The 53,214-nt window shown below is 64.0% G+C and carries 59 protein-coding genes and 2 tRNA genes; 30 read left to right on the top strand and 31 right to left on the bottom strand.

Features of this window, described 5'->3' with window-relative positions; translation table 11 throughout:
* Nucleotides 1-36: 36 nt before the first annotated feature.
* The 3 genes from dapB to ACSQ3Z_RS25025 all read left to right on the top strand — a co-directional run bounded on the left by dapB (nt 37) and on the right by ACSQ3Z_RS25025 (nt 1,646).
* Nucleotides 37-807, top strand: coding sequence for a 4-hydroxy-tetrahydrodipicolinate reductase (gene dapB / locus ACSQ3Z_RS25015; RefSeq protein ID WP_436173993.1), 771 nt, complete (start codon nt 37-39; stop codon nt 805-807).
* A 406-nt stretch (nt 808-1,213) separates the two neighbouring features.
* Nucleotides 1,214-1,447, top strand: coding sequence for a DUF680 domain-containing protein (locus ACSQ3Z_RS25020; protein WP_436173994.1), 234 nt, complete (start codon nt 1,214-1,216; stop codon nt 1,445-1,447).
* Between the two features lie 112 nt (nt 1,448-1,559).
* The gene (locus ACSQ3Z_RS25025; RefSeq protein ID WP_436175129.1) at nt 1,560-1,646 is read left to right on the top strand and encodes a hypothetical protein; all 87 of its coding nucleotides are present in this window, start codon (nt 1,560-1,562) and stop codon (nt 1,644-1,646) included.
* 78 nt (nt 1,647-1,724) lie between these two features.
* On the opposite strand, the gene ACSQ3Z_RS25030 is transcribed toward ACSQ3Z_RS25025, so the two are convergent.
* Genes ACSQ3Z_RS25030 through purM form a run of 3 tightly spaced genes read right to left on the bottom strand, consistent with a single transcriptional unit; the run spans nt 1,725 to nt 4,029 of the window.
* Complete coding sequence (locus ACSQ3Z_RS25030; protein ID WP_436173995.1) at nt 1,725-2,249, bottom strand: SixA phosphatase family protein; 525 nt, start codon at nt 2,247-2,249, stop codon at nt 1,725-1,727.
* Between the two features lie 11 nt (nt 2,250-2,260).
* The gene (gene purN, locus ACSQ3Z_RS25035; protein ID WP_436173996.1) at nt 2,261-2,968 is read right to left on the bottom strand and encodes a phosphoribosylglycinamide formyltransferase; all 708 of its coding nucleotides are present in this window, start codon (nt 2,966-2,968) and stop codon (nt 2,261-2,263) included.
* Complete coding sequence (purM, locus tag ACSQ3Z_RS25040) at nt 2,965-4,029, bottom strand: phosphoribosylformylglycinamidine cyclo-ligase (RefSeq protein WP_436173997.1); 1,065 nt, start codon at nt 4,027-4,029, stop codon at nt 2,965-2,967. Before purM ends, purN begins: the two co-directional genes overlap by 4 nt.
* Nucleotides 4,030-4,243: 214 nt before the next feature.
* Between purM and ACSQ3Z_RS25045 the strand changes: the two genes are divergently transcribed.
* Genes ACSQ3Z_RS25045 through hdaA form a run of 3 tightly spaced genes read left to right on the top strand, consistent with a single transcriptional unit; the run spans nt 4,244 to nt 6,679 of the window.
* On the top strand, nt 4,244-4,801 hold the full coding sequence (locus tag ACSQ3Z_RS25045) for a CDP-alcohol phosphatidyltransferase family protein (RefSeq protein ID WP_436175130.1): 558 nt from the start codon (nt 4,244-4,246) through the stop codon (nt 4,799-4,801).
* Nucleotides 4,773-5,969, top strand: coding sequence for an AI-2E family transporter (locus tag ACSQ3Z_RS25050; protein ID WP_436173998.1), 1,197 nt, complete (start codon nt 4,773-4,775; stop codon nt 5,967-5,969). The genes ACSQ3Z_RS25045 and ACSQ3Z_RS25050 overlap by 29 nt, the downstream gene beginning before the upstream one ends.
* 5 nt (nt 5,970-5,974) lie before the next feature.
* Complete coding sequence (hdaA, locus tag ACSQ3Z_RS25055) at nt 5,975-6,679, top strand: DnaA regulatory inactivator HdaA (protein WP_436173999.1); 705 nt, start codon at nt 5,975-5,977, stop codon at nt 6,677-6,679.
* A 169-nt stretch (nt 6,680-6,848) separates the two neighbouring features.
* Here the strand turns inward: hdaA and ACSQ3Z_RS25060 are convergent, their stop codons facing one another.
* Both ACSQ3Z_RS25060 and ACSQ3Z_RS25065 read right to left on the bottom strand, forming a co-directional pair.
* The gene (locus ACSQ3Z_RS25060) at nt 6,849-7,310 is read right to left on the bottom strand and encodes a hypothetical protein (RefSeq protein ID WP_436174000.1); all 462 of its coding nucleotides are present in this window, start codon (nt 7,308-7,310) and stop codon (nt 6,849-6,851) included.
* A gap of 75 nt (nt 7,311-7,385) precedes the next feature.
* Complete coding sequence (locus tag ACSQ3Z_RS25065; RefSeq protein ID WP_436174001.1) at nt 7,386-8,396, bottom strand: GlxA family transcriptional regulator; 1,011 nt, start codon at nt 8,394-8,396, stop codon at nt 7,386-7,388.
* 121 nt (nt 8,397-8,517) lie between these two features.
* Here ACSQ3Z_RS25065 and ACSQ3Z_RS25070 point away from each other — a divergent pair, with 121 nt between their 5' ends.
* Nucleotides 8,518-9,342 carry an alpha/beta fold hydrolase gene (locus ACSQ3Z_RS25070; protein WP_436174002.1) on the top strand — a complete coding sequence of 275 codons (825 nt, stop codon included), beginning with the start codon at nt 8,518-8,520 and terminating at the stop codon, nt 9,340-9,342.
* A 124-nt stretch (nt 9,343-9,466) separates the two neighbouring features.
* Here the strand turns inward: ACSQ3Z_RS25070 and ACSQ3Z_RS25075 are convergent, their stop codons facing one another.
* The 4 genes from ACSQ3Z_RS25075 to ACSQ3Z_RS25090 all read right to left on the bottom strand — a co-directional run bounded on the left by ACSQ3Z_RS25075 (nt 9,467) and on the right by ACSQ3Z_RS25090 (nt 11,910).
* Entirely contained in the window at nt 9,467-9,664 is a 198-nt protein-coding gene (locus tag ACSQ3Z_RS25075; RefSeq protein WP_436174003.1) for a hypothetical protein, read from the bottom strand.
* Between the two features lie 232 nt (nt 9,665-9,896).
* A tRNA-Pro gene (locus ACSQ3Z_RS25080) sits at nt 9,897-9,973 on the bottom strand.
* Nucleotides 9,974-10,177: 204 nt separating this feature from the next.
* A complete protein-coding gene (locus ACSQ3Z_RS25085) occupies nt 10,178-10,477 on the bottom strand; it encodes a hypothetical protein (protein WP_436174004.1) in 300 nt (99 codons plus the stop codon).
* Between the two features lie 266 nt (nt 10,478-10,743).
* Nucleotides 10,744-11,910, bottom strand: coding sequence for a flavin-containing monooxygenase (locus ACSQ3Z_RS25090; RefSeq protein WP_436175131.1), 1,167 nt, complete (start codon nt 11,908-11,910; stop codon nt 10,744-10,746).
* 268 nt (nt 11,911-12,178) lie between these two features.
* Between ACSQ3Z_RS25090 and ACSQ3Z_RS25095 the strand changes: the two genes are divergently transcribed.
* Together ACSQ3Z_RS25095 and ACSQ3Z_RS25100 are read left to right on the top strand one after the other, a co-directional pair.
* Nucleotides 12,179-12,484 carry an ETC complex I subunit gene (locus tag ACSQ3Z_RS25095; protein ID WP_120016729.1) on the top strand — a complete coding sequence of 102 codons (306 nt, stop codon included), beginning with the start codon at nt 12,179-12,181 and terminating at the stop codon, nt 12,482-12,484.
* Nucleotides 12,485-12,541: 57 nt separating this feature from the next.
* Nucleotides 12,542-12,618 (top strand) — tRNA-Arg (locus ACSQ3Z_RS25100).
* 327 nt (nt 12,619-12,945) lie between these two features.
* Here ACSQ3Z_RS25100 and ACSQ3Z_RS25105 read toward each other — a convergent pair.
* From ACSQ3Z_RS25105 to ACSQ3Z_RS25115, 3 genes are all read right to left on the bottom strand, one after another.
* Nucleotides 12,946-13,221 carry a PilZ domain-containing protein gene (locus tag ACSQ3Z_RS25105; protein ID WP_436174005.1) on the bottom strand — a complete coding sequence of 92 codons (276 nt, stop codon included), beginning with the start codon at nt 13,219-13,221 and terminating at the stop codon, nt 12,946-12,948.
* 8 nt (nt 13,222-13,229) lie between these two features.
* On the bottom strand, nt 13,230-13,358 hold the full coding sequence (locus tag ACSQ3Z_RS25110; RefSeq protein WP_436174006.1) for a hypothetical protein: 129 nt from the start codon (nt 13,356-13,358) through the stop codon (nt 13,230-13,232).
* Between the two features lie 170 nt (nt 13,359-13,528).
* A complete protein-coding gene (locus ACSQ3Z_RS25115) occupies nt 13,529-13,774 on the bottom strand; it encodes a DUF982 domain-containing protein (protein WP_192181410.1) in 246 nt (81 codons plus the stop codon).
* A 436-nt stretch (nt 13,775-14,210) separates the two neighbouring features.
* On the opposite strand from ACSQ3Z_RS25115, the gene ACSQ3Z_RS25120 reads away from it, so the two are divergent.
* Entirely contained in the window at nt 14,211-14,570 is a 360-nt protein-coding gene (locus ACSQ3Z_RS25120; RefSeq protein WP_436174007.1) for an ArsR/SmtB family transcription factor, read from the top strand.
* A gap of 312 nt (nt 14,571-14,882) precedes the next feature.
* A complete protein-coding gene (locus ACSQ3Z_RS25125) occupies nt 14,883-15,671 on the top strand; it encodes a 2-keto-4-pentenoate hydratase (RefSeq protein ID WP_436174008.1) in 789 nt (262 codons plus the stop codon).
* A gap of 14 nt (nt 15,672-15,685) precedes the next feature.
* Here the strand turns inward: ACSQ3Z_RS25125 and ACSQ3Z_RS25130 are convergent, their stop codons facing one another.
* The 5 genes from ACSQ3Z_RS25130 to ACSQ3Z_RS25150 all read right to left on the bottom strand — a co-directional run bounded on the left by ACSQ3Z_RS25130 (nt 15,686) and on the right by ACSQ3Z_RS25150 (nt 20,632).
* Nucleotides 15,686-16,492, bottom strand: a complete 807-nt coding sequence (locus tag ACSQ3Z_RS25130; RefSeq protein WP_436174009.1) for an ABC transporter permease — start codon at nt 16,490-16,492, stop codon at nt 15,686-15,688.
* A gap of 2 nt (nt 16,493-16,494) precedes the next feature.
* Nucleotides 16,495-17,328 carry an ABC transporter permease gene (locus tag ACSQ3Z_RS25135; RefSeq protein ID WP_436174010.1) on the bottom strand — a complete coding sequence of 278 codons (834 nt, stop codon included), beginning with the start codon at nt 17,326-17,328 and terminating at the stop codon, nt 16,495-16,497.
* Nucleotides 17,329-17,352: 24 nt separating this feature from the next.
* A complete protein-coding gene (locus tag ACSQ3Z_RS25140) occupies nt 17,353-18,465 on the bottom strand; it encodes an ABC transporter substrate-binding protein (protein ID WP_436174011.1) in 1,113 nt (370 codons plus the stop codon).
* Between the two features lie 82 nt (nt 18,466-18,547).
* The gene (locus ACSQ3Z_RS25145) at nt 18,548-19,639 is read right to left on the bottom strand and encodes an ABC transporter ATP-binding protein (RefSeq protein WP_436174012.1); all 1,092 of its coding nucleotides are present in this window, start codon (nt 19,637-19,639) and stop codon (nt 18,548-18,550) included.
* A gap of 105 nt (nt 19,640-19,744) precedes the next feature.
* Nucleotides 19,745-20,632 (bottom strand): LysR substrate-binding domain-containing protein, encoded by an 888-nt coding sequence (locus tag ACSQ3Z_RS25150; RefSeq protein WP_436174013.1) that lies wholly within the window; start codon nt 20,630-20,632, stop codon nt 19,745-19,747.
* An 82-nt stretch (nt 20,633-20,714) separates the two neighbouring features.
* Here ACSQ3Z_RS25150 and ACSQ3Z_RS25155 point away from each other — a divergent pair, with 82 nt between their 5' ends.
* The 3 genes from ACSQ3Z_RS25155 to ACSQ3Z_RS25165 all read left to right on the top strand — a co-directional run bounded on the left by ACSQ3Z_RS25155 (nt 20,715) and on the right by ACSQ3Z_RS25165 (nt 24,806).
* Nucleotides 20,715-22,319: an amidohydrolase gene (locus ACSQ3Z_RS25155; RefSeq protein WP_436174014.1), complete on the top strand. Its 1,605-nt coding sequence runs from the start codon at nt 20,715-20,717 to the stop codon at nt 22,317-22,319.
* 21 nt (nt 22,320-22,340) lie between these two features.
* Complete coding sequence (locus ACSQ3Z_RS25160; RefSeq protein WP_436174015.1) at nt 22,341-23,273, top strand: dimethylarginine dimethylaminohydrolase family protein; 933 nt, start codon at nt 22,341-22,343, stop codon at nt 23,271-23,273.
* A 93-nt stretch (nt 23,274-23,366) separates the two neighbouring features.
* A complete protein-coding gene (locus ACSQ3Z_RS25165) occupies nt 23,367-24,806 on the top strand; it encodes an FAD-binding oxidoreductase (RefSeq protein ID WP_436174016.1) in 1,440 nt (479 codons plus the stop codon).
* 85 nt (nt 24,807-24,891) lie between these two features.
* Here the strand turns inward: ACSQ3Z_RS25165 and ACSQ3Z_RS25170 are convergent, their stop codons facing one another.
* Both ACSQ3Z_RS25170 and ACSQ3Z_RS25175 read right to left on the bottom strand, forming a co-directional pair.
* Nucleotides 24,892-25,101 carry a hypothetical protein gene (locus ACSQ3Z_RS25170; RefSeq protein WP_436174017.1) on the bottom strand — a complete coding sequence of 70 codons (210 nt, stop codon included), beginning with the start codon at nt 25,099-25,101 and terminating at the stop codon, nt 24,892-24,894.
* Nucleotides 25,098-25,274 (bottom strand): hypothetical protein, encoded by a 177-nt coding sequence (locus ACSQ3Z_RS25175; protein WP_436174018.1) that lies wholly within the window; start codon nt 25,272-25,274, stop codon nt 25,098-25,100. Before ACSQ3Z_RS25175 ends, ACSQ3Z_RS25170 begins: the two co-directional genes overlap by 4 nt.
* Nucleotides 25,275-25,375: 101 nt before the next feature.
* Between ACSQ3Z_RS25175 and ACSQ3Z_RS25180 the strand changes: the two genes are divergently transcribed.
* Nucleotides 25,376-25,696, top strand: a complete 321-nt coding sequence (locus ACSQ3Z_RS25180) for a hypothetical protein (RefSeq protein WP_436174019.1) — start codon at nt 25,376-25,378, stop codon at nt 25,694-25,696.
* Between the two features lie 81 nt (nt 25,697-25,777).
* Here the strand turns inward: ACSQ3Z_RS25180 and ACSQ3Z_RS25185 are convergent, their stop codons facing one another.
* Both ACSQ3Z_RS25185 and ACSQ3Z_RS25190 read right to left on the bottom strand, forming a co-directional pair.
* Nucleotides 25,778-26,653 (bottom strand): MBL fold metallo-hydrolase, encoded by an 876-nt coding sequence (locus ACSQ3Z_RS25185; protein ID WP_436174020.1) that lies wholly within the window; start codon nt 26,651-26,653, stop codon nt 25,778-25,780.
* A gap of 100 nt (nt 26,654-26,753) precedes the next feature.
* Nucleotides 26,754-27,341 (bottom strand): TetR/AcrR family transcriptional regulator, encoded by a 588-nt coding sequence (locus tag ACSQ3Z_RS25190; RefSeq protein ID WP_436174021.1) that lies wholly within the window; start codon nt 27,339-27,341, stop codon nt 26,754-26,756.
* Nucleotides 27,342-27,448: 107 nt separating this feature from the next.
* Between ACSQ3Z_RS25190 and ACSQ3Z_RS25195 the strand changes: the two genes are divergently transcribed.
* The 3 genes from ACSQ3Z_RS25195 to ACSQ3Z_RS25205 all read left to right on the top strand — a co-directional run bounded on the left by ACSQ3Z_RS25195 (nt 27,449) and on the right by ACSQ3Z_RS25205 (nt 30,298).
* Nucleotides 27,449-28,264 carry an oxidoreductase gene (locus ACSQ3Z_RS25195; protein WP_436174022.1) on the top strand — a complete coding sequence of 272 codons (816 nt, stop codon included), beginning with the start codon at nt 27,449-27,451 and terminating at the stop codon, nt 28,262-28,264.
* A gap of 80 nt (nt 28,265-28,344) precedes the next feature.
* Complete coding sequence (locus tag ACSQ3Z_RS25200; RefSeq protein ID WP_436174023.1) at nt 28,345-29,211, top strand: alpha/beta fold hydrolase; 867 nt, start codon at nt 28,345-28,347, stop codon at nt 29,209-29,211.
* Nucleotides 29,212-29,296: 85 nt separating this feature from the next.
* Nucleotides 29,297-30,298 (top strand): NADP-dependent oxidoreductase, encoded by a 1,002-nt coding sequence (locus ACSQ3Z_RS25205; RefSeq protein WP_436174024.1) that lies wholly within the window; start codon nt 29,297-29,299, stop codon nt 30,296-30,298.
* A 35-nt stretch (nt 30,299-30,333) separates the two neighbouring features.
* On the opposite strand, the gene ACSQ3Z_RS25210 is transcribed toward ACSQ3Z_RS25205, so the two are convergent.
* A complete protein-coding gene (locus ACSQ3Z_RS25210) occupies nt 30,334-31,038 on the bottom strand; it encodes an SOS response-associated peptidase (protein ID WP_436174025.1) in 705 nt (234 codons plus the stop codon).
* A 67-nt stretch (nt 31,039-31,105) separates the two neighbouring features.
* Nucleotides 31,106-32,359 carry a GGDEF domain-containing protein gene (locus tag ACSQ3Z_RS25215; protein ID WP_436174026.1) on the bottom strand — a complete coding sequence of 418 codons (1,254 nt, stop codon included), beginning with the start codon at nt 32,357-32,359 and terminating at the stop codon, nt 31,106-31,108.
* A 396-nt stretch (nt 32,360-32,755) separates the two neighbouring features.
* Here ACSQ3Z_RS25215 and ACSQ3Z_RS25220 point away from each other — a divergent pair, with 396 nt between their 5' ends.
* Nucleotides 32,756-33,646, top strand: a complete 891-nt coding sequence (locus ACSQ3Z_RS25220) for an ankyrin repeat domain-containing protein (RefSeq protein ID WP_436174027.1) — start codon at nt 32,756-32,758, stop codon at nt 33,644-33,646.
* Nucleotides 33,647-33,839: 193 nt separating this feature from the next.
* On the opposite strand, the gene nanR is transcribed toward ACSQ3Z_RS25220, so the two are convergent.
* Entirely contained in the window at nt 33,840-34,550 is a 711-nt protein-coding gene (gene nanR, locus ACSQ3Z_RS25225; RefSeq protein WP_436174028.1) for a transcriptional regulator NanR, read from the bottom strand.
* A 189-nt stretch (nt 34,551-34,739) separates the two neighbouring features.
* Here nanR and ACSQ3Z_RS25230 point away from each other — a divergent pair, with 189 nt between their 5' ends.
* The 5 genes from ACSQ3Z_RS25230 (at nt 34,740) to ACSQ3Z_RS25250 (ending at nt 41,382) form a co-directional block, all read left to right on the top strand.
* Nucleotides 34,740-36,338, top strand: coding sequence for an ABC transporter substrate-binding protein (locus ACSQ3Z_RS25230; protein ID WP_436174029.1), 1,599 nt, complete (start codon nt 34,740-34,742; stop codon nt 36,336-36,338).
* 95 nt (nt 36,339-36,433) lie between these two features.
* On the top strand, nt 36,434-37,390 hold the full coding sequence (locus ACSQ3Z_RS25235; protein WP_436174030.1) for an ABC transporter permease: 957 nt from the start codon (nt 36,434-36,436) through the stop codon (nt 37,388-37,390).
* On the top strand, nt 37,383-38,288 hold the full coding sequence (opp4C, locus tag ACSQ3Z_RS25240; protein WP_436174031.1) for an oligopeptide ABC transporter permease: 906 nt from the start codon (nt 37,383-37,385) through the stop codon (nt 38,286-38,288). Before ACSQ3Z_RS25235 ends, opp4C begins: the two co-directional genes overlap by 8 nt.
* Nucleotides 38,285-40,354 carry an ABC transporter ATP-binding protein gene (locus ACSQ3Z_RS25245; protein ID WP_436174032.1) on the top strand — a complete coding sequence of 690 codons (2,070 nt, stop codon included), beginning with the start codon at nt 38,285-38,287 and terminating at the stop codon, nt 40,352-40,354. The genes opp4C and ACSQ3Z_RS25245 overlap by 4 nt, the downstream gene beginning before the upstream one ends.
* A gap of 131 nt (nt 40,355-40,485) precedes the next feature.
* Nucleotides 40,486-41,382 (top strand): dihydrodipicolinate synthase family protein, encoded by an 897-nt coding sequence (locus ACSQ3Z_RS25250; RefSeq protein WP_436174033.1) that lies wholly within the window; start codon nt 40,486-40,488, stop codon nt 41,380-41,382.
* A gap of 13 nt (nt 41,383-41,395) precedes the next feature.
* Here ACSQ3Z_RS25250 and ACSQ3Z_RS25255 read toward each other — a convergent pair whose 3' ends face one another.
* The 4 genes from ACSQ3Z_RS25255 to ACSQ3Z_RS25270 form a co-directional block, all read right to left on the bottom strand.
* Entirely contained in the window at nt 41,396-41,623 is a 228-nt protein-coding gene (locus tag ACSQ3Z_RS25255; protein WP_436175132.1) for a dihydrofolate reductase family protein, read from the bottom strand.
* Between the two features lie 74 nt (nt 41,624-41,697).
* Complete coding sequence (locus tag ACSQ3Z_RS25260; RefSeq protein WP_436174034.1) at nt 41,698-41,844, bottom strand: hypothetical protein; 147 nt, start codon at nt 41,842-41,844, stop codon at nt 41,698-41,700.
* Between the two features lie 95 nt (nt 41,845-41,939).
* Nucleotides 41,940-42,461, bottom strand: coding sequence for a cytochrome c (locus ACSQ3Z_RS25265; RefSeq protein ID WP_436174035.1), 522 nt, complete (start codon nt 42,459-42,461; stop codon nt 41,940-41,942).
* A gap of 26 nt (nt 42,462-42,487) precedes the next feature.
* A complete protein-coding gene (locus ACSQ3Z_RS25270) occupies nt 42,488-44,008 on the bottom strand; it encodes a multicopper oxidase family protein (RefSeq protein ID WP_436174036.1) in 1,521 nt (506 codons plus the stop codon).
* 455 nt (nt 44,009-44,463) lie between these two features.
* Between ACSQ3Z_RS25270 and ACSQ3Z_RS25275 the strand changes: the two genes are divergently transcribed.
* Nucleotides 44,464-46,080, top strand: coding sequence for a tlde1 domain-containing protein (locus tag ACSQ3Z_RS25275; RefSeq protein WP_436174037.1), 1,617 nt, complete (start codon nt 44,464-44,466; stop codon nt 46,078-46,080).
* Between the two features lie 7 nt (nt 46,081-46,087).
* Here the strand turns inward: ACSQ3Z_RS25275 and ACSQ3Z_RS25280 are convergent, their stop codons facing one another.
* Nucleotides 46,088-46,843, bottom strand: a complete 756-nt coding sequence (locus ACSQ3Z_RS25280) for a DUF4239 domain-containing protein (RefSeq protein WP_436174038.1) — start codon at nt 46,841-46,843, stop codon at nt 46,088-46,090.
* Nucleotides 46,844-46,997: 154 nt separating this feature from the next.
* On the opposite strand from ACSQ3Z_RS25280, the gene ACSQ3Z_RS25285 reads away from it, so the two are divergent.
* The 4 genes from ACSQ3Z_RS25285 (at nt 46,998) to ACSQ3Z_RS25300 (ending at nt 50,675) form a co-directional block, all read left to right on the top strand.
* Nucleotides 46,998-47,783, top strand: coding sequence for a ThuA domain-containing protein (locus ACSQ3Z_RS25285; RefSeq protein ID WP_436174039.1), 786 nt, complete (start codon nt 46,998-47,000; stop codon nt 47,781-47,783).
* Between the two features lie 64 nt (nt 47,784-47,847).
* Nucleotides 47,848-48,906, top strand: a complete 1,059-nt coding sequence (locus ACSQ3Z_RS25290; protein WP_436174040.1) for a Gfo/Idh/MocA family protein — start codon at nt 47,848-47,850, stop codon at nt 48,904-48,906.
* Between the two features lie 185 nt (nt 48,907-49,091).
* Nucleotides 49,092-50,084 (top strand): adenosine deaminase, encoded by a 993-nt coding sequence (add, locus tag ACSQ3Z_RS25295; RefSeq protein ID WP_436174041.1) that lies wholly within the window; start codon nt 49,092-49,094, stop codon nt 50,082-50,084.
* A 189-nt stretch (nt 50,085-50,273) separates the two neighbouring features.
* A complete protein-coding gene (locus ACSQ3Z_RS25300; RefSeq protein WP_436174042.1) occupies nt 50,274-50,675 on the top strand; it encodes a GFA family protein in 402 nt (133 codons plus the stop codon).
* Nucleotides 50,676-50,819: 144 nt separating this feature from the next.
* Here the strand turns inward: ACSQ3Z_RS25300 and ACSQ3Z_RS25305 are convergent, their stop codons facing one another.
* Nucleotides 50,820-51,542, bottom strand: a complete 723-nt coding sequence (locus tag ACSQ3Z_RS25305) for a hypothetical protein (protein ID WP_436174043.1) — start codon at nt 51,540-51,542, stop codon at nt 50,820-50,822.
* A 170-nt stretch (nt 51,543-51,712) separates the two neighbouring features.
* On the opposite strand from ACSQ3Z_RS25305, the gene ACSQ3Z_RS25310 reads away from it, so the two are divergent.
* Nucleotides 51,713-52,351: a TetR/AcrR family transcriptional regulator gene (locus tag ACSQ3Z_RS25310; RefSeq protein ID WP_436174044.1), complete on the top strand. Its 639-nt coding sequence runs from the start codon at nt 51,713-51,715 to the stop codon at nt 52,349-52,351.
* Nucleotides 52,352-52,479: 128 nt separating this feature from the next.
* Here the strand turns inward: ACSQ3Z_RS25310 and ACSQ3Z_RS25315 are convergent, their stop codons facing one another.
* Nucleotides 52,480-53,208: an amino acid ABC transporter ATP-binding protein gene (locus ACSQ3Z_RS25315; protein WP_436174045.1), complete on the bottom strand. Its 729-nt coding sequence runs from the start codon at nt 53,206-53,208 to the stop codon at nt 52,480-52,482.
* Nucleotides 53,209-53,214: the final 6 nt, after the last annotated feature.

Genomic DNA, 53,214 nt, shown 5'->3' on the forward strand with positions numbered 1-53,214 from the left:
ACGATTGTTCCGACTCGCATTTCAACAGGAAACGCCATGCCACCCCTCAGGATAGCCGTCGCCGGTGCGCTCGGCCGCATGGGCCGCCAGATGGTGGAAGCTGTCGAGGCCGATCCGCGGCTGGCGCTGGCCGCTCGCTTCCATCGACCAGGCATCAACGGCGAGGGGCTGGTCAGCCGCGACGGGGCGCTTGTATCAGCCGATGTCGTCGTCGACTTCACCACGCCTGTAGCGTCCGTGGCATTGGCCGAAGCCTGCGCTGCCCGTGGCGGGCCGGCACTGGTGATCGGCTCGACCGGCTTCGACGACAGCGAGCTCGCCGCCATTGCCGCTGCTGCCAAAACCATCGCCATCGTTTGCTCCGGCAGTTACTCCCTCGGGCTCAACTTGCTGACTGGGCTGGTCGAGCAGGCGGCAAGCGCACTCGATCCCGAGGATTGGGATGTCGAGATATTCGAGGCGCATCATCGCTCCAAGGTCGACGCGCCGTCGGGCACGGCGCTGATGCTGGGCGAGGCCGCTGCCAGGGGACGCGGCATCGAACTCGACGGCGTGGCGCGGCGCGTTCGCGACGGCATCACCGGCGCCCGGCCGCAAGGCGAGATCGGCTTCGCGGTGATGCGCGGCGGCAGCATCGTCGGCGAGCACAGTGTCAGCTTCTGCGCCGAGGGCGAGATGGTCACCCTGTCGCATGCGGCCGGCGACCGCGTCATGTTCGCGCGCGGCGCCATCGCCGCCGCCCTCTGGGTGGCCGGACGCCCGCCCGGCCAATACGACATGCGCGACGTGCTTGGACTGGACGACTAAGCAAGGCGAACCGCTTGCATCGTCATCCGCCCGCAAGGCAAACACCTTAGTTGGTTCGGTCGCTGCCCGTCCTTTGGGGGCGCAACCCCCGTCAATTGGCATAAAACCGAACCGTTCGGTTCGATTTCCGTTGACGCACCGTGCACGACGGTGTGAACGCCGGCTCGGAAAATCTTGTCGCCGGCACGAGGTGTATTCGCCTAACTATATGATATCGCTTGGAAAGATTATGGCAAAGGAAGCCTCCAGCCGGATTTCAAGCGCCGTTTCTGAGGTTTTTCGGGCACATCTTCGTGACTGGAAATGGCAGTACCACAGACCCATCTCGGGGTGGTCCGAGCGACGCGAATTCCTCCCAAGGCACGCCACTTGACGGACAGAACAGTAAACTACTGGAGTACCTGAAATGACCAAGATCGCTCTTGCCGCTGCCGCCATTCTCGTTGCCACGGGCAGCGCCTTCGCGGGCAGCGACCACTATGGTTCGAACAACGTCAACCAGCCGGCCGTTACCGCGCCTGCCGACAATCTGGACCACAACTTCACGGCTTCGATCCGCAAGCCGGTCGAACACCAAGGCTTCAAGTTGACGCCCGATTCGGTCCAGCCGGAATCCGGCCAGGGTATCTGGGGCCGCTAAGCGCGGACCCGATCCCGCCATCCTCGTTGCCACCGGCGCCGCTTTCGCTGGCAAAGAAAATTATGGCTCGAACAGCGCCAACCAGCCGACGACTGCCGCGGTCGACAGCACCGTGACGGCTTCGATCAGGACGACGGACGCGTCGGTCCAGAAGCCGCTGACCCAGGGCGGCGACCGCAACCTGTTCGGCAATCGCTGATCGGCTCGATCCGAGAAAGACCTCAAGGCGGCGGGCTTGTCCCGCCGCTCTCTGCCGATCTTCGGCAACGAAGCGCGGCTAGCCCAATTCCTTCGGCCTGATGCAATGTGTCAGCCGGGCACTGCCCAAGGTGAGATCCGCCCAGTCGCCGTCGACGTCAAAACGGGCCAGCGCCGAGGTCGGGAATTTCTCTTCGAGCTTTTTCAGCGCCCCGGCATCCGATCCGTCGCCGGCAAGCTGGCGCGCGAACTCTTCAAGCCCGGGATTGTGACCGAGCACCAGAAGGCTGCCCGCCTTCGCCTTTGCCTGCCGCACCTTGGCCAGAATGTCCGCCGCTGCGGCTTCGTAGAGCGCCAGGGCAAAATCGGCCGGCACTTTTTTTGGCAGTTCCGCCGAGACCAGCCGCCATGTGTCGCGGGTGCGCAGCGCCGACGACACCAGCGCCAGGTCCGGCAGCCAGCCGCGCCGAGCAAGTTCGCGCCCCATCAGCGGCGCCGTCTTCAACCCGCGCGCTCCGAGCGGCCGGTCGAAATCGGCGAGCTTGGGGTCGTCCCAGCTCGACTTGGCGTGACGCAGGACAAACAGTTGTCTGGTTGTCGCCATGCCAGCCTCTCTTACGGCGTGATCCGCGCCAGTTGCTCAAGATCGCGCTCTTCGCGCAGCGGGTCCGGCGCCATCACCACCGAGGTGCCGTTCTCAGCGTCGTCGGCGAAGTGGGCGAGCACGGTGTGGCCCTTCTCCATGCGCGCCTTGCCTTCGGCGACCAGTCCCAACGCCAGCGGATAGAGCCGGTGCTCGGCCTTGAGCACGCGCGCGGCCAGCGTGTCCTCATTGTCGCCGACCATGACCGGCACCGCCGCCTGGGCGATGATCGGGCCGTCATCCATGTCCAGCGTGACGAAATGCACCGTGCAGCCATGGATGCGCATGCCGGCACGGAGCGCCCGCGCATGGGTGTCCAGCCCCTTGAAGGCGGGCAGCAGGGCAGGGTGGATGTTGACCATCCGCCCCAGCCATTTCTCGACGAAGCGGGCGCCGAGGATGCGCATGTAGCCGGCAAGAGCCACGATCTCGGCGTGGAAGCCGATAAGCGCGGCGTCGATCGCCCCGTCATGCGCTTCCTTGCTGGCATAGTCGGCGCGCACGATGACCTTGGTCGGGATGCCACGCGCCTGCGCGATGGCGAGGCCTGCGGCGCTGGCACGGTCGGAGATGACGCCGACGATCTCGGCCGGATAGGCCGGGTCCGCCGCAGCGGCGATCAGCGCCGTCATGTTGGAGCCCCGTCCCGAAATCAGCACCACGGTGCGTTTCTTGCTCATAGGCCGATCGAGCCCCGATAGATGACACCGGCGTCGCGGCGCGGCACGATGCGGCCGATCGGCGTCACCGTCTCGCCGGCCTCCTGCAGCACGGCCGCGACCTGCGCCGCCTGGCCGGAGGCGACGGCGAGGATCATGCCGATGCCGCAATTGAAGGTGCGCATCATCTCTTCCGGCGCGACGCCGCCGGTCTTGGCCAGCCACGAGTACACCGGGGGCACCTCGATGGCCTCGAGGTCGAGTTCGGCGGAGAAATCCTTCGGCAGCACGCGCGGAATGTTTTCCGGGAAGCCGCCGCCGGTGATGTGCGCCAGCGCCTTGATGCCATGCGTGTTGCGGATCGCTTTGAGGATCGACTTGACATAGATGCGCGTCGGCTCGAGCAGCGCCTCGGCAAGCGTCGACTCGTCGTTGAACGGCGCCGGGTCGCTCCAGGCAAGACCGCTCACGCCGACGATGCGCCGCACCAGCGAAAAGCCGTTAGAGTGCAGGCCGGAGGAGGCGAGGCCAAGCAGCACGTCGCCCTCGACGATATCGTCGGTCGGCAGCAACTGGCCGCGTTCGGCGGCACCCACGGCAAAGCCGGCAAGGTCGTAGTCGTTGCCGTGATACATGCCGGGCATCTCGGCCGTCTCGCCGCCGATCAGCGCGCAGCCGGCCTGCCGGCAGCCCTCGGCAATGCCGCCGACGATCGCCGCACCCTGGTCGGGATCGAGCTTGCCGGTGGCGAAATAGTCGAGGAAGAACAGCGGCTCCGCGCCCTGCACGACGATGTCGTTGACGCACATGGCGACGAGGTCGATGCCGATCGTGTCGTGCTTGCCGGCGTCGATGGCGATCTTCAGCTTGGTGCCGACGCCGTCATTGGCGGCGACCAGCACCGGATCGGTGAAGCCGGCAGCCTTGAGGTCGAACAGGCCGCCAAAACCGCCGATCTCGCCATCGGCGCCCGGCCGGCGCGTCGCGCGCACCAGCGGCTTGATCTTCTCGACCATCAGATTGCCGGCATCTATGTCGACGCCCGCCTCGGCATAGGTGAGCCCGTTCTTGCGCTTGCTCATACTCTTTCCCTGCTTTCCCGGGCTCTTCGCATGAACGGTTTCGGTCCGCAAGGATAACGGACGGGATGGCGGAGTTTTGCCCCCCGATAAAAGCGGGGATAGCCGGCGAAGCTGCCGATCTCCCCCTCGTGGAGGAGATGGCCGGCAGCTTCTCCCTTGCGCCCACCCCCCATCTCCATCATCTATCAGCAAACAAAAGCGACGGGACATGCGCTTGACCATCCCCAACATGATCACGATCATGCGCTTTCTGCTGGTGCCCGCCGTGGTGCTGGCCATGTTGCAGGCGCACTGGGGCTGGGCGTTTGCCGGCTTCCTCGTCGCCGGCATTTCCGATGGCGTCGACGGCTTCATCGCCCGCCGCTACAACCAGAATTCCGAGCTCGGTGCCTATCTCGACCCGATGGCCGACAAGGTGCTGCTGGTTTCGGTGTTCGTGGTCATGGGCTTCATCGGCGAGCTGCCGCTGTGGCTGGTCGTCACCATGGTGTCGCGCGATGCGCTGATCATCTGCGCGGTGCTTTTGTCGACCGTGATGGCGCATCCGGTCGAGATGAAGCCGCTCTTCGTGTCGAAGGCCAACACCGCCATCCAGATTGTGCTGGCGGCGGTGGTGCTGGGCGAGCTTGCCTTCGACATCCATCTCGACCCGTTGAGGCCCGCGCTCATATTGTTGTCGGGGGTCTTGACCGTGGCTTCGGCCGCGGCCTATCTCGTGGGCTGGCTGAGGCATATGAGCGGCTATGGCGAAGGCTCCACACCGGGCACCTGATCAAGGATCGATCGAAGCGGCCGCCGAGGCCGTGGCGGCCGGCGAAGCTGCGTCTCTTGCGTTCCGCCGCCAGATCTTCTTCTGGCTGGCCACGGCCGTGCTGCCGGCGCTGTTCCTCTACGTCTTCTCCAGCATCCTGCTGCCGTTCGTCGCCGGCATGGTGCTGGCCTATTTCCTCGATCCCGTCGCCGACCGGCTGCAACGGCTCGGCCTCTCCAGGCTGATGGCGACGGTGGTTATCCTCATTGCCTTCATCGTCGTCCTGGTGCTGGCCTTCGTCATCCTTGTGCCGGTGCTGGCCACGCAGATGGCCGATTTCGCCGGCAAGCTGCCGGAATACCTGACCCGCCTGCAGGGACTGATCACCAGCTTCGACCCGATTTGGCTGGAACAGAAATTCGGCGTCAACGCCAATAGCCTGCGTGACGGGCTGAACTCGCTGCTCACCTCCGGCTTCGGTTTGTTGAGCACCGTCTTCACCTCGATCTGGAGTTCGGGCGTGGCGCTGGTCTCGGTGGTCAGCCTGTTCGTGGTCACGCCCGTGGTCGCTTTCTACATGCTGCTCGACTGGGACCGCATGGTGGCGATCGTCGACAGCTGGGTGCCGCGCGACTATGTCCAGACGGTCAGGGCGATCGCCAGGGACATCAACACCGCCACCGCTGGCTTCGTGCGCGGCCAAGGCACGCTCTGCCTTGTGCTGGGCGCCATGTACGCCACCGGCCTGACGCTGACCGGGCTCAATTTCGGCATCCTGATCGGCCTGTTTGCCGGGCTGATCTCCTTCATACCCTATGTCGGCTCGCTGACCGGGCTGGTGCTGGCCGTCGGGGTCGCCTTCGTCCAGTTCTGGCCGGACTGGATGATGGTTGTGGCGGTGGCCGCCGTGTTCTTCGTCGGCCAGTTCATCGAGGGTAACATCCTGCAGCCGCGGCTGGTCGGCAAAAGCGTCGGCCTGCATCCGGTGTGGCTGATGTTCGCGCTGTTTGCCTTCGGCGCGCTGTTCGGCTTCGTCGGCCTGTTGATCGCCGTGCCGGCCTCGGCCGCCGTGGCCGTGCTGGTGCGCTTTGCCATTGCCCGCTATCTCGAATCGCCGCTCTACAAGGGCCATGCCGCCGAACCCGTCCCGCCGCTGCCGGCCATCCGCCGCAAGGGACCGCGTGGCTGAGCCTGATGGCTGACCAGAAAACCGACCCGCCGCGCCAGCTGCCGCTCGATCTTGGCCACGGCACCGGCTATTCGCGCGACGAGCTCGTCGTCTCCGGAACCAACAGCCAGGCCGCAGCACTGGTCGACCGCTGGCCGGACTGGCCGTCGCCGGTGGTGGTGCTGGCCGGGCCGGCCGGCTCGGGCAAGACGCATCTGGCCTCGATCTGGCAAGCTCGCGCCGGCGCAGTCGGGGTCGATGCCGGCCGCATCGAAGACTGTATCGCCGGTCTCGGCGACAGGCCGGCGCTGATCGACGATGTCGACAAGGCACGGATCGACGAGGCGGGCCTGTTCCACCTCATCAACGCCGTGCGCGGCGCCGGCTCGACCCTGCTGTTGACGGCGCGGCGTTTTCCCCTGGCCTGGGGTGTGGCGCTGCCTGATCTTGTCTCGCGGCTGAAGGCGGCGGCGACGGTCGAGATCCACGAGCCCGACGACCTGCTGCTCGCGGGCGTCATCACAAAGCTGTTCGCCGACCGCCAGGTCGAGGTCGAGCCGCATGTCGTGCAATATCTGGTGCGCCGCATCGAGCGCTCGCTGGCCACCGCCATGCGCGTCGTCGAACGGCTCGACCGCATTGCCCTGGAGCGCAAGACGCCGATCACCCGCGCGCTCGCCGCCGAGACCGTCAGCGCCATGGACCAAGGGCAGGGCGAGTTCGAGATTTAGGCGCATGGGGGCCGTCGCTGCTGTCCCATTTCGGGATCAAATCACTGGCATCCATCTTGCAGCACCAGTTTGCCGGCTTAACCCCCGGTCCTGATTGCGTTCCAAATCAGGTTGTAGGCTCGCCGGGAGTTGTGGCGGTTGGGGTCCTCGCCCGGCGAGCTTGCCTTTCTTACATCGCCCGAATGGGCGTATCGATCCTAATTCCCAAGCGGTCCTCCACTTTCGTGGCAATTTCGTTCAAGGTCGCCATCAGCCTGTTGATCTGCGACAGGGTGGTGGCCATCTCCGGACCATATCGCGTCACCAGATACTCCCGGCTCCCCGTAAGATTGGTCAGGTGGTGTGCCGTGCGTTTTCGCAGGGAAAGTCCCGAGGCGGCCGCTCTCGAGGTGCGTTCGGCAAAATCATGCTGCAAGCCGCGCACCGACTTGTGATCAGAACCAGTCAGCAGCAGATGGGCATTCAGGTAGAGTTCGATTGCGTGAAGCGCGGCGAAACGACATGGCACCAATGAAAGCGCATTGCCCTTGCGTCGATTTTCAAACAAGTAGTTCGCGGCCAGTCTGAACTCGCTAGCGAGTTTCAGGATCTGCTCAGCTGTTGCTCCTTCACCAGGATAGGAAGCGCCCATTCTACTTGCGTAGCCCCAAACCGCCACCCCGGCAGTCCTTGAAGATGACTTGACGCCAAGCGCCACGTCAAGGCCTCAGCCCTCCTCGCCGGCCTGCCCGGCTCGTTCCACGCCGAAGCGCCGCCTGTAATCTCCCGGCACCAGCCCCGTTATCCTGGCGAACACTTTCCGAAACGAGCCGGGGTCGTCATAGCCGACATCCCAGGCGATCTGGTCGACGGATCGCGTCGTCATTTCCAGCATGTCGCGCGCCTTGCCGACCCGCAGGTGCTGGCAATATTCGGTTGGCTTGAGGCCGGTGGCGTTGCGGAAGCGGCGCAGGAAGGTTCGCTCCTCCAGCCCGGCCTGCTCGGCCATAGAGCCGAGCGTGACATCGCGCGCGCCCCTTGCCTGCAGCCAGTGCTGCACCTTGAGGATCGCCTCGTCGCCATGGTTCAGCCGCGGCGCGAAGGGACTGTAGAAACGCTGCTCGCGTCCCGGCGGGTCGACCAGCATGAAGCGCGCCGTCGCCATCATGACTGCCGGGCCAAGCACCCTGTCGACCAGCTTGAGGCCGAGATCGGTCCAGGCCATGTAGCCGCCGGCGGTGATGATGTCGCCATCGTCGATGACCAGCCTGTCAGCGTCGAGCAGGATATCGGGAAAGCGTTTGGCCAGCGCCTCGCTATAGGCCCAGTGCGTCGTGGCAGCGCGGCTGGACAGCAGGCCGGTTTCGGCAAGCACGAAGGCGCCGGCGCAGACCGAGCCCAGCGTCGCACCCGCTGCGTGGCGGGCTCTCAGCCACTCGGCATAGGGTGCCGCCGCCTCGCGTGCGATCGGATCGCCGAGGGTCGGCGGCAGGATGGCCATCGCCGGACCGTTGTCGGGCCTGGGCACGCGGCTCGCCGGCTCGCTGTCGAAGCTGCGGACGACGGCATCGTCCTGCAATTGCCAGTAGCTGATGCGAAGCCGCGGCGCCTGTGTCGACCGCGCCTGCGCCATCTGGTCGGCAAGCATGAAAAGATCGGTGAGCCCAAGCACGGCCGCCTGCTGCGCGCCGGGATAGATGACGAGCCCGATTTCGATCGGATCACGCACAGTGGCCATCTGTCAGTTTTGCCTCGTTCAATGTCTGTTTTGCCAATTCTCACCATGACCGAGCTTCACTATCTTGTCCACAGAAGGAGCGAACCTTCCCCGACAACCGTCCAACTTCAGGAGCAGGACGATGAGCACATTCACCACCAGCGACGGCACCGAGATCTTCTACAAGGATTGGGGCACCGGCCAGCCAGTCGTTTTCCATCACGGCTGGCCGCTCAGTTCCGACGACTGGGACAACCAGATGCTGTTCTTCCTCGACAAGGGTTTTCGCGTCATCGCCCATGACCGGCGCGGCCATGGCCGTTCCTCGCAGACCGCGACCGGCAACGACATGGACACCTATGCCGCCGACGTCGCAGCACTTGCCGAGCATCTCGATCTCAAGCATGCCGTCCATATCGGCCATTCGACCGGCGGTGGCGAGGTGGCGCGCTACGTTGCCCGCCACGGCGGCGGCCGCGTCGCCAAGGCGGTGCTGATCGGTGCGGTGCCGCCTATCATGGTCAAGTCCGACAGCAACCCGGGCGGCCTGCCGATAGAGGTCTTCGACGGCTTTCGCGCAGCTCTTGTCGCCAACCGCGCCCAGTTCTTCAGGGATGTTCCGGCGGGTCCGTTCTACGGCTTCAACCGCGACGGCGCCAAGGTCTCGCAAGGGGTCATCGACAATTGGTGGCGCCAAGGCATGATGGGCGGCGCCAAGGCCCACTACGACTGCATCAAGGCTTTCTCCGAGACCGACTTCACCGACGATCTCAGGAAGCTCGACGTGCCCGTGCTGATCATGCATGGCGGCGACGACCAGATCGTGCCAATCGAGGATTCGGCCCTGCTGGCGGCAAAGCTGGTCAAGCAAGGCACGCTGAAGGTCTATGAGGGCCTGTCGCACGGCATGTGCACCACGCATCCGGAGATCATCAACCCGGACCTGCTGGCCTTCATCCAGAGCTGACGCGGCATTGCCGATGCAGGCGTGGCGGCCACGACGCGAGCCGCCTTTGGAGACAAATGGCCGCTTTGGCGGTCATGCGCGGCGAGAAAGACCTTCGCCGCGCCTCACTGTCGAATCTTGGAAGCTAGCGTGCCGATTGTTTTCTGGCGGCAATCGCGCAGAGGAAAGCCAGTGCGGCGGCATCGCATGCCGTGCGAGACGGACCTTTGGCGAAAAGAACCGCGTCCGCGGCTGGGATCGTCAGGCCATATTTTTTGGCGAAAGAGGTAACTTCGTACGGCTGGTCGTCAGCTTGACTGCGTCTCTCGAACTCATATTCCATGCACTGTCTCCTCCCGTTCTACGACCCCGTCCCCTCCTTGGTCAGACGCAAAAATTTAACCACCGACGGCCAGCGCAAGTCCAGCAACTGGGAATTGTGCTAAAACGATACATTCTGAAATCGCGCTCCAACGGCGGTTGCAGGAAACCGCACGGGGGATCGAACGGCAAGCATGGCAGCCGAGGCGACGGACCTGTCGTCATCGCCGGATCGTATCGTTCATGTGGGGAAATGGTCGGAGTGGAGAGATTCGAACTCCCGACCCTCTGGTCCCAAACCAGATGCGCTACCAGGCTGCGCTACACTCCGAGTTGCTGCGGCGTATAAGGTTCCGGGCCTTGCCGCGCAACCCCCTTGAGCGATGAAACCGCGCAAAGTGCGGCAGTGGCGCGAAAAGCCGCCGCGATCGCCTCCCTGGACGCCAGAGACGGGATTGCCAGCTCCGTGCGGATGGCCGTGCGCCGCCATGCGCCCACACATGACGGCGGATCGGCACCGGCCTGGCAGGCGATGCTACTTCGCCATCTTCTCGCAGGCCTTCATGGCCTCTGGCGTCGAGGTGTCGACGACGTAGGTCTTGCCGTCGTCGCCGGTCATTATCATGACGCAATGATCGAGCGGCTTGGCCATCTTCATCATGTCGCCCATCATCTTGTCGTCGGGCTTCATCATCATCGTGCCCATGTGTCCGTCCGGCATGATGGCGACGACCTCGCCGCCTTTCATCATTTTCATCATGCCCATGGCGTCATCGGCCAGAGCCGGTGTCGCGGAAAGGGCGATAAGGCAGAGTGCGGATTTGAGAAGCTGCATCTTTTCCTCCTGGCCGCCGGCGGATCAAGGCGCGAAACGGTCTTGCCTGGCGGGCACTTGTCGCGGTTCGCTGCCGGGATGGCAGGGCGACTCTTGATATTCGCTGGAGGAGTTGGCTTTGTTACGTGCGCCAGGCGTTCTTGCAGGAATAAATCGCGGGTTGGCCATCGTCGACGCGACGCATCGATTGTGCCGGCATCCGCTCTAACTCTTTGTTTTTACGCAATTCCGGACGGAAAGCCGTTGCGCACTTTTCCTGGAATTGCTCAGCGCGTCTGTCGGGCGATCTTGCGGGCGAGCGCGTCGCCCTGGATGCGGGCATTGGAAAAACAGCCGCGGATGCTCGGCCGCATGCCGGTGAACCAGATGCCGGGCAGTTTCGGGTCGCTGTCGGAACCGTTGAACAGCGGCACCCCCTTGCCGTCGAGCACGCGGAGCTTGCCGACCATCGTCTCCAGCCCGGTGCGGTAGCCGGTGGCGGCAATGACGATGTCGGGCGCGATCGTCTGGCCATTGTCGAGAATGACGCCGTCCGGCGTGAATTCGCGCAGCTGCGGCACGACGATGATCCTGCCTGCCCTGATGGCGGCGGCGGCGCCGTCGTCGGCGGCGATCGCGGTGTAGTCGCCGGCCAGGCGGCTGGCGCCGCCTGAAGGCGACGCAGGCAGGCCGAATTTGCTGAGGTCGCCAAGGGCGAGCCGCTGCGTGGCCGCGATTACAGCGTCGGCGAGCCACACCGGCAGGCGCGCCAGCACCGGCGAAAACCGGTGCACGGCGATCTTGCGGCCGATGCGCTTGGGCAGCAGCGCCGGGCCGTTGCGCGCCGACAGCCACATCTGACCGGGGTTCGCCCCGGCGAGGTGATTGAGCGCGTCGAAGCCCGAATTGCCGGCGCCGACCACCAGCACCGTCTTGCCGCTATAATCCCTGGCCGAGCCGAAATCCGCCGAATGGACAATCCGTCCGGCAAAGCCCTCCATGCCTTTCCACTGCGGAATGAAAGGCTGGCGGTCGCGCCCGGTGGCGACGACGACATGGCGCGCGCGCCGTGGACCGGCGCTGGTCCGCACGATCCAGTGGTCGCCGCCGGACACGATCTCGTCGACGGCGACGCCGAACGTGACCGGCAGCCGGTGCGTCTCGGCGAATTCGTTGAGGTGGCGGATGACGGCGGTTCGGTGCGGAAATCCGGGCGTGCCGGCGGGGTAGGTGACACCCGGCAGCGCGGAAAGGTCGCGATGCGTGTTGAGATGCAAATTCTCGTGCCGCCGGTGCCAGGGCTCGGCCAACCGGTTCTCGCGCTCCAGCACCTGCACCGCCACGCCGGCCCTGATCAGCGCGTGCGCGGCGGCGAGCCCGGCCGCGCCGCCGCCGATCACGATCGCGCCGTCGAAGATTGCCGGTTCGCCGGTCCGCAAGGTTTCCGCCACCATGTCCGTCATTGTCATAACCGTGATTGGCACACCAGTGTATCCGACATATGCCGCATGCGGCGCCGCGCGGGTCAAAGACCCGTCGTCCGACGCGGTTGCCAAACCGTCATCCGACGCGGCTGCAAAACCTGTCGGCCTTGCCGCCGGCGCCATTGCACAGTAATGACGGGTTGGCGCATGACCCCGAGACCCTGAATCGGGTTTTTCGAGGGCAGGCGCCGGTTCAGGAGTACCTGGAGGGTCGGCCCCAGGGAGCAACGAGGTGGTCATGTCCGCGCGCATTTTCAGCCCAGCCAAAACCGCGATGCAATCCGGCAAGGCCAAGACCGGACATTGGGTGCTGGAATTCGATCCCGCGCAGCGCAAGAAGATCGACCCGCTGATGGGCTACACCACTTCCGGCGACATGCTGAGCCAGATCAGGCTGACCTTCGACACCAGGGAAGAGGCGGTGGCCTATGCCGAGCGCGAAGGGCTCGCCTTCCGCGTCGAGGAACCGAAGGAACCCAAGCGCCGGCAGATTTCCTACGCGGAGAATTTCCGCTATGACCGCAGGACGCCCTGGACGCACTGACCGGCATTGCCGGGCAACGCCCGGGCGTGAAGACATCAGCCGGCGCGGCCGGCCAGCGGTCCCGTAGCTCAGCTGGATAGAGCACCGGCCTTCTAAGCCGATGGTCACAGGTTCGAATCCTGTCGGGATCGCCAACATTTCAAGGGCTTAGCGTTTGTACGGCGAGCAAGTTCCAACTCGGCCAGCACAGAACCGGAAGCCGGTAGGTTCACGTGGCTGAGGCAGAGATTCAGGTCAGGCCAGCATCTCCTGAATCTAATGCAGATAACCCAAAAGCCACAGGATGATGATGACCGGTATCGGAATCCCGATGAGCCAGAGTAGCGCTCCTCGTAGCATGATGTCCTCCTTGGCTTGTAGGAGGCAACGCGCCCCGAGTGGCTTGGTTCCGCGAGCGGTATCGGTCTACTTTGGCCGGTGAACGGCAGGTGAGGGCGGTAGCTACAGAGGCGCCTGATCGGTCAAACGTTCGGAGAGCCGCCATAGAGCTGCACCCCGAGTCGCTCGCCTCTCCTCCACCGAACAACGGCGCGATAGGTGGCGTCGTCGGCTTGTACATGAAGCACAAAGCGATCCGGTATTTTCACGCCGGGAGCGACGCGCAACTCAGCTCCATTTTCGTGCTGATTTCTAACGGAGCAGCCTATCTCGGCGTCCTCCGTTGTGATGGTCGCTTCCTTCAGCACAATCTCTCGTGCATGAAGGCGCCGCTCCTTGCGGGGGCCGGACGGGTCCATTCGATACCTCACTTCTCCCGGAAATCCTGCAGCCCCCAGTTTTCCAGCTCTATGTCTTCCAGCCCCAAGTCTTCCTCGTCTCGATGATGCTTCACGCGACCGCTCAGTCCCGGACCGTGGCAGGCATGCTCACGCATCGGACCTCATGCAAATTGAATTTCAATTAATATCGTAGAGCTGTTTCCATTCCGTTAGCGGTCGCTAAAACGTTTCCGGAAACCTTCCGGCCCCGGCCGCCGTTCTGGTCGGCAGGCAGTATCAACGACAGTGTGCGACGGCCTGAACGCGGCAATCGGGTTTGCTCGGCCTACTCGACCAGCACATGCGCCTCACGGGCTGCGCCGACAAACGCATCCATGGCCGCATCGGCCGGAAGATCGCCGCTCATGGCACGGCGGCAGGCGCGCAGCGCCGAGCCGTGTTGCGCACTTCCGGCGTCGCGCCATTGGCCTGTCAGCAATTCGACCGCCTGCTGGGCATTGGAAATGTGCCGGATCGAGCCCGCGATGCCCACCGAAACCGCAACCGGCCTCGAAAACCATCCCTGGGTCATGGGTAAAACCCTTGCTGTTATGATCCACCAAAACGCAGAATGCGGCGCTAGGTTTCATCACCGCGTCTCAACTGGTCGTGAACTGCCTGTTGCCGCTGATTTCTCCCTTGTGGCTGTCGCGAAACATGCGGCGCACTGTAAATGCGGCTTGAACAACTCGTTATATTCTTGCTGAAAGAGCGCGACGCTGGTACTTGTTGGTGGCGCAGATTCAAAAATATCGAACCTGCGTCGGCTTGCGTAACGCACAAAATCGCGCATGCTGTCCCGGCCATGATCCCGAATGGTGGCAACCTGTTTCGAGAAGGATCATGGTCAAACGAGAAGCAGAGCCCCGTCCCGCAAAAATGAGGGATGGCCAGCTCAGGCAATGCTCTGGATGTCTGATGCCATTGCCCCCATGGCGTTCGGAAGAGCAAGGCATATGGGGAAATAAATGGTCTCGAAGGAACTTACTTCCAACGCCGAAACAGCGGCCGCCTTCCTGTCCGTGATGGGCAACGGCAAGCGGCTTTTGATCATGAACTATCTGGCTGAGGGCGAATTGTCGGTCGGCGTTCTCGCCGACAAAGTCGAGCTCAGCCAGTCCGCGCTCTCGCAGCATCTTGCCAAGTTGCGGAGGTTCGGCATCGTCGAAACCCGCCGCGACCGGCAGATGGTCTACTATTCCTGCAAGTCGGCCGCCGCGCGCGAACTGCTCGCTTTGCTGGACGGCTTGCTGGCAAAGGAGAAGCCGCTCGCGGGCCGCCATCAGCAGTACGTCACCGAAAGGCAGCGCCGGCCGCAGGCAGCCTGAGGGCGGGGCGCCGGTATCCGCCGGGCACGGCCGTGCCCGGCGACGCGGCCTTAGTCGGCAGTTGGTCAAGCAGGCGGCGTTGGGTCGGGAACGCCACCGCTGTTGAGGTGTTGTCGGCACTTTGGAGATGATCGGGATCATCGACAGCGCGGCGATCGCAAAGTCGACGTCGGACCTGCTCGGGCAATGTGGACTCTCGATTCCTGGCCACCTATCCTGCCGAGGGCGGGTCCATATATAGCGGGACGGTCCTTGCCGGGCTTCTTATCCACGAAGCGATGGGCAGCTCTTCCTCGATTTTCGGAGCCGACGATGTTCGATCCAGAAAAGGCCAGGGCTGCATCGCAGTTGCTGGTAAGCCATTGGGACAAGGGCACCCGTCTCGACGCCATACCCGAGGAATTGCGGCCACAAACGCGGATCGAAGGCTACGCCGTCCAGTCGCATGTGATGGACCGTTCGGCGGCTCCACTGTTCGGCTGGAAGATCGCCGCAACCAGTCTGGCTGGACAAAGGCACATCAACGTCGACGGCCCGATGGCCGGGCGTCTCCTCGCCGAAAAAGCGGTTGAGGTCGGCGGGGCTGTTTCCCTGGCGACGAGCACGATGCGTGTTGCAGAGATAGAATTCGCTTTTCGTTTCGGCCGCCAGTTGCCGCCTCGTTCGGCACCTTATGACATCGCTGAAGTGATGGATGCCGTGGCGACCGTGCACCCGGCGATCGAAATACCGGACTCGCGATACGACGATTTCTGCGTGGTCGGCGCGCCGCAACTGATAGCGGACAACGCCTGTGCCAATCTGTTCGTCATCGGCGAGGCTGTAGAGGACGATTGGCGCGACGTGGATCTCGCACAGCACCCGGTGGTCGCTTTCGTTTCCGGAAAGTCTGAGCATAATGGAACGGGGGCAGCGGTGTTGGGCGACCCTCGTATTGCGCTGACCTGGATCGTCAATGAATTGTCGGGCTTGGGCATAGCGCTCCAGCCGGGACAAGTGGTGATAACCGGTGCCTGCGTGACGCCGATCAGCGTCGAAGCCGGTGACGAAGTCACCGGCGATTTAGGCAGGTTTGGTCGCGTCTCGGTCAGGTTTGTCTAAGAGCAATTCCAGGACTAATGCCCGCCGCGCTGCCTGGCCACGACGCTGCGCACCGCTAGCACCAGCACGGTGATGATGATCAGGATCACCGAAAGGGCCGCGATCGCCGGGTCGATGTTGTCGCGCAGGCCCATCCACATCAGCCTCGGCAGCGTGATCGCGTTGACCGAGGTGATGAACAGCGTGACGCCGATCTCTTCCCAGGACAGTACGAAGGACAGAAGTGCGGCGGTGACGATGCCGAACTTGATGTTGGGCATGATGATGCGCGTGGCGCGCTCCCACACGCTGGCGCCAAGGCCACGCGCGGCAAGGTCGATGCGCCGGTCGAGCTGGCTGAGCGAGACCAGGATCAGCACCGTGGCGAAAGGCACAGTCATCACCGAATGCGCCATGGCAACGCCCAGCCAGGTGTCGTAGCCGAAGAACGAGTTGAAGCCTGAGATCGAGGTCAGCAGGAAGTAGAGCGTGATCGCCGAGACCACCGGCGGCACCACCATCGGCAACAGCACGAAGCCGACGAGTGCGGCGGTGAAGCGCGGCTGGATCATCCACACACCGAGGCTGAAGCAGAGCGCCAGCACCGTCGAGATGGCGCTGCTGACGATGCCGATGCGGATCGAGAGCAGGATGGCGTCGATCCAGCGCGGATCCTCGATCAGCGCCCGGTAGTGGCGCAGCGACAATTCCCCCGTCGGCATTGCCAGCATTCGGCTCGGCGTCAGCGACACCGGAATGACGGCCAGCAGCGGCAACAGCAGGAACAGCGCCACCAGCGCGGCGAGGATCAGCGAGACGGGTCCGGGGCGATAGGTCGGCATGGCTACACCAGCTGCTTCGGCCGCACGTAGCGGAAGAGCAGCGCCATTAGCGCGCCGACGAACAGCACCAGCACGACGCTGATTGCCGCGCCCAGGCCCCAGTCCGGGCTCTGGAAGATGCGCAGGTAGATCAGCTCGGCGATCATCACGCTGCGGCCGCCGCCGAGGATCGCCGGCGTGACGAAGAAGCCCAGCGAGAACACGAAGACGATCAGCGCCGAGCCGATGATGCCGGAGCGCGTCATCGGCACGAACACCGACCAGAAGGTGCGCATGCGGCTGGAGCCGAGCCCGCGCGCCGCCAAAAGCACGCGGTCGTCTAGGCTGCGCATGGCAGACGCCAGCGGAAACACCGCGAAGGGGATAAGGAAATGCGTCATGCCGACAATGACGCCGAATTCATTGCGTACCAGCGCCAGCGGCTCCGAGATGAAGCCGATCGATTGCAGCCAGCTGTTGATCAGGCCGCGATTGGACAGCAGCGCCACCCAGCCGAAGGCGCGCGTCAGCACCGAGATCCAGAAGGGAACGAGAATGCAGAACTCGGCGACGACACGCTGCACCGGGCTGCCGCGCACCCAGACCACGGTGATGGCATAGGCCGCCGTCACCGACACCAAAGTGACGATCAGGGCGATGCGCAGCGTGCGGATGAACACCGACTGCACCAGCGGGTCGGTTGCCAGAGCGCCATATTGCCCGAGCCCCGGCGTCGGCAGCGTGACGCTCCACTTGACCACGCCAAGGAACGGCCAGGCGTAGGCCAGCACAAGAAACAGGAGCAGCGGCGCCATCAACAGCGCCGCGCCCATCCTGTCGGAGAGGGTGCCTCTCATATCGGTCCGATTATCCCGGCCCGATCAGGCCGAGATGATCTTGGTGTATTCGTCGAGCGCCGGACCGTAGTTCTTGGCGTACCAGTCCATGTCGAGTGCGATCTGCTTCTTCATGTTCTCGGGGTCGACCGGGTTGATGCGCTTCTTGTCGGCGGGGATCAGCGCGTCGGCGGCCGGGTTGGCCGGGCCCTGTCCGAGCTTGTCGAACATGACGAGCTGCTTTGCCGGATCCTGCGCGCTGGCGATGAACTTCATCGCCGCCTCCTTGCCGCCGGGGTTGCCCTTCAGTACGGCCAGCGCGCCGGGCGAGATCAGGCCCTGGTCCCAGATGAACTTGATCTTGCCGCCCGAGTCCTGCTCGATCAGCGAGGCGCGTGTCGACCAGACGATGGCCATCGAGGCTTCGCCGTTGAGCAGCACGCTCTGGCTCTCGGCGCCGCCGCCCCAATAGGCGACGACGTTCTCCTTGAAGGCGGCGATCTTGTCATGCGCGCGCTTCAAGTCGAGCGGGTAGAGCGAAGCCGGCGCGATGCCGTCGGCCAGCAGTGCGGCTTCCCAGCTCGATACGCCCCATTTGTAGAGCGAGCGCTTGCCGGGGAATTTCTTGACGTCGAAGAAATCGGCCATGCCGGTCGGCGCGTTGCTGCCGTATTTCTCGGAATCGTAGGCGATGACATAGGAGAAGAAATAGGTCGAGGCGGCGTATTCCCAGCCAAAACCCTCGCGCATCTTCTTCTTGTCGACGATGGCATAGTCGATCGGCTCGAGAGCGCCCTGGGCGCCGAGCGTGATGGCCGAGAACGGGTCGACGTCGACGAGGTCCCAGGTCGGCGCGCCGCTCTTGAACTGCGCGGCGATGGCGCCTTCGGTCGGGCCCGAGCCGTCCATCTTGACGGTGATGCCGGTTTCCTTGGTGAAGGCCTGGCCATAGGCGGCGTCATAGGCGGTGATGGCGTCGCCGCCCCAGTTCACCAGCACGAGTTCCTTGGCCTGCGCAAAGGCGCCGGTCGAGCGCAGCAGCATCGGCGTGCCGGCCAGCACCAGCGCGGCCAGTTGCGTGAACTGCCGGCGCGAGATCTCGCCGCGTGTTGCCCTGGCGGAGAGGGATTCGATAGCATTTCTCTTGGAGTCGTTCATGTCAGTTCCCCTTTTTTCGTTGGTCGTTGCAGTAGTTGGTGCGAATCCCGGAATCATCACTCGAGGCTTCGCCACCTTGTCGTCATCCTCCATCCGGAAGGAGGAAACCTTTTTCGGCCGGCCAGGTCAGCCAGACGGAATTGCCCTTGCTGAGTGCGGCGGCTGCAACCTCGTTCGGCACCGAGACCGTCACTCGTGAGCCTTGGCGCGTGGTGAGGTCGAGCTTGGTCGCAGCGCCCAGATAGGTGGAGGCTATTGCCGTGGCGGCAATGCCGTTCTCGCCCACCGCCGCCTCGCGCGCGATCGACATGTGCTCCGGCCGGATCGCCAGGATGGCGTTGCCGCCGACGGTGCCCGGATTGCCGCGCAGGCTGACAGCGCGGTCTTCGCAGAGCCCGACAGTGCCATTTTCGGCGCTGCGTACGCCCTTCAGCGGCAGCATGTTGATCTCGCCGAGGAACTCGGCGACGAAGCGGTTGGCCGGCCGGTCGTAGACCTCGTCGGGCGCGCCGACCTGCAGCAGTTTGCCGTGGTCGAAGATGGCGACACGCGACGACAGCGCCAGCGCCTCGCTCTGGTCGTGGGTGACGAAGACGAAGGTGGTGCCGGTCTCCTGGTGCAGCCGCTTCATCTCGGCCTGCATCTGGCCGCGCAGGCTCTTGTCCAGCGCCGAAAACGGCTCGTCGAGCAGAAGCACGCCCGGTTCGAACACCAGCGCGCGGGCGAGCGCCACGCGCTGCTGCTGGCCGCCGGAAAGCTGCGCCGGCAGTTTCGTCTCGTGGCCCTTCAGCCCGACGCGCTCGATCATCTCGCCGACACGGCGCTTGATCTCGGCGGCCGATTTCTTGCGCACCTTGAGCGGGAAGGCGATGTTGGCCTCGACCGACATATGCGGGAACAGCGCGTAGCCCTGGAACACCATGCCGGCGGCGCGCTGCTCGGCCGGCCGCTCGGTGATGTCGACGCCGTCGCTGTAGAGGCGGCCGTCGCTCGGCTTTACGAAGCCGGCCAGGATCATCAGGAAGGTGGTCTTGCCAGAGCCGGAGGGCCCGAGCAGCGTCAAAAACTCGCCGCGGCCGATATCGAGCGTCAGATTGTCCAGCGCCCGGAACGAGCCGAAGCTCTTGCCGATCCCGATTGCCTTGATCTCTGCGGCCCGGCCGGGTTGCTGCATCCTGCCTTTATCCTCACTCCGATTGAAATCGTAGGGCAGGGCGCGGCCTCACCGCAACCGAATAGTTTTCGCCTGATCGGCAAATTTGATTCATCTATCGTGGGTTTAGAGTCGGTTCTCCGACAGCTTCGACCTCAGCCATCCCCCAAATGCCTCCAGCACCGGATGGCTCGCCTTCGCGTGCTCCGAAACCAAAAAATACGAGCGCGGCGATTTGATCGCGATGTCGAAGGGGCGCACCAGCCGGCCTTCGCTGAGTGCCCGGCGGCTGGTCAATTCGTCGCCCATGGCGATGCCCTGGCCGGCGATCGCGGCCGAGAAGACCAGGTTCATGTCGGAGAAGAAGATGCCGCCCTCGGTGTCGGGGTTCTCGACCTTGGACAGCGCCAGCCAGCGCGCCCAGTCCTCGGTATCGCCGAGATGCAGCAGATTGGCGCGCAGCACGTCGGCGGGCTTGGAGAAGCCGCCGACCTTGTTGAGCAGCGTCGGGCTGCACAGCGGCGTGAACGAGATCTCGCATAACAGTTCGGCCGCCCGGTTCGGCCAGTTGCCGACGCCGAAGGCGATGAAGGCGTCGGCGTCCGGATTGCTGACATCGTCAAGACGCCGCGGCGTCAGTATGTGCAACGCCACATCCGGATACATCTGCCGGAACTCACCGATATGGGTGCATAAGAACAGCGAGGCGAAGCCCGGCGTGCAGGAGACGCTGAACGAACCGCCGACGCCGGTGCCGGCATGGCGCGTCACCGCATCGCCCAGCACGGTGAGTGCCTTGCGCACGTCGCTGGCATAGCGCTGGCCGCGCGGCGTCAGCGCCACGCCCTTGCCGATGCGCTCCAAAAGGTCGAAGCCGAGGTCTCGCTCGAGCAGCCGCAACTGGTGGCTGACGGCGCTGCGGGTCAGGTGCAATTCGTCGGCGGCGCGCCACACGCTGCCATGGCGGGCAAAACTGTCGAGGGCGCGCAGCGCTTGGGTGGAGGGTATTCTCAAGAAGCCTCAGGTGAACCGAATTTGCATGAGCCGGGAAAACATATCACTTTTTGGAAAGCCGCTTCACTGCTTTCTTTGACGGATGGAGAAACCGGTGACGACCTCGGCGCAAGCGACCGCGCTTGCCTGCATCGACGGCATCCAGCCGCTGCTGTCGGTGTGGACGCGCACCATCTTCGACTTCGGCGAGACCGCCTGGCGCGAGTACCAATCGGCCGCCTGGTATGTCGATCGGCTGAGGCGCGAGGGCTTTTCGGTCGAGGCAGGCTCGGGCGGCATGCCGACCGCCTTTTGCGCCCATTGGACGAACGGTGCTGGGCCCACCATCGGCATGTATGCCGAATATGACGCCGTGCCCGGCAATTGCCAGGACGCGGCGGCGGTGCAGCGTCCGCGCCCGGGCCTCGGCCGCGAGGCCGGCGGCCACACCGATCCGCATTCGGGGCTGGGCATTGCCAGCCTCGGCGGGTTGCTGGCCACCAAGGCGGCGATGCAGCAGCACGACATTCCGGGCACGCTGCGCTTCACCGGCGAGCCGGCGGAAAAGGTGAGGGGATCGAAGCCGATCCATGCGGCGAAAGGCTATTATGACGGTCTCGCCGGCATGATCTCCTTCCACCCCTTCTACATGCTGCCGCTCTGCAACACGGCGCGCTGGGACACGCATTGTGGCGCCGCCTACGCGATGATCTACCGTTTCATCTGCGACCAGCCGGAGCGCTGGGCGAGGCCGGCCGGCGGCGCTGCGCCCATCCCGCAGTCGCATTCCGCGATCAGGGCGCCCGGCGCCAACGACGCGCTGATGATGATGTACATGGCCTCGAAGGCGCTGCGCGATTCCATGCTGCCGCACCAGGGCGGCTGGTCGATCAGCGAAGCGATCCTGACCGCCGGGCAGGCGACCGCCGACAATCTGCCGGCGGGGTTGGCCGAGATCCAGTACATGATCCGCGTCCCGACGATCGAGATGGCCGAGCAGGTCACCGCCGTGCTCGACCGCAATGCCGAAGCTGCCGCCACGATGAGCGGCTGCCGTTACGAGCGGCATTTTGTGTCGAAGTCACGGCCGGGGCTCGCCAACCACGCCATGGCTGGCATTGCCTATGAGGCGCTGTCGGCGGTCGGTCCGCCGCGCTGGGACGAGGACGCCAAGACGGTCGCGCGCGAGATCCAGGTCAATGCCGGCCGCATGGCGAGCGACGAGCCGTTCATCGACGAGCTGGAGCGGCTGATCGAGCCGCAGGCGGCGGAAGCCATCCTGCGACGCGACCTGCCGCCCTCGCAGGTGAACTCGACCTCCGATGATTACACCGACATGAGCTGGCATGCGCCGACGGCGCGTTTCTATGTCGCCCGGCCGGCGCTGCGCTCCGAAACCGGCTATCCCTATCCGTCCTGGGTGATGAATGCGCTGGGCGGCATTCCCGCCACCATCGACCCGATGGTCATCTGTGCGGCGAAGACCATCGCACTATCGGCCCTTCGCCTGCTCGAAGACAAGGCCGCCCGCGACGCGGCGATGGACGAATTCGTCGCCCGCACCGGCGGCGGCATCGGCGGTGCGAACTGGCTCGCGCCGCTCTGCGACTACGAACCGCCGATCAACTTCCGCTGGCCGGAATATGTCACCACCCCGCGCGGCCGTGACTGGTGGATACCGAGCAGCCCACCCAATCAAACCGCATGATCAACGCACGAGGAGAACCCCATGACCGTCCATGACCGCATCGTCGCCGAACCGTTCTCGCTGCAGCGCCGCAACCCGGCCGGCGGCACCAAGCCGCTGACTGCCTGGGGCTTCGCCAACGAGACCGACGTCCTGACCGACGTGCTGCTCGGCTCGCCGAATTTCCTGCGCCATCTCTCGACCAGCTCGCTGTCGCGCAAGCATCTCCGCGAGGCGCCCTGCAACGTCCAGATCGCGCAGGCGCAGCACAAGGATCTGGTCGCCGCCTATGAGCATTTCGGCGTCAACATCCACTGGCACGAGCCGACGCCGGAACTGCCGATGCAGGTCTATTCGCGCGATTCCAGCGTCATGACGCCTTACGGCGCCTTCATCACCGCCATGGCCAACTGGTGGCGGCGCGGCGAGAACTATGCCGCGATCCGCACCTATGAAAAGCTCGGCATCCCGATCTACGACATGGTCACCGCCGGCACCTTCGAGGGCGGCGACTTCAACGTCATCGAGGAGGGCGTCGTGCTGATCGGCTGCGGCGGCACCCGCACGCAGGAAGAGGGCGCCCGCCAGGTGCAGGCCTGGTTCGACAAGGAAGGCTGGGAAACCCGCATCGCCTTTATCGACGAATACTACGTCCATATCGACCTGATGGTGGTGCCGATCGCCGAGAAGCTGACGGCGGTCTGCCTCGCCTGCACCGAGCCCGGCATCGTCGACTGGCTGAAGGGCAAGGGTCACGAGATCATCGACGTGCCCTTCCAGGACACGATGGCGCTCGGCTGCAACTTCATGTCGCTCGGCAAGAACAGGGTGATCGCGCCGACCTCCAGCCAGACCCTGATCGGCCAACTCAGGGCGCGCGGCTTCGAGGTGGCGGCGATCGACATGAGCGAGATCTCCAAGACCGGCGGCGGCATCCACTGCATGGCGCAGGCGCTGAAGCGCGAGCCGGCCTGACGGGCGGCCCGCCATAACTTGCGCGGCGGCTAACATAAGAGCACACTAAAAAATCAGGGAGGGGCGCTCACCAGCAAAAAACGGGAGGAAACCATGACGGGCATGAGCCTCACCACGCTTGAACGCGGCAAGACGACAATCGATACCACGGCCCTTGAAGCACTTTCGGCACAGATACGCGGCACGGTGCTGCGGGAAGGCGACGCCGCCTACGATGACGCACGCAGCATCTGGAATGCGATGGTCGACCGGCGGCCAGGCCTGATCGTCTGTTGCGTCGGCGCCTCCGACGTCGTCGCTGCCGTGAATTTCGCCAGGGAAAACGGACTTCTCGTCTCCGTGCGCGGCGGCGGCCACAACATCGCCGGCAGCGCCGTCTGCGATGGCGGGCTGATGATCGATCTGTCTCTGATGAAGTCGGTGCGGGTCGATGTCGCGGCGCGGCGGGCCTGGGTCGGACCCGGCGCCACGCTTGCCGATGTCGACCGGGAAACACAGGCCTTCGGACTGGCGGTGCCGACCGGCATCAACTCGACCACCGGCATTGCGGGCCTGACGCTGGGCGGCGGCTTCGGCTGGATCACCCGCAAATTCGGGCTGACCATCGACAATCTCGTCTCCGCCGACGTGGTCACCGCCGACGGCAAGCTGCTGCGCGCCAGTCACAGCGAAAATCCTGACCTGTTCTGGGCGCTGCGCGGTGGCGGCGGCAATTTCGGCGTCGTCACGGCGTTCGAGTTCCAGCTCCACCAGTTCGGGCCGCAAGTGCTGTCGGGGCTTGTCGTCCATCCGTTCGCCGATGCCGACAAGGTTCTGCGCGAATATCGCAAGGCGCTCGAAACCGCGCCCGACGAACTGACCTGCTGGGTGGTCATGCGGCAGGCGCCGCCGCTGCCCTTCCTGCCGGAGGAATGGCACGGCAAGGAAGTGCTGGTGCTGGCCATGTGCTATTGCGGCGACATCCAGGCCGGCGAAAAGGCGACGCAGACGCTTCGCGCCATCGGCACGCCGATCGCCGACGTCGTCGGCCCCAATCCGTTCACCGGCTGGCAGCAGGCCTTCGACCCGCTGCTTACGCCCGGCGCCCGCAATTACTGGAAGAGCCATGACTTCACCGAGCTTTCCGACAGCGCGATCGAGGTCACAACGGCGGCCATATCCCGGCTTCCGGGTCCCGAATGCGAAATATTCTTCGGCCATGTCGGCGGAGCGGCGGGTCGCGTCAGGGCAGATGAAACGGCGTTCCCGCAGCGCAGCTCGCATTTCGTCATGAACGTTCACGCCCGCTGGCGCGAACCGGCAATGGACAAGGCCTGCATCGACTGGGCCCGCGGTATCTATGAAGCAGCAAGGCCCTATGCCGCCGGCACGGCCTATGTGAACTTCATGCCGGAGGACGAGATCGACCGGGTCGAAGCGGCCTATGGCGGCAACTATCGCCGGCTGCTGGAGATCAAGCAGCGCTACGACCCGCAGAACCTGTTCCGCATGAACCAGAACCTGCGTCCGAAGGAAGGTCTGCGCGCCGCCTGAGGCCAGGCATCCGTCCGCGGACGGCGCGAGCAGCCGCGCCGTCCCGCCAACGCGATTGCATGGTGGCGTGGCGGTGCGGCAGCCGTCAGCCAATCATCGCCGGCGTGTCGTCGTAGCTCAACGTCACCAGTTCCGGATGACGGTGGGCAAGCGCGAGGATCTGTGTCTCCAACTCGCAATTGTAGATCATCAGCGCCTTCACCGTTTCGAGCGGGCTGTCGTAGCGGGCGATCAGCCTTTCCGCCTCTGCGTGAAGCTCCGCCTCGGCGTCGGGGTCGAGATGCAGGATGCTCATTGCCGCCGCCTCGGCGCTGAGAGCGCGTCGAGGCGCTGCTGCAAATGTCCGTTGAGCACAATCATTTCCTTCAGGGCCTTCACCGCATCGCCCTTGTAGTGCGCAATGAAATTTTCGGCGGTTGCCTGCAATGCCGCCTCCTGGCGGCTGTCCAATGTCACGATCTGGTCCATGTCAAACACCTCCTTGAACCCGGTATTCACAGTGAACAAAAAGAGAACAAAAATGTCAAGGTCGAATTGACTTTGTCAGGAATAAGTTCCTATTTTTAGCAATGCCTGATACAGACGGAAGACGAAAGCGCGGCAATGCCTGGACGCTCGGCAAATCGCACGAGAGAGGCGATCTCATCCTCATCCGCTGCGGTCACTGCAACATCAAGCGCTGGTACGAGCCGTCCGATCTGATCAGGCTGTTCGGCGATGTCGACATCGACCTGATCGACGGCCACATGCTTTGCGAAAAATGCCGCAACAAGCAATTCGTTCGTGCCGAAGCCCGGCACCTCACCGCGCGGGAGCGCGTCGGCATCCGCGTGCGGCGGCTGGCCGAGATAAGGGTGGTGCGGCGTGTGGTGTGGAAGGATGAGGAATGAGGAGGGCGGACAACGCCCCCGTTTCCCTCGTCAATAACATCGCCCGCGCCGCTCGGGTTGGCGTGGTCGGGGCCTCGGCGATTACCGCGGCTGATAATCATCGAACCAGAATGATGAGTGGCGTCGCGAGATAGTTCCCACCGACGGCAAGGGAAAATGCGACGTCATGACGATGCGGCCATTGTCCGAGCAAGCCTCCAAGAATGCCCACCGCGTCCGACGTGCCTGATCAGGGTCCGTGTCGTACCGAAAGTTCCAGTCGGGGTAAATGCACTGCATCGGCCAATGCATGAGATCGCCGGAAAACACTGCCCCTACGCCCTGAGATCTCAGGCCGATGGCTACGTGCCCCGGGGTGTGGCCCGGCGTCGGCTCCAGCCACACTTCGCCGTCGAGTTCATGGTCCATATCGACAAACACAGCCCGACCAGCCTCGACGATTGGCAGCACATTGTCCTCATAGGTCCGTTCGTCGGCATCGCCGGATGCCGCCTGTGCGGCCTCGAACTCGCGCCGCGCCATGATGTAGCGGGCGTTCGGGAATGTGGGTACCCAACGCCCGTCCACCAATCGTGTGTTCCAGCCGCAATGGTCGATATGAAGATGGGTGCACAGCACATAGTCGATCTGCTCGGGAGCAACACCTGCATTCGCCAGGCGCTCCAAAAAGGTGCCGTCATTGCGGCGATGCCAATGCGGGAAGTATGCGCACGTCTTGTCGTTGCCGACGCAACCGTCGACCAGAATGGTGTGGTGCTCGGTACGAACCAGAAAACTCTGGATGGGAAGAATAAGCCGGCCTGTTGCCGGCGATATCAATCGGGGCGCGAGCCAATGAAGGTGCGGCTCGAGTGCTTTGTCGGTGCAGTCGGGGAACCATTCCGACGGCGTCCCCAGAGGGTCGCACATCTCCAGAATTCTGGTTACCCAGATATTCCCGATTCTCCAGGCATCCATCGGTGCGATCCTTCTTCGATCAAGGAACGGATCGATAGTATAACATTTGCGGCCATCTGGCGTCAGACATCGCGCTGGATGCGGTGCACCCACCGAAGCTCTAGGATGCCTTTTCATCCCCCCGGTGCTGCATCAGCGTCCGAGCGGCATCCGCTCCTGCCGCAAGGATACAATCCGACAATTCCGTCCCCTCCACGGCGCGGGCCAACTGAAGGGCGCCAATGAGGGTGGCAAAGATGCCGAACGCAACGCTCTCCGGATCAGGGGTTTGCGGCGGCAAATCCGCCGAGACCTGGCGCACCAGGGTCAGCAAACGCTCGGTATAGAGCTGACGCGTTTCGCCTGGCTCACGCGCGATTTCCGGCAGCAACGCGGCAGAGGCGCAGCCCTTGCCGGGATTGTCCCGGTGCGCCGCCGACAGATACGCGTCTATCGCCATCGCCAGACCGCCGGAGGCCAATGCTTCCCGTATCTGGTCTGATTGATCCTCCAGAGCCGCCGCCACCGTTTCACGGACAAGCGCCGCCTTGGACGGAAAGTGGGGATAGAAGGCCCCGTTCGTCATCCCGGCGTCGCTCATGATTTTTGCGAGCCCGGACGCCGCGATGCCATCGCATCGAAAACGCTCAGTGGCGACCTCCATGATCCGCCCGCGTGACGCGTCCTTTCGACCCTTTTCGTAGCGCATGGTCTCACCTTCCAGATTTGCTATTGCATTATGATCATAATCTGATATTATAACCATAATCCAATCAACAGAAATAAGCTAGAGCCCGTGAGCTTGGAGCATCGAAAATGAATGCGAATTCTGGAAAAACCGCGATCGTGACCGGAGCCTCATCGGGCATCGGCCGCGCCAGCGCCGAGGCCTTGGCGCGAGCGGGGTTCACCGTCTTCGGGACAAGCCGCCGCAAGGCCAGCATCGGCCCGGATGGCGTGACCATGCTGGTGTGCGACGTGACTGATGATGGCTCCATCAATGCGCTTGTCTCGGCCGTGCTCTTGCGGACCGGCCGGATCGACCTGCTGGTCAACAACGCCGGTGTAGGCATGCTTGGAGGCGCCGAGGAATCCTCGGTCGCCCAGGTACAGGCCCTGTTCGACGTAAATCTGTTCGGCGTCATCCGCATGACCAATGCGGTGTTGCCGTCGATGCGGCGGCGCGGCCAAGGGCGCATCATCAACATCGGCTCGATTCTGGGATTGGTACCCGCGCCATACTCAGCTCATTACTCGGCGGCCAAGCACGCGCTCGAAGGTTATTCGGAATCGCTCGATCACGAGGTTCGTGCCTTCAACGTCCGCGTCTCCGTCATCGAGCCGGCATTCGTCCGTACCGTCTTCGACCAGAACGGCATCGAGCCGGATTCCGTGTTGAAGGAATACGATCGGGCTCGCGCTGGGGTCGACGCGTTGCTTCGCGATGTGATGCCCAAAGCCGATCGGCCGGAAGTGGTGGCGGAAGTGGTCGTCAAGGCGGCGACCGATGCCCGTCCGCGACGCCGCTATACCGCCGGCAAGGCAGCACGGCAGGTCAGCATGCTGCGCCGCTTCGCCCCCGCAGAGATATTCGACAAGAGCTTGCGCAAGCAGTTCCGCTTGCCGGTCTGAACAACAAGAAGGATTCCACGCACATGCGACGCGCAACCACAACACAATTGGTCACGCCCTACAGGACGGAAGTGCCAGGCATGACACATTCATTCAATCGGCCGCCCCGTCCACGGGCATTGTTCCAGGACGCGCCAACGCACACTGTCGATGTCGGCGGCACGGCATTTGTTTACCGGGAACTCGGGCCCAGGACGGGCGTGCCGGTGATCCTGCTCAACCATCTCGGCGCTCAGCTGGACAACTTTGATCCACGCATCGTCGACGGCCTCGCTGCGACCCGGCGGGTGATTGCCTTCGACAATCGCGGCATCGGTGCGTCGGGTGGCAAAACGCCGTCGACCATCTCCGAGATGGCGCGCGATGCGGTCGCCTTTGTCCGGGCGCTGGAGTTCGAGGAAGTCGATCTCTTCGGCTTTTCGCTCGGCGGCTTCGTGGCGCAGGAGATTGTGCTGACGGAGCCCAAGCTTGTGCGCAAACTCATCCTTGCCGGCACGGGGCCGGCCGGTGGCGAAGGCATCGACAAGGTGACGCCGCTGACGATTGTGGACATGATCAGGGGCTGGCTGACTTTTCGGGATCCGAAATACTATCTCTTCTTCACAACGACGCCGAATGGCCGCCGCGCCGCGAACGCATTTCTGGAGCGGCTGAAAGAGCGCCAGAATAACCGGGATAAGGCGATCTCGCTGAGCGCGTTCGGTGCGCAACTCAAGGCGATCAAGGCCTATGGACTGCAGGCGCCGCAAGACCTTAGCGCCATCCGCATTCCCACTTTGGTTGCGAATGGGGATCAGGACAAGATGGTGCCGAGCAGCAATACCCACGATCTCGCCCGGCGCATCCCCGGGGCGCAGCTGGTGATCTATGCGGATGCCGGGCATGGCGGGGTCTTCCAGTATCACGCCGATTTCGTCCCCAAAGCCCTGTCTTTCCTCGAGGCCTGACGCCTTTCCCACCGGGCGGCTTTTCAGCTGAGAACGCTGGGCTTCGTGCCTGTACATCAAAAGACATTTTTAGAAAGTAACTGCCATGAAGGCATTCGTTGTTGATAAGTATAACAAGAAGGGCATTCTGCGGTTGGCCGACATGCCGGCGCCGGAGATTCAAGACCACGATATCCTGGTCGAGGTCCATGCTGCAGCGGTGAACCTGCTGGACTCCAAGATCAGAACCGGCGAATTCAAACTCATCCTACCCTATCGCCGCCCCTTCATCCTGGGCCACGATGTGGCCGGGATGGTGGTCCGGGTCGGATCAAAAGTCCGCAAATTCAAGCCCGGTGACGAGGTCTATGCGCGGCCGCGCGATAGCCGGGTCGGGACATTCGCCGAATTCATCGCCATCAATGAAGCCGACGTGGCCTTGAAGCCCAAGAACCTCAGCATGGAAGAAGCGGCCTCGATTCCCCTGGTCGGGCTGACTGCCTGGCAGGTTCTGGTCGACAAAGCCAATCTGAAGAAGGGCCAGAAAGTCTTCATCCAGGCCGGCTCTGGTGGCGTGGGGACATTCGCCATCCAGTTGGCAAAGCACCTCGGTGCGACCGTTGCGACAACCGCAGGCGCGGCAAGCGTCGATCTGGTCAAAGGTCTCGGCGCCGATGTCGTCGTCGACTACAGGAAAGATGACTTCGAGAAAATTCTGTCGGGCTACGACGTCGTCTTGAACAGTCAAGACGCCAAAACGCTTGAGAAATCCCTGAGTGTGCTGAAATCCGGCGGGAAGCTCATCTCCATCTCCGGTCCCCCTGATCCGGAATTTGCCAGGAAGCAGGGACTGAACGGAGCGCTGAGGCTATTGCTGCGCCTCCTCAGCCGCGGCATTCGGACCAAAGCCAAACGTCGCGGCGTGCAGTTTTCGTTCCTTTTCATGTGGGCGCAGGGCGATCAGCTGAGCAAGATCACGTCCCTGATCGAAGCCGGAACGATCCGCCCGATTGTGGATCGGGTCTTTCCATTTGAGGCGACCAATGAGGCTCTGTCTTACGTGGAGACAGGACGTGCCAAGGGCAAGGTCGTCATCAAGATCAGGTAGCGAGCCTACCTGCTCGATTTCGCTTCTGGTTGGCCCTAGAACAGCGAACCTTGCGCCGGTGGCTGCGCCGGAAACTTGATCTGCGTGGCCGGCTTCTCGACGATCACCAGCGCATCGTCGGGCGCCGTGCGCTGGAGCTTTCGCGCTTCGGACCACGGCGCGCTGAGCCAAATCTCCGTCGCCTCCGGCGTGGTCAGGACTACCGGCATCGCCTTCTCGTGGATCGGCGCGATCAGCGCGTTCGGCTTGGTGGTCAGGAAGCCGTAGAGCTCGTGCTCGCCCGGTCCCTCCTTGACCTTGCGCACGCCCTGCCAGGGCGTCCACAGGCCGGCGAAGAAGAACAGCGGGCGCTCTTCGCTCAGCGCGAACCAGTAGTTCTTCTGGACGCCTGTCTCCGGGTCTTTTTGACCGGGCGTCGGGCTCGGTTCGGCAAAGCTGGTCACCGGCACGACGCAGCGGTTCTCGACGCCGAGAAAGGGTTGCCAGTGGCCATATTGCGGGTTGCGGATATTGGTGGTGCCGGAATCGGCATTGCCGCGCATGCGCTCCGGCGGCGTCGGCATGCCCCAGCGCAGATTGGCAAGCTCGCGCGATCCGTCGGCCGCGTTGCGCACCACCGGCGCAAACTGGTTGGGATAGATGTCGATCGAGGGCTCGAGGTTGCCGGCTATGTCGCGTAGTGCGCGGGTCCACTGGCGGATGGCCTCTTGCGAGGTGGTGATATTGTAGAGGTTGCACATTTCAGCAGAATTGCGGAATTGGCCCGGCTTCGCAACCAGGCTCCGCGACTTGCTCGATGGCGCCGCCTCAGCAGAACTCGACTTCGATGTGCCGCTCGGTCTGCGCGACGATGCGGCAGCGCGTCTCGAAGGCATCCGAGCGGATGACCAGGTTGAACGTCTCCGGCACGCCGATTGAACTGATCACGTCCAGCCCCGCGGCGTCGTCGGCCAAGGTCTTTACCGTGCAGTCGATGGACGACATCCGGTTGTTGAACAGGATGCGGCCGGCCTTCAGCACCCGCCGGCACGGTCCCTTGGCCAAATCGTCCTGCGCGCGAAAGGCGATGCATCTGTTGCGCCCGGCTGCCTTGGCTTCATAGAGCGCGATGTCGGCATTGGCCAGCAACTGGTCGATGTCCTGGGTTCGCGCATCCAGCGGCGCCATGCCGAAGCTGGCGGTGACGGGGATTTTCGATGCGCCGTGCCTGATGTCGGCCTGGCCGATGGCCCCGCGCAGTTTTTCCGCCACCTCGGCCATGCCCTTGCGGTCGGTATGCGGCAGCAGAAGCGCGAATTCCTCCCCGCCCAGGCGGCCAAACAGGTCGCTGCCGCGAAGATGCTGCCGGCAAGCCTTCGCCATGGCGGCCAAGACCTTGTCGCCGGCGGCATGGCCGTAGCGGTCGTTGATCGTCTTGAAGTGGTCGAGATCGAGGGTGATGCATGCCAGCTCGTGCTTGTGGCGCCGGGCCAGTCCCATCGCGTGTGCCGCCTGTTCCTTGAACGCGCGGCGCGACAGCGTGCCCGTCAGGCCGTCTACGGCGGCAAGCTGGCGCAGTTCGAGCGTGTCCATGGCCAGCTGCGACAGATCGCAAAGGATCGCCGTTTCCCGGGCATTGAACTGGCGCGGCTCGTAGCCGATGGCGCACACCGTTCCGATGACGTGGCCGTCGCCGGTGCGCAGCGGAACGCCGGCATAGAAACGGATATGCGGATTGCCGGTGACAAGCGGGTTTTGTGCGAAGCGCTGATCCTGCCGCGCGTCGGGGACGACCAACGGCGTCAGCTCCTGCAAGGTGTATTTGCAGAACGTCTCGTCGCGGCCGACCTCGCGGTTTTCAAGACCTTCATAGGCCTTGTACCACTGCCTGTGCCCGTCGATCATCGAAACGATGGCGATCGGCAGGTCGAAGATGTTGCGGATCAGCCGGGTGATGCGGTCGAAGGCCTCCTCGCGAGGCGTGTCCATGACGTCGAAGCGCTCGAGCGCGCCGAGCCGTCCGGCCTCGATGCTGTCTTCGTCCATTGCCAAGGGCGGCGCGTCGACAAGGTTTCGATGCATTGGCGTCTGCCTCGCACGTCATCGCCCCCGGCGCGAACATGCGAAACGTTGCTGAACATTCGGTAAAGGAGGCTGTCGAAGCCGCTGCATGCCGCGCAGACCGTCTTGGAATGGCTTGGCTGGTTGTCGGCCGGCGTTTACGGGAGACCCGCACGGGCGAGGTCGGTGGCCCGGCTGCCGGGGGGGATGTATGGGTTGGCCGCCGGGCCTGACCGGCTTCTGCGACCTCGCCGGCTGACATGAACATGCGCTGAAGCTAATATAAGGGCAATATCGACCAATGGCCCTGGTAGCCTAGGACCAATGCCCACGGGCGTGGTCACGAGCAGGGATTTAAGGTAAACTTTGCCGCCTTGAAATCGTGCCGCGTCCTCCGATTTGCCTTGGAGATGCCAAATGCGCGTGTCCTTGCTTTTCATTCCACTACTGCTTGCACACATCCCGATTGTATCGCATGCCGCCGCCATTCACGATGCCGCCATGAACGGCGATGTCGCGGCGATCACGGCGGCGCTCGACGCAGGCGCCGGCATAGACGAAAGTGATGGAACCGCAACGCCGCTCTATTTTGCGGTCTGGATGGGCCACATCGAAGCGGCAAAACTGCTCATAGAACGTGGTGCGGACGTCAACGCCCAGACAACTGGGGGGCCCCCGCTGATGGCGGCTGTGGGGACAGGCAAGATCGGTCTGTTAAAGCTGTTGCTGGAGCGGGGTGCAGATCCAAATTCCGACCGTGGCGGCGAATTCGCCCTTCATGTCGCCGTCACTCTCGATTGTTTCGACTGCGTGAAGGCACTGGTCGAGGCCGGCGCGGACGTGAATGCGAAGACAATGGACGGCAAGACACCGCTCCATCTGGCAAAAAGCAGGGGGCAACGCGACGTTGCCGACTATCTCTTGTCGCACGGCGTCGTCTTGCCAACACCAGCCCCGATCTCAATGAAGTTGGCTTCTGCCGATGTCGAGAAAGGCCGAACCTACTTCACCCGCCGGTGTACTAGTTGCCACAACGCCGAGCCACAGGGAGGGAGCAAAATAGGGCCCAACTTGTGGAGCGTCGTCGGCCGCGACAAGGCATCCATGGCAAAAATGCGTTACTCCGACGCTTTGCTCGGCTGGGAAGGCGTGTGGACGTACGAGGACCTGAACAGATATCTCTTCGGGCCCATGCTCACCACGCCGGGCGTTAAGATGGAGACGCCTGGTGTCCCGGACGAGACCGAACGGGTCAACCTGATCGCGTACTTGCGCACGCTCAGTGACAAGCCGATCCCGCTGCCCTGAACCGATGAACTCTTGGCGCAAACTACTGCTACGGGCCTGCGTCTTATACCGAAAACGATCATCGACTGGTCGTCGTTTGTGAGCACACGCCCTAGAGAAATTCCAGGAAAAGTGCGTAGCGGTTTTCCGTCCGGAATTGCGTCAAAACAATGAGATAGAGCGGTTCTGCGTTTCCGTGAAACTGCGAACCGCTCTAGTCCTGTTTCGACGCGCCGGCATTGAACTTGCGCCGGGCGTTTTCCAGATGCTCGCGCATGGCCCGTCCCGCGGCTTCCGGGTCGTGCCGCTCGATCGCCTCGAACACCGCCTGGTGGCCGGCAAAACTCCTGCGGTTCTCGACCTCGGTGTTGGCCATGTGGATGCGCTGGTTGATCAGCCATTCGACCAGCGCCTCATGCGCGGCGAGGAAGATCGGATTGCCGGGGATCTCGGTCAGCACGCGGTGGAAGGCGACGTCGGTGACGGCGAAGGCGCGGGCGCGGGGGATGGCGCGTTCGTTGTCGGCAAGGGCCGCCGCAAGTGCCGCGATCTGCGTGGATGTCGCCACCTCGGCGGCATGGCGCGCGATCGAGACTTCGAGGAACAGGCGCAACTGCTCGAAATGGCCGATGCCGTCGGGCTGATCCATCAACAGATGCGCCGTCCCGGTCAGCTGCTCCAGCATGCTGCGCGGCGTCGGCCGCGTCACCTTCGGCCGCTCGCCGCTGTTGATGCGCACCAGTCCCATCTTCTCCAGCGCAAACAGCGCCTCGCGCACCGAGGGGCGGCCGACGTCGAACATCGTCATCAGCTCGCGCTCCGACGGCAGCGAGCCGCCGACCGGATAGACCTCGTCGCGGATCATCTCCTCCAGGCGCAGGCGAACCTCGTCCGACAATTTTTTTCGTACCGGCATATTGTGCATGGTCTACCTTTTAAGCTATTATACCAGTAGCCGCAAGGGAGGACTTGCGGAACCAAGGATTGGAGAAGGCCGCCGCTGGCTGGTGGCGTGGCGGCCGGCGCGACAGGCGAGGCCTGACGCGGGAGCGGGCCCGGAGCAGGGGCATGGCCCCCGATTTCGGCCGCCGGAAAACAACGGGAGGAGAATTCCATGAGACGATTGTTGATGAGCCTTGTGCCGGCGCTGGCCATGATGTTTGCCGCAGGCTTCGCCAAGGCGGATGGCGGCACGTTCCGCTCCGCCATGCGCACCGGCTGCATCGAGATGGGCACGTTGCACACCACCTGCGGCCACAGGCTCGACGAGACGGTGCTGCAGGGCCTCGTCCACATCAAATGGACCGGCGACGACGTGCAGCCGATGCTGGCCGAAAGCTGGAAGTCGCCGGATGGCGGCAAGACCTACATCTTCAACCTGCGCCACGGCGTCAAATGGCATGACGGCACGCCCTTCACCGCCAAGGACGTGGTGTTCAGCCTCAACCTCTACGCCAATCCCAAGGTCGGCTCGCCCTGGTCGCAGAAGCTTGGCGCGGTGGCCGGATACAAGGCGTTTCAGGATGGCTCCGCCTCCTCGCTTGCCGGGGTGAAAGCACTTGACGACATGACTGTCCAGGTCGAGCTCGACAGCGCCAAGCCGCTCTGGGTCCAGTTGCAGCTTATCGCCATCAGCATCTTTCCCGAACACATTCTGGGCAAGGTCGCGCCGCAGGACATCAAGGGCAATGCCTTCTGGGTCAACCGCGTCGGCACCGGCCCGTTCGTCTGGAAGAAATACGAGAGCGACCAGTATGTCGAGGTCGACCGCAATCCCGACTATTTCCTCGGTGCGCCCAAGCTCGACCGCATCATCTACCAGATCTACAAGGACGTGCCGCCGATCATCGCCGCGCTGGAGACGAAGGAGGTCGACGCCATGTCCTATGAGGGCGGCGGCGTGCCGATCTCCGAACTCGCCCGGCTGCAGAAGCTCGACTATCTGACGGTGCTGCCGAAATTCTCCGCCGGCCTGCCGACCTATCTGCAGTTCAACCTCGCCGACAAGCGCTTCGCCGATGTCAGGGTGCGCCAGGCGATGCTCTACGCCATCGACCGCAAGGCGATCATCGACACCGTCAAGCAGGGTGCCGGCGAATTGTCGAACACGCTGTTCCCGCAGGACTGGGCGCGCGCCAAAGACCTCGAGCCCTATGACTACAATCCCGACAAGGCCAAGCAATTGCTTGCCGACGCGGGCTGGGACGGCAGCCAGCCGGTCGATTTCATCTACTACTATTCCGACCAGATGAACGTCGACACCGTCACCGCCATCCAGAGCTATCTGGCCGCCGTCGGCGTCAACATCCAGCCGCGCCTACTCGATCCGGCGGCCATCAACCAGGTCTATGCCGACGGCACCTTCCAGATGGGCTTCTTCGCCAACGGCATGGGGCTCGATCCCTCGCTCGGCTCGCCGCTGGTCGTCTGCGGCGCCAAGCCGCTGGGCTTCGGCTACTGCAATCAGAAGCTCGACGAATTGTTCAACAAGGGTCTGGAGTCGGCGGATCGTGAGGTGCGCGCCGAGGCCTACCAGGAAGCCTCGCGCATCCTCAACAAGGAATTGCCCAAGGCCTGGCTGTGGAACGAGGTGCGGCCGCTCGCCTTCAACAACCGCATCGTCGGCCTTGCCCAGCACTTCAAGGAGCAGCCGCTCGTGATCTTCAACCACGCCGTCTACAACGAAGTCGAGAAGTGGGAAGTGGCCGAGTAGCGCCACCGAGCATGCTCGACTGCCATGGGGCTCCGGCCCAGCGGAGCCCCATGATTCCCCGCTTTCAAAACTCGCGCTTGGCATAGGAGAGGCCGGTGCTCAGCTATCTCTTGCGCAAGCTCCTGCTCGGCGTGCCGGTGCTGTTCGGCGTCACGATCATCGTCTTCGCCATCGCCCATGCCATGCCGGGCGACGCGGTGCTGGCGATGATCACCGCCGAGGCGCCGTCAAGCGAGGAGCTGATCGCCATGCGGCGCGGCGAACTCGGCCTCGACCAGCCGCTCTACATCCAATACCTCGACTGGATCGGCCAGATCCTGCACGGCAATCTCGGCCGTTCCTTCGTCAATGGCCGCAGCGTCGCTGCGATCATCTGGGAGCGCCTGCCGATGACGCTGGAGCTGATGGGCGTCGCGCTGCTTGCGGCCTTCGTCATTGGCACCACGCTCGGCGTCATCTCCGCGCTCCGGCAATACAGGCTGACCGACTATTCGCTGACGCTCGGCGGCTTCGTCGGCGTGTCGATTCCGGACTTCTTCATGGGCCTGCTCTTGGTCTATGTCTTTGCGCTGGAATTGCGCTGGCTGCCCTCGTCGGGCATCTCGACCGCGGGCGACAGTTTCTCGCTGGCCGACAACCTCAGGCACCTGGTCCTGCCGGCGGCGGCACTAGCACTGTTCCGCGCCGCGATCTTCATGCGCTATGCCCGCGCCGGCATGCTCGAAGTGCTGAACCAGAGCTATATGCGCACCGCCAGGGCCAAGGGGCTGAGGCCCAGCACCATCGTGCTGCGCCACGGCCTGCGCAACGCGCTGATCCCGCTGGTCACGGTCTTCGGCCTGGCGCTGCCGACGCTGTTCGGCGGCTCGGTGGTGATCGAAACCATCTTCCAGTGGCCGGGCATCGGCCTGATGTTCATCGACGCGGTGGTCAACCGCGACAGTCCGGTGATCATGGGCTACGTGCTGATCACCGCTATCATCGTCATGCTGGCCAACCTTGCGACCGACCTTGCCTACAGCGTGCTCGACCCGAGGGTGAGCTATGACTGAGGCCGCCCTTGATACCGGCATTGCCGCCGGCGCCTCGCGCGGCCTGTGGGGCGAGGCGGCGCGCCGCTTCCTGCACCACCGGCTGGCGACGGTCGGGCTGGTGGTGCTCGCCATCATCGTGCTCGCCTGCATTTTTGCGCCGCTGATCGCCCATTACGGGCCGAACGACATCGACCTCAGGGGTCGCAACCAGCCGCCGGGCGGCGTGCATTGGCTGGGCACCGACGGCACCGGGCGCGATATCTTCGCCCGCATCCTCTATGGCGGCCGCATCTCGCTGTCGGTGGGCTTTATCGCCGTGGCGATCTCGGCGGCAATAGGCATCTTCATCGGCGCGGTCGCCGGCTATTTCGGCGGCAAGGTCGATCTCTTCCTGATGGGCCTGATCGACATGGTGCTGACCTTTCCCCGCCTGGTCATCATCATTGCCTTCGTCGCCGTAGTCGGCCCCAGCATCGTCAACACCATGCTGGTCATCGGGCTGCTCAGTTGGCCCTCCATCGCCCGGCTGACGCGCGGCGAGATTCTTTCGCTGCGCAACCAGGAATTCATCCTCGCCGCCCGCTCGCTCGGCACCTCGCCCTCGGTCATCATCCTCGAGCACATATTGCCCAATGTGCTGAGCCCGATCCTGGTGGCGATCACGCTTGACGTCGCGACCGTCATCCTGCTCGAAGCCTCGCTCTCCTTCCTCGGTCTCGGCGCGCAGGCGCCGGCCGCCAGTTGGGGCAACATGCTGCGCGATGCGCGCACGCTGTCGATCCTGGAGAGCCAGCCCTGGATGTGGATCCCGCCCGGCGCCATGATCGCCATTGCCGTGCTCAGCATCAACTTCGTCGGCGACGGCCTGCGCGATGCGCTCGATCCGCAGCACATCATCGGCGGCGGCGGCAAATGATGCACGCCGATACGCTTGCGCGTGACAAGGTGGAAGCGGCCGGGCAGGGGCCATTGCTCGACGTGCAAGGGCTGAGCGTCGCCTTCGGCCCCGAGGGCCGCGCGGTCTATGCCGTCAACGACGTCTCCTTCCAGCTCGCCGAGGGCGAGTCGCTGGCGATCGTCGGCGAGAGCGGCTCCGGCAAGTCGGTCACCATGCAGACGCTGATGGGGCTGATCCGCAAGCCGCCGGGCCGCGTCACGTCGGGCCGTGCGCTTTTCCGTGGCCACGATCTTCTCGCCATGCCGGACAGCGAGCTGCGCCAGATACGCGGCCGCGACATCGCCATGATCTTCCAGGACCCGATGTCGTCGCTGAACCCGGTGCTGACCATCGGCCTGCAACTGACCGAGGCGCTACGCGAGCACCAGGGGCTCAGCGAAAAGCAAGCCGAGCGCCAGGCACTCGACATGCTGGACCTCGTCGGCATCGCCAACGCGGCGCAGCGCATGCAGGCCTTTCCACACCAGTTCTCGGGCGGGCAATTGCAGCGCATCGGCATTGCCATGGCCCTGGTCTGCAAGCCCTCGATCCTGATCGCCGACGAGCCGACGACGGCGCTCGACGTCACCATCCAGGCGCAGATCGTCGAACTGGTCGCCCGCCTGCAGAAAGAGCTCGGCATGGCGATCATCTGGATCAGCCATGACCTCAGCCTCGTCGCCGGCTTCGTCGAGCGTGTGGCGGTGATGTATGCCGGCAGCCTCGTCGAGACGGCACCGGTGGAGCGGCTGTTTTCAGCACCCACCCATCCCTATACGATTGGCCTGCTCAACTCGATCCCGTCGCTGACGGCTGCAAACACCCGGCTGGTGCCGATCAAGGGCGCGCCGCCCAACGTTACGCTACCGCCGACCTTCTGCGCCTTCGCGCCGCGCTGCGACCATGCCGTCGTTCGCTGCCGAGAGGCAAAGCCGGTGCTGGAGCCGGTCGTACAAGCTCACACCGCCGCCTGCTGGCGCTGGCGCGAACTGCAAGGCTTGCCGCGCGCGCCGGAAGCAGTCATGGCGACCGCACGGGCATCCGGCGCCGCGCCAAATGAGCCGCTGCTCACCGTCTCTGGCCTCAAAGTGCATTTCCCGATCCGCCGCGGCGTGCTCCGCCGTCAGGTCGGCGCGGTGCGCGCCGTCGATGGCGTCAGCTTCGAGGTGCTGCGCGGCGAGACGCTGGCGCTGGTCGGCGAAAGCGGCTGCGGCAAGTCGACGACCGGTCGTGCCGTGCTCGGCCTCGAACGTCCAAGCGAGGGCGAAATCCGGTTCGAGGGCAAGGACTATGCCGATGCGTCGGGCGAGCGGGCGAAAGAACGCCGCCGCGATATGCAGATGGTGTTCCAGAATCCGTTCGGCTCGCTCAATCCGCGCATGACCGTCGGGCGCATCATCGGCGAAGGCCTGCGCGCCCAGAAGATCGGCACCCGCGCCTCGCGCGAGGCGCGCGTCAGCGAGCTGCTGGCGCTGGTCGGTCTGCGCGAGGCCCTGCGCGACCGCTACCCGTTCGAGCTCTCCGGCGGCCAGCGCCAGCGCGTCGGCATCGCCCGCGCGCTCGCCGGAAGCCCTAAATTCATCATCGCTGACGAGCCGATCTCGGCGCTCGACGTCTCCATCCAGGCGCAGATCGTCAACCTGCTCGACGATTTGAAGGCACGGCTTGGCCTAACCTACCTGTTCATCGGCCACGATCTGTCGATGATCCGCTATCTCAGCGACCGCGTCGCGGTGATGTATCTCGGCCGCATCGTTGAGACCGGCATCACGGCGGCGGTATTCGGCGCGCCGCTGCATCCCTATACGCGGGCGCTTTTGTCGGCGATCCCGGTGCCCGATCCGAAGGCCGGCGGCACCCGCCGGCGCATCGTGCTTGGCGGCGGCGTGCCCGATCCGTCGAAGCCGCCGTCCGGCTGCCATTTCCATCCGCGCTGCCCGAAGGCGAGCGAGATCTGCGCCCGGGTGGCGCCCGAGCCGCGCGATTTCGACTCATCCGGCGCCGCGCAGCACATCGTCACCTGCCACCATGCCGGGGAGGCCTAGGCGATGTCTGCGAACCGAAGCCGGCTGCCGGAAAAGACCACGCCGAAACAAGACGATAGAGCCCGATCCGGAATCACTGGATCAGGCTCCGATCTCCCCGACACAGTCCTGAAAGCACCGAGGATCCCAGAATGACCAGAGAATTGGCGGGCATGTATGCCGCCTTGATGACCGGCCTCAGCGACGCGGGCGAGTTCGACCCGCAGCGCCAGCGCAACATCAACGACTATGTGCTGCGCCAAGGGCTGGCCGGGCTCTATGTCGGCGGCAGCAGCGGTGAATCCGGCCTGCTGACGGTGGACGAATTGTTGGCCCAGCAGGAACTGGTCGCCGAGAACGCCAAGCCAAGCGGCGCCACGCTGATCGCCCATGTCGGCATGCCCAATCTGCGCGATTCCATTCGCCTGGCGCGGCAGGCCGAGAAGCTTGGCTACCACGCGCTGTCGGCGCTGCCACCGCATTCCTACCCGTTCTCGGACGAGGAGGTGTTTGGCTACTACAGGGCGCTGGCCGCCGCGACCGGCCTGCCGCTGATCGTCTACGAGATCCCCTTGCGCACCGGCCGGCCGCTGCCGCTGGCGCTGTTGGTGCGGCTGCTCGATCTCGGCAATGTCATTGGCATCAAATACACCTCGACCGACCTGTTCAAATATTCGCTGCTGCGCAAGCGGCAGCCGCAAAAGCTGTTCTACTACGGCTTCGACGAAATCTACGCCGCCGCCGGCATGCTCGGCACGGAGGGCGGCATCGGCACCACCTACAATCTGCTCGGGCGGCTCTACGTCGCGGTCGACCAGGCGGTGCGCGCTGGCGACCTTGCCCGCGCGCGTGCCCTGCAGATGGTGTCGCAGGACTTCGTCGAGGCGCTGATGGAAACCGGCGTGCTGCCCGGCATGAAGGCCGCCTTCCGCGTCATCGGCGTCGATTGCGGCCCGACCCGCGCCCCGATGGCACCTGCTGTCGCCGACGCCGAAGGCCACATGCGCGAGGTCCTCGCCCGCTCGGCGATCCGCGAATGGCTGGCTTGAAGGGGGTCTGCGGTCAGCCTGGTGCGTAACGCAGCAGCGTCACGCCCTGGGAAAGGCTTTCGGTGCCAAGCGGCGTCAGCTTAAGCGACAGGCCGGCGTGGAAGTACGGCTTGCCGCCGCCGAGCACGACCGGATGCATGTAGAGCCGGTACTCGTCGATGAGGCTCGATCGTGCCAGATGCGCGGCAAGTTCGGCGCCGCCGACGCTGATCCGGCGGGACAGAGAGGGGGCACGAAGGATCGCTGCGGAGCGGTATGCTTCTTCGCCGCTACGAACGGTGTTACGGCGTTCATCCTGGGGCTATAGTACGTCCCTCAGAACCCGAAGAACTGCTTGCCCACGAGATAGCCGATCGCCACGACCGCCAGCGGGAACAGCGCCGGCGCCAGCTTGCCGACGGTCGACGACCTTGTCCCGTTCGCGGGAGTATTGGGCTCGGGGTTGTTGAGGTTCTTGGTCATTGGCTCGTGGTCGACAGGTCAAGCATATTAGCATCTGCTCAACAGCTTAATTTTTGGCAAACGGCGTCGGCCGACCAGCCCACTTACCCTCACCGTCACTCCACCTTCCGCCGGAATTTCGAATGGCAGCCCGAACAATCCTGCAGGATGAGATGCAACAGATGCTCCGCCGGCAGTTTGGCCGGATCGGCTTCTGTCGCATTCGGCCGCTTGCCGAGCAGGCTGCCGCCATCCATCGGCAAGCCTGCCCCCATCCGCATCTCGCCGCTGATTTCGGCCGGCGCCTTGTCGGCCTTGGCGGCGAGTGCTGCGGCAAGTCGGCCGATATGGCGGGCGAGCGCCTCGAATTCCGGCCGCGCCTGGTCGATCTCCAGCTTGGCGCCCGATGGCGCCCCCAGAGTGCCCTCGGGAAATTCGGCAAGCAGGGCAGGGCCGGTGCGGGCGCTGAGCGCTGCGGCCGCCGCCCGGAAGCCGGCGGCGTCATAGGCGCGCTTGCCGTCGAACATCTCGGCAACGGTTTTCGCCGCCGCCGCCATCTCCTTCATCGAGGCTTGACGCGCGGCGACGATGGCACTTTCCGCCCCGGCAACCGGTGAGGCAAGCGCGAGCGCCAACACGGCCACTCCAGACGCCGCGCTGGACCTCATGCCTGCACGTCGAGTACGCCCATCATGCCGAGCTGCTCATGCTCGAGGATGTGGCAGTGATACATACGCAGTCCCCGCCGCTCCTGGCGCAGCAGGAGCCGCACCGTCTCGCCGCGCGCCACATTCACAGTGTCCTTCCAGGCAAGATAGGACGGCTTGGAGGTGATGCCGTCGCGCTCGCGCTCGAACACCTGGAACTGCGTGCCGTGGACATGGAACGGGTGGTCCATGTCGGCCTGGTTGACGATCTCCCAGAGCTCGGTCTCACCGGCCTTGGCGACAATGTCGACGCGGGCCATGTCGAAGGCCTTGCCGTTGATCAGGAAGCCCATCTCCATGCCGGTGGCGTTCATCGCCATGGTCTCTGTCAAGACCAGGCGCCGGCTGAGAGCAGGGGCTGGGAGCGGCGCGATCGGCCGCAGCCTCTCGGGCAGCGGCGGGACCGCTTGCGCCGGCGTCTCGGAGACATCGACCGTGAGCAGCGTCAGTCCCGCATCGGCCGGGCGGCCGGGGCCCATCCAGCCGCGATCATAGTCGAGCGTGTACAAGGTGGCGGGACCGGGCTTGTCGAAGGAGACCACCAGTTCGATACGCTCGGCCGGGCTGAGCAGGATCTCGGCGGCCGCCACCGGCTTCTCCAGCAGCCCGCCATCCGTTCCGATGATCGTCATCGATGCGCCATCGAAGGCGATCTTGAGGAAGCGTGCATTGGTGGCGTTGTAGAGCCGCAGGCGCCGCCTGGCGCCCATCGCCACCGAAAGCCGCGGGTTCTTCTGGCCGTTGACCAGCACATGGTCGCCGACGCGGCCGTTCATCAGGTCGCTCATGGTGTTGTCGGGCATCGAGCCGTCGGCGGCGAGGCGAAGGTCGGTCAGCACCAGAACCGTATCGCCATAATCGGCCGGAACGGGATCGCCCTTGGACTTGACCACGAAGGCGCCGGCGAGGCCGCGATAGACCTGCTCGGCCGTCTTGCCATGCGGGTGCGGGTGGTACCAGTAGGAGCCGGCGCTGCCTTCCGGCAGGTCGAAGGCGTAGATGCGGTCAGTGCCCGCTGCTACCGGGTCCATCGGGCTGCCGTCCTGGTCGGCAGGCACCGGCATGCCGTGCCAGTGGATGGTGCTGGCTTCCTCCCCGATGCGGTTGGCGAAGGTGATCTCGACACGGTCGCCCTCGAATGCCTCGATCAGCGGGCCCGGGCTCTGGCCGTTATAGGCAAGGATCGGCGTGTCCTGTCCCTCGGCAAAACGCGTGACAGCGGGCTCGGCCGTCAGCCTCGCCTTGAACAGCCCGGGACGTCCGCTCTCGTTGGCCAACAGCGGCAATTCGCGCAGCGCCTTGCCCTCGGGCAGCATGGTCGCACCTTGCGACATGGCGCCCATGTCATGGCCGGCGTGACCACTCATGCCGGGCATCGAGTCCATGCTCGACATGTCGTCTAACTTCATCTGCGCCAGCGCGCGCGGGCTCGCCAGAACCGTCGCCAGGCCTGCCGCCAAAAAACCGCGTCGATGCATTTTTCGCTCCTGGATCTCGATGGGAAGGGACGTCGCCTGACACCGTTTCATCACGCTAAGGGTTCCAGTGGCTGGAAGGTCAAGCGCGGGCCGCGCGCGCCAGGACGCACCGGCAAGGCATCACACCCAATATTTCATTAGTGAAATCTAATATGATCGATCCGAATGGCTGTTCCGCGCGGCCGCTCATGCCGGGGTTTCTTGACTCGATCAGCAAAAACGGGCAGCAAGGCAGGTGAGGGAGAGCATTTTTACCATAGCGGAGACTGTGGAGGGCTCTTTTTTCGTATCGACCGCCGTGCAATCGGCGACCGATGGAGGGATTGGTTAACCAACTTTGTCCATCTTTTGATTCAATCGGCAACAGACGCAGGAAGGTGCAGGGGGCACCAGGCGAACTGTAATCGAGACGGATGCCAGGCTCGCAAGCCGGCAAGCCGATTGAGAGTGGTTGTATGGCGTTTGTGCGTTTGAAAGACCGGCGTGACAATCCTGATCGTGGATTGACTTCGAAGAAGCCCGGCCTGCGCTGGGTCGCGGTTCCCGCCGTCGGCGCGGTGATCGCTCTGTGGTCGGTGGCGACCATGGCCGGCCTCGATTCCGTCGGCACCTCGCTCACCGCCGCTTCCAACGGACTGCCGCAAAGCCTGCTTGCGCCAAGAACCATTGCGCTTGCCGATCCGCGCCGGACGCTCGCCTGGGCACCGCAGTTTTCCGCCAACGGCCGGACGGCTTCCCTGCTCGGCCAGTGCGATGCCGGCTGCCTGCGCGCGGCTTCCAGCTTCGCCCATGACGGCAAGATGGCGCGGCTGCAGCCGGCGGCAAAGCCGGACAGCATCGCGCCGAAGACACCGAATGCCGTCGCGCTTGCCACTCTGCCCGGCGACCGCTTCGACGGCGTGGTGGCGAGGGCAAAACTGTCGCCGCAAAAGCTCGCTGCCGCCTTTGCCCGCGCGCAAAACGGGCCGTTTATGCTGGCGAGCCTGCCATCCGATGCCCGCTTCGCCGAGCCCGTTGTTCGCCTGCCTGACCAGAACGGCCCGGTGTCAGCGCGCTTCGGGCCGCAAGTGGCGGAGATAGAACGCTCGTCGCGCCTGGCCCTTGCGCTGGCCAATGCCATGCCGGAGGCCGCCGATATGTTGTCGCCGCCGCCGTCCGTTGCGCTGGCAGCGCCTGACACGCAGCAGGCCGAGGTTCAGGTAGCCTCGCTGCCGCCACAGGACGAGATGCCGGACGCAATTCCGTTGCCGACTGGCCGGCCGCAGGCGGAGATCGACCAACCGGCCCAATCTCCCAGGATCGAGTCCCCCAAGGCTCGTGCCTCCAAGACAGAGACCGAGGCGCCAAAGGCTCAAGTCCCAAAGGCGCAGGCTACAAAGCCCACCAGGACCCAGTCGGCCAAGGCCGCGGATGTGCCGGCGGCCGAGACACCCCGCGCGCCGGCCATGTCGCCACGCAGCGCCGAGCACGGGGTCCTGCCGGGCGTGCAAGCCAACCAGGTCGTGCAAGCCAGCCAGGGCAAGCCGGCCAAGCCAGCCAAGCGGTCGAAGGCTCAGGACGGCGAAATGCTGGCCTATGCCAAGCCTGACATGCCCGAGCGCGGCGCAGGCGGCGTGTTCGGCAATTTGTTCACCAGCCGGCCCAGCATGGGCAATGGCGTTGCCGTCTACGACATCTCGGCGGCGACGGTCTACATGCCCGATGGCTCCAAGCTCGAGGCGCATTCGGGGAAGGGCGCCATGGTCGACCAACCGCGCTTCTCCAACCGCAAGAATTCCGGCCCGACGCCGCCCGACACCTACAATCTGTCGCTGCGCGAATCGCGCTTCCACGGCGTCGAGGCCATCCGGCTGACGCCGACCAGCGGCAGCAACAAATATAACCGCAACGGCCTGCTCGCCCATACCTATCTGCTGCGCAACGCCCCAGCCCAATCCAGCGGCTGCGTGGCCTTCAAGGACTATGGCCGCTTCCTCGCTGCCTTCAAGAAGGGCAAGATCAAGCGCCTTGTCGTGGTGCCGCGCATGTCCAAGCCCTTGACGCAGGTCGCCCAGGAAGGCCGCCAGGGCTAGCTGGACATCATTGCGTCATTTCCGCCAGTGCCCGCTGCAGCGGCGCCGGCGAAATTTGGATCGGGCCCGAAAACGGCAGGTCCATGTCCAGGATCAGATAGAGTGCCGAGGCGACAAGTGCTGCCGACACGATGAAGGTGCCGACGACGGTGGCGTTGCGCGGCGCCCGGAAGCCGAAGCTCGCGAAGATCAGCGTCAGCCACGCGACGAGCAGCGCGATCAGCGGCGCGGGGATCGCGCCTTCCGATTGTTCGACAAGCACCCAGCGTTGCTCGATTACCTTCTGCAGCTGCTGGGTCGCATTTTGCAGCAGGGCCGCATGCCTGGCCTCCGGCGGCGTCAGTGCCGCCAGCATGTCGCCGACCTGGTTGAGCAGCAGCTCGGACAGCCGGTTGGCGACGGCCGGAGTCTGCTGGCTGGGGGAGGTGGCATCGACAACCCGCTGCGCGTAGGCGGCGAGCGACTGGCGTGCCGGGTCCGTCTCGGGTCCGTATTGCCTGAGCGAGCGGTCGAGCAGGATCAAGTCCGTTGCGAAGACGTGGACGTTGTGGTCGATGGATTCGAACGTGTTCTTGGCCGAGTTGATCATCAGGCCGAGCACCAGCGAGGACATCACCACGAACAGGTTCGCGGCATGCCGCACAACGGCGTTCGTGTCGTCCTGGCGATGGTGGCTCGGAAATCTCTCATAGATCATCAGGCTGGTCAGCGAAGCACCGGCCAGACAGATGAATATCCCCAATCCAATCAGGCCCTCCCTCATGGCTGATATTGTGCACGACATTGGGCAAATGTCGCGCTGAATCATTTTGGCAGGACTGGCGGTTACGGCGTTGCGCGAAAAGCGCTTTCAATGCCAGCCGAAGGCACTATGTATGACCGGGGCGGCTCCGGCTTCACACCATCAAGAGGATGTCATGACAATACGCGCTGTCGTCTGGGGCGAGAATATCCATGAGCGGACCAATGAGGTGGTCGCCTCGATCTATCCCGAAGGCATGCACGCCACCATCGCCAAGGCGCTGAACACGGACACCGGCATTTCCGCCTCGACCGCGACGCTGGAGCAGCCCGAGCACGGCCTGCCGACCGCGCGCCTGGCCGAGACCGACGTGCTGGTCTGGTGGGGCCACAAGGATCATGGCGCCGTCGCCGACGAGGTGGTCGAGCGCGTGGCGCGCCGGGTCTTCGAAGGCATGGGGCTGATCATTCTGCATTCCGGCCATTTCTCGAAGATCTTCAAGCGGCTGATGGGCACGCCCTGCACGCTGAAATGGCGCGAGGCCGGCGAGCGCGAGCGGCTCTGGGTCACCAGCCCGAGCCACCCGATCGCCGAGGGTGTCGGCGAATATTTCGAGCTCGAGAACGAGGAGATGTATGGCGAGCAGTTCGCCGTGCCGGAGCCGCTGGAGACGGTGTTCATCTCCTGGTTCCAGGGTGGCGAGGTGTTCCGCTCGGGGCTGACCTACAGGCGCGGCGCCGGCAACATCTTCTATTTCCGGCCGGGCCACGAGACCTATCCGACCTATCATGACGCGACCGTCCAGACGGTGCTGCGCAATGCGGTGAAATGGGCGCACAACCCGCAAGGTGCGAAGCCGGCCATCCTCGAGGCGCCGAACGTGCCGGTCGACAAGGCGCTGGAGCCGATCGTCGAGCGCGGCGGCAAGCTGCACGCGGCAGGCGAGGCCGGCTTCCGCTGAGCGGTTCTCCCGCCGGCTTGCATCCCTCAATTTCACCCTAGGCAATTCGCTCGGAGGAGCAAAAATGCGACTTCTGATACTCGGCACCGGCTGGATGGCGCAGGAGCATGCCCGGCAGTTCGGCAAGATAAAGGGCGTCGAAATCGTTGCCGCCGTCGATGTCGACGCGGCCCGCGTCGGCGAATTCGCCGACAGCTTCGGCATCCCCAACCGCTTCACCACGCTGGAGGAAGCGCTGAAATGGGGCGCCTTCGACGCCGTCGCCAATGTCACGCCGGACCGCATCCATCATCCGACCACCATGGCGCTGATCGCCGCCGGCAAGCCGGTGCTGTGCGAAAAGCCGCTGGCCGAGAATTTCGGCAAGGCGAACGAGATGGCGGACGCCGCCGAAGCCGCCGGCATCGTCAACATGGTCAACCTCACCTATCGCAATGTCGCAGCACTGCAGAAGGCACGCGCAATGGTGCTTGCAGGCGAGATCGGTACGGTCAGGCATGTCGAGGCGTCCTATCTGCAGAGCTGGCTGGTGTCGAAGCATTGGGGCGACTGGCGCACCGACCCGAAATGGCTGTGGCGCCTGTCCCGCGACCACGGCTCCAACGGCGTGCTCGGCGATGTCGGCATCCACATCCTCGATTTCGCCAGTTACGGTGCCGCCCTCGACATCGACCATGTTTTCTGCCGCCTCAGGGCCTTCGACAAGGCGCCCGGCAACCGCATCGGCGAATACGGGCTCGACGCAAATGACAGCTTCGCTATGACGCTGGATTTCGCCAATGGCGCCTTCGGCGTCGTGCATGCCAGCCGCTGGGCGACCGGCCACTTCAACGAACTGAGGCTGCGCATCTATGGCGACAAGGGCGGCCTCGAAGTCGTGCACAATCTCGAAGGCTCGGAGCTCAAGGCATGCGTCGGCGCCAACATCGAGGCTGCCAAATGGCAGGTGCTCGATGCCGGCACGGTGCCGACCAACTACCAGCGCTTCGTCGACGCGGTGCTGAGCGGTGTCCGGCCCGAGCCGTCCTTCCACCACGCCGCCGAATTGCAGAAGGTGCTGGACCTTGCGGTGGTGTCGGACGAAAAAAGGGCGGAGCTCAGGGCCCAGGCGGACACGCAGTGAGGCCGAAACCGCCGATCTCCCCCGCAAGGGGGAGATTGGATGTCATCGAGGGCTGCCCGCACTTTCCCAACGAATCCAACCAGCGCCGCATTGCCAGGCGCCGGGCGCAATTCTTTCAATCATTTCTTGAAATGGGGACCGGCCGTTTCATGATTTGATGGCGCCTGCGAACATGGGAGGCGTCAATGACCGACTACAGCGGACTGCCGAAAGCCGAAGTGCACATCCACGTCGAGGGCTGCTTCGAGGCCGGCGATGTGATCAGGAATTGCGAGGAGGCCGGCATTCCGCTGCGCGCGCCACGCGACAGGCTCTTCGAGGCGCACGATCTGAAGAGCTTCCTCGAAATGCTCGACTGGTTGTGCGGGACGTTCCGGACGCGCGAGCAACTGGCCACCACGGCCTACAAGTTTGCGCAGCGCATGGGCCGAAGCGGCGTGCGTTATGCCGACGTCATCGTCAACCCGACGCACTGGCCGCACTGGCACAAAAACATCCCCGGGATGATCGACGCGTTCGATGCGGGTTTCGCGGCCGCCGACCAGGACGGACACCCGCCGGTCGGGCTTTGCGTCAGTCTGCTCCTCACCCAGTCGGCGGCGGAAGCGATCGAGTTGGTGGAACTGCTGAGCGGGATCAGGCATCCGCGCGTCGTTGCGCTGTCGATCGACGGCAACGAGGCGGCTGCCGGCCGCACCGGTCCGCGCTTTGCCGAGGCGTTTCGCCGTGCTGCGGCAGTGGGCCTGCGGCGAACCGTTCATGCGGGTGAGTCGAGCGGCCCGGAAGGTGTCCGCGACGCAATCGAACTGCTTGGCGCCGACCGCATCGACCACGGGGTGCGGGCGATCGAGGATCCGGAGCTTGTCGACTTGCTGGCGCAGAAGCAAATTCCGTTGGGCATCTGTCCGATCTCCAACGTGGTGCTCGGCATGTATCCGTCGCTTGCCGAACATCCGATCGACGCCCTGCGCAAGGCCGGTGTTCCGGTCTCGATCAACACCGATGATCCGACGCTGCTCGACACGACGCTCGAAGCATCCTATGCCGCCTGCGCCGAGGCCTTCGCCTGGGACAGCGAAACCATCCGGCAGCTTGCCGCGACATCGGTACGCGCAAGCTATGCCGATCCTGCGGTGAAGGCGCGAATCCTGGCGGATTTGGATGCCTGGCAGGCCTGACAAGCTTGCCTGAGAGGCGCAAGTGTCGTTCCGTGTCTCGTTGCGTAGGATGCGCCAGGCGCCGAAGCTCCTTGATGAGGCGAAGCTGAAGGCTAGGCGTCCCTTCCGCCACGCCGACGAACCCCATAAGGTTCCTCGATCTCGCGTTGCTCTCGGGTGAGAGACGGGCGGAGCTGAAAGGAGCCAGCCATGGTCACGCGTCGCGCGGAATGTTCTTGCGGCCAGCTGTCAGCCACTTGCGTGGGCGAACCGGTGCGCATCTCGGTCTGCCATTGCCTGGACTGCAAGCGGCGCACCGGCAGCGCCTTCAGCTTCAATGTCCGGTTTGCCGAGGATGGCGTATCGGTCCAGGGACGCTCGGCCGAGTTCACGCGCATCGGCGAAGCGGGCGGCCGCGTCACCTATAATTTCTGCCCCGATTGCGGGACCACGGTGCACTACCGGATCGATGTCCAGCCCGGCGTGATCGCCATCCCCGTCGGCGCCTTCGCCGACCCATCCTTCCCGCCGCCCTTCCAGTCCTTCTATCACGACAGCCGGCGCTGCGACTGGGTCGAGATCCGCACGGAGCCTCTGGCGACGTTCGGATGAAGCCGCCGGCCGGGTCCGCTTAGGGTCAAACCCAATCACTCTGAACGACCGAGTTCGATCCGTTGCGGACGCTACCTCTGTGAACTTGAACGAGAAGCCCTGACCCGATGCCGCCGCGACAGCAACTGTGGGGCGATAGGTGCATCAATTCTGAGCGGTTGAGGTCGTCACGCTTTCCGCCCTGAATTCTTCGATAGTGCTCGCGCGTATCCACAGCCATCCGGCCAGCCAGGCGATCGCTGCCGCAAGCGTCACCAGGCCAAGGTCAAGAGCCCACTCCGGCACGAACGCACGGAGCGCGATAGGCACCGCGCCAATGAAATAGAGAGCGAGTGGAATGCGCGGTACACCTCTTGCAACGACAAGAGAGATTACAAACGCGAGCGTCCCAAGCAGAAAAAGAACCGAACTGACGACCAGAGCCAGTCCGAGCGGCCCGGCTCGCAGGTCGATGATGGTTGTCAGCGGAAGTTTCGAAAATACGAGATTGATCACCACTTCCACACCTACCAAACTTGCCAGTGCAACGAAGTTGATGACAAACGCGATAGTGCCGAGCGGGCCCGCGCGCCGACCAAACGCAAGAAACAAGCCTACGACAAGACCAAGCGCCAATATCTCGGCGACGGGCGCGAGAAGTTGCGTCAGATCGGTGGTCGCGATGAGCGAGCTGCGTTTAGCCGCGTTGACCAGAAGAATAAGCGCGCTTCCCACCCCGGCGACGGAGGCAAGCCGATAAAGCGTGACGCCGGGCACAGCTGCGCTCGACTGAACAGTCGCGAAATTCTCCTTGTGCAGAGGTTCTTCGGCTGACCTCTGGAACGACGTGAATTGCCGACGGCGGGGTTCGGCGTTTCTGGCGAGCATGTTCGTTTCCTCCATCTGGGAATTTGGGAGCCGCGAAGACCGCAGGCCTATTCCGTCCCATCTGTAATCACTGCTTACATCCTCTTGTCGCGATTGTAAACAGTGATTACATAATTCACGGCAGCATGGTATAGAGGCGGGATGCAGCTCTACGGAACGAAGGGAACGAGATGCCAAAAGCCAAGACGCCTCGCCGCGCTAGTTACCACCATGGCAATTTGCGGGAGGTGCTGATCGATGCTGCGGTTCAACTTGTCGAGGAGGGCGGCCCCGACAATGTGAGTGTGCGCGAAGCCGCAAAGCGGGCCGGCGTTTCTCCCGGCGCACCCTTCCGTCATTTCGCCAACAAGACCGCATTGATGACGGCTGTCGCAGAACAGGCGATGAGCCGATTCCGATCGGAGATTACGAATGAAGTCGAGAACGTTGCGACGGACGACCCGATCGAGCGCTTTGCCGCTGTTGGAATCGCCTATTTGCGCTGGGCAATTCGAAATCCCACCCATTTCCAGATCATCTCGACACGGAGTCTTATTGATTGGGACAGTTCGGAGTCGCTGCGTCACGATAACGAAGCGGTGCGTTCGCTGATGGAAGGGTCGATGGCAGAAGCGCAGCGACGAAACATGCTCCGGTCAAATGACATAGCAGAGACCCAGATGGCCGCGAGGGCGCTCGTCTACGGGCTCGCACGCATGTGCATTGACGGACACTTTGCGCAGTGGGCAGTGGCTGGACATACTGCGGAGCGAACTGCGCAGAACGTATTAAAGCACTTCGTGACACTCATTGGAAACGACAGGCCCTAATGGGGATCAAGCGCCGCTGGCAATGCCCGGAAGGGCGCTACTTGCTCGTTCCCATCGAAGAGCCGATCGGCAACATTCCCCACCCATCTCGGCCATGGCGGCAGCAGCCAGCTGTTTGAGTCCTGACCCTAATGCCGCAGGATCTTGCTGAGGAAGGCGCGGCTGCGGTCGGTCTTCGGTTGCGCGAAAAATTCATCTGGCGTGCCGCTTTCGACGATGGCGCCGGCATCCATGAACACCACGCGCAGCGCCACCTTGCGGGCAAAGCCCATCTCGTGTGTCACCACCATCATGGTCATGCCTTCTTCGGCCACCGCGACCATGACGTCGAGCACTTCCGAGATCATCTCGGGATCGAGCGCCGATGTCGGCTCGTCGAACAGCATGATCTTGGGGCGCATGCCGAGGCAGCGGGCGATCGCCACGCGCTGCTGCTGGCCGCCGGAGAGTTGCGCCGGATAGGCATCGACCTTGTCGGCAAGGCCGACCTTGGCCAGCAGCTCGCGCCCGGCCTGCTCAGCTTCATTGCGAGGAATCTTGCGCACATGAATCGGCGCCAGCGTCACGTTCTCCAGCGCTGTCTTGTGTGGATAGAGGTTGAACGACTGGAAGACGAAACCGATCTCGGTGCGTAGCCGCGTCATGTTGGTGGCGGGGTCGCCGAGGCGCTGGCCGTCGACCACGAGATCGCCGTCCTCGATCGTCTCCAGCCCGTTGATGCAGCGGATCAAGGTGCTCTTGCCCGAGCCGCTCGGGCCGCAGACGACGACGACCTCGCGCGGCTCGACGCTGAGCGTGATATCCCGAAGCACGTTGAGCGCGCCGAACCATTTGTTGACGCCGCGAAACTCGATCATGCCGGT

The sequence above is a fragment of the Mesorhizobium sp. LjNodule214 genome, assembly GCF_964252735.1.
Classification (GTDB): domain Bacteria; phylum Pseudomonadota; class Alphaproteobacteria; order Rhizobiales; family Rhizobiaceae; genus Mesorhizobium.

Bases quoted from the DNA above. Each gene is read 5' to 3' on its own strand.
- dapB (WP_436173993.1), top strand. From the start codon at position 37: ATGCCACCCCTCAGGATAGCCGTCGCCGGTGCGCTCGGCCGCATGGGC.
- ACSQ3Z_RS25020 (WP_436173994.1), top strand. From the start codon at position 1,214: ATGACCAAGATCGCTCTTGCCGCTGCCGCCATTCTCGTTGCCACGGGC.
- ACSQ3Z_RS25030 (WP_436173995.1), bottom strand. From the start codon at position 2,249: ATGGCGACAACCAGACAACTGTTTGTCCTGCGTCACGCCAAGTCGAGC.
- purN (WP_436173996.1), bottom strand. From the start codon at position 2,968: ATGAGCAAGAAACGCACCGTGGTGCTGATTTCGGGACGGGGCTCCAAC.
- purM (WP_436173997.1), bottom strand. From the start codon at position 4,029: ATGAGCAAGCGCAAGAACGGGCTCACCTATGCCGAGGCGGGCGTCGAC.
- ACSQ3Z_RS25050 (WP_436173998.1), top strand. From the start codon at position 4,773: ATGGCGAAGGCTCCACACCGGGCACCTGATCAAGGATCGATCGAAGCG.
- hdaA (WP_436173999.1), top strand. From the start codon at position 5,975: ATGGCTGACCAGAAAACCGACCCGCCGCGCCAGCTGCCGCTCGATCTT.
- ACSQ3Z_RS25060 (WP_436174000.1), bottom strand. From the start codon at position 7,310: ATGGGCGCTTCCTATCCTGGTGAAGGAGCAACAGCTGAGCAGATCCTG.
- ACSQ3Z_RS25065 (WP_436174001.1), bottom strand. From the start codon at position 8,396: ATGGCCACTGTGCGTGATCCGATCGAAATCGGGCTCGTCATCTATCCC.
- ACSQ3Z_RS25070 (WP_436174002.1), top strand. From the start codon at position 8,518: ATGAGCACATTCACCACCAGCGACGGCACCGAGATCTTCTACAAGGAT.
- ACSQ3Z_RS25075 (WP_436174003.1), bottom strand. From the start codon at position 9,664: ATGGAATATGAGTTCGAGAGACGCAGTCAAGCTGACGACCAGCCGTAC.
- ACSQ3Z_RS25085 (WP_436174004.1), bottom strand. From the start codon at position 10,477: ATGCAGCTTCTCAAATCCGCACTCTGCCTTATCGCCCTTTCCGCGACA.
- ACSQ3Z_RS25090 (WP_436175131.1), bottom strand. From the start codon at position 11,910: ATGGTGGCGGAAACCTTGCGGACCGGCGAACCGGCAATCTTCGACGGC.
- ACSQ3Z_RS25095 (WP_120016729.1), top strand. From the start codon at position 12,179: ATGTCCGCGCGCATTTTCAGCCCAGCCAAAACCGCGATGCAATCCGGC.
- ACSQ3Z_RS25105 (WP_436174005.1), bottom strand. From the start codon at position 13,221: ATGGACCCGTCCGGCCCCCGCAAGGAGCGGCGCCTTCATGCACGAGAG.
- ACSQ3Z_RS25110 (WP_436174006.1), bottom strand. From the start codon at position 13,358: ATGCGTGAGCATGCCTGCCACGGTCCGGGACTGAGCGGTCGCGTGAAG.
- ACSQ3Z_RS25115 (WP_192181410.1), bottom strand. From the start codon at position 13,774: ATGACCCAGGGATGGTTTTCGAGGCCGGTTGCGGTTTCGGTGGGCATC.
- ACSQ3Z_RS25120 (WP_436174007.1), top strand. From the start codon at position 14,211: ATGGTCTCGAAGGAACTTACTTCCAACGCCGAAACAGCGGCCGCCTTC.
- ACSQ3Z_RS25125 (WP_436174008.1), top strand. From the start codon at position 14,883: ATGTTCGATCCAGAAAAGGCCAGGGCTGCATCGCAGTTGCTGGTAAGC.
- ACSQ3Z_RS25130 (WP_436174009.1), bottom strand. From the start codon at position 16,492: ATGCCGACCTATCGCCCCGGACCCGTCTCGCTGATCCTCGCCGCGCTG.
- ACSQ3Z_RS25135 (WP_436174010.1), bottom strand. From the start codon at position 17,328: ATGAGAGGCACCCTCTCCGACAGGATGGGCGCGGCGCTGTTGATGGCG.
- ACSQ3Z_RS25140 (WP_436174011.1), bottom strand. From the start codon at position 18,465: ATGAACGACTCCAAGAGAAATGCTATCGAATCCCTCTCCGCCAGGGCA.
- ACSQ3Z_RS25145 (WP_436174012.1), bottom strand. From the start codon at position 19,639: ATGCAGCAACCCGGCCGGGCCGCAGAGATCAAGGCAATCGGGATCGGC.
- ACSQ3Z_RS25155 (WP_436174014.1), top strand. From the start codon at position 20,715: ATGGAGAAACCGGTGACGACCTCGGCGCAAGCGACCGCGCTTGCCTGC.
- ACSQ3Z_RS25160 (WP_436174015.1), top strand. From the start codon at position 22,341: ATGACCGTCCATGACCGCATCGTCGCCGAACCGTTCTCGCTGCAGCGC.
- ACSQ3Z_RS25165 (WP_436174016.1), top strand. From the start codon at position 23,367: ATGACGGGCATGAGCCTCACCACGCTTGAACGCGGCAAGACGACAATC.
- ACSQ3Z_RS25170 (WP_436174017.1), bottom strand. From the start codon at position 25,101: ATGAGCATCCTGCATCTCGACCCCGACGCCGAGGCGGAGCTTCACGCA.
- ACSQ3Z_RS25175 (WP_436174018.1), bottom strand. From the start codon at position 25,274: ATGGACCAGATCGTGACATTGGACAGCCGCCAGGAGGCGGCATTGCAG.
- ACSQ3Z_RS25180 (WP_436174019.1), top strand. From the start codon at position 25,376: ATGCCTGATACAGACGGAAGACGAAAGCGCGGCAATGCCTGGACGCTC.
- ACSQ3Z_RS25185 (WP_436174020.1), bottom strand. From the start codon at position 26,653: ATGGATGCCTGGAGAATCGGGAATATCTGGGTAACCAGAATTCTGGAG.
- ACSQ3Z_RS25190 (WP_436174021.1), bottom strand. From the start codon at position 27,341: ATGCGCTACGAAAAGGGTCGAAAGGACGCGTCACGCGGGCGGATCATG.
- ACSQ3Z_RS25195 (WP_436174022.1), top strand. From the start codon at position 27,449: ATGAATGCGAATTCTGGAAAAACCGCGATCGTGACCGGAGCCTCATCG.
- ACSQ3Z_RS25200 (WP_436174023.1), top strand. From the start codon at position 28,345: ATGACACATTCATTCAATCGGCCGCCCCGTCCACGGGCATTGTTCCAG.
- ACSQ3Z_RS25205 (WP_436174024.1), top strand. From the start codon at position 29,297: ATGAAGGCATTCGTTGTTGATAAGTATAACAAGAAGGGCATTCTGCGG.
- ACSQ3Z_RS25210 (WP_436174025.1), bottom strand. From the start codon at position 31,038: ATGTGCAACCTCTACAATATCACCACCTCGCAAGAGGCCATCCGCCAG.
- ACSQ3Z_RS25215 (WP_436174026.1), bottom strand. From the start codon at position 32,359: ATGCATCGAAACCTTGTCGACGCGCCGCCCTTGGCAATGGACGAAGAC.
- ACSQ3Z_RS25220 (WP_436174027.1), top strand. From the start codon at position 32,756: ATGCGCGTGTCCTTGCTTTTCATTCCACTACTGCTTGCACACATCCCG.
- nanR (WP_436174028.1), bottom strand. From the start codon at position 34,550: ATGCACAATATGCCGGTACGAAAAAAATTGTCGGACGAGGTTCGCCTG.
- ACSQ3Z_RS25230 (WP_436174029.1), top strand. From the start codon at position 34,740: ATGAGACGATTGTTGATGAGCCTTGTGCCGGCGCTGGCCATGATGTTT.
- opp4C (WP_436174031.1), top strand. From the start codon at position 37,383: ATGACTGAGGCCGCCCTTGATACCGGCATTGCCGCCGGCGCCTCGCGC.
- ACSQ3Z_RS25245 (WP_436174032.1), top strand. From the start codon at position 38,285: ATGATGCACGCCGATACGCTTGCGCGTGACAAGGTGGAAGCGGCCGGG.
- ACSQ3Z_RS25250 (WP_436174033.1), top strand. From the start codon at position 40,486: ATGACCAGAGAATTGGCGGGCATGTATGCCGCCTTGATGACCGGCCTC.
- ACSQ3Z_RS25260 (WP_436174034.1), bottom strand. From the start codon at position 41,844: ATGACCAAGAACCTCAACAACCCCGAGCCCAATACTCCCGCGAACGGG.
- ACSQ3Z_RS25270 (WP_436174036.1), bottom strand. From the start codon at position 44,008: ATGCATCGACGCGGTTTTTTGGCGGCAGGCCTGGCGACGGTTCTGGCG.
- ACSQ3Z_RS25275 (WP_436174037.1), top strand. From the start codon at position 44,464: ATGGCGTTTGTGCGTTTGAAAGACCGGCGTGACAATCCTGATCGTGGA.
- ACSQ3Z_RS25280 (WP_436174038.1), bottom strand. From the start codon at position 46,843: ATGAGGGAGGGCCTGATTGGATTGGGGATATTCATCTGTCTGGCCGGT.
- ACSQ3Z_RS25285 (WP_436174039.1), top strand. From the start codon at position 46,998: ATGACAATACGCGCTGTCGTCTGGGGCGAGAATATCCATGAGCGGACC.
- ACSQ3Z_RS25290 (WP_436174040.1), top strand. From the start codon at position 47,848: ATGCGACTTCTGATACTCGGCACCGGCTGGATGGCGCAGGAGCATGCC.
- add (WP_436174041.1), top strand. From the start codon at position 49,092: ATGACCGACTACAGCGGACTGCCGAAAGCCGAAGTGCACATCCACGTC.
- ACSQ3Z_RS25300 (WP_436174042.1), top strand. From the start codon at position 50,274: ATGGTCACGCGTCGCGCGGAATGTTCTTGCGGCCAGCTGTCAGCCACT.
- ACSQ3Z_RS25305 (WP_436174043.1), bottom strand. From the start codon at position 51,542: ATGCTCGCCAGAAACGCCGAACCCCGCCGTCGGCAATTCACGTCGTTC.
- ACSQ3Z_RS25310 (WP_436174044.1), top strand. From the start codon at position 51,713: ATGCCAAAAGCCAAGACGCCTCGCCGCGCTAGTTACCACCATGGCAAT.
- ACSQ3Z_RS25315 (WP_436174045.1), bottom strand. From the start codon at position 53,208: ATGATCGAGTTTCGCGGCGTCAACAAATGGTTCGGCGCGCTCAACGTG.